The following is a 57,248-nucleotide window of genomic DNA, read 5'->3' on the forward strand; positions in this document are numbered from 1 at the left end:
TGGTGCGCTCAACGCAGACTTGGTTGTTATCTAGGGGGAATGATGAGCAGAATCGATAATAATGCATTCTTTGCGGACTTTAACTCTCTTGCTAGTTTAAAGCGTCAAGCGCAACAAGACCCGGATGCAGCGCTTAAAAAGGTTGCTCAAGAATTCGAAGCCATCTTTATTAATATGATGTTTAAGAATATGCGTGAAGCCAATGAGAATATTGGTGGGGGGTTATTCGATAGCACGCAAACCAAACAATATACCGAGATGATGGATACTCAGATGGCCCAGTCCTTAGCGAATGCTGGAGGTATTGGTATATCAGAGTCTTTAATTCGACAGCTACAGGGGCAAGGATCAGGTGTTTCTAGCCCTGATCTGAATGACGCCTCAGATTCAGAAACTCACTTCTTGCGTAGCTTGCCTACGCTCGATGCGGAACGCATTCGAGCGGTTGCCAAAAAAGCCGCGGAAGATTTTACGGGTGCAGTTCAAACGCCAATTTCGTCATCATCAGTATCCGCTAAAGATGTCGCATTTGATTCGCCAGATCGCTTTGTCGAGACGCTTTGGCCTCATGCTCAGAAAGCCGGTGAAAAGCTAGGTGTTGATCCAAAAGCAATATTGGCTCAGGCGGCGTTAGAGACAGGCTGGGGGAAACATCCAATTGCTAAATTTGATGGTAGTCCTAGTTATAACCTGTTTGGGATTAAAGCAGATCAGCGTTGGTCGGGGGATCGAGCAACAGTAAATACGCTTGAGTTTCGCGATGGCGTAGCCCAGAAAGAAAAAGCAGCGTTTCGTGCCTATGATTCTTTCGAGCATAGTTTTGATGATTATGCCAATTTTCTACAAACCAGTGAACGGTACCAAAATGCCCTGCAAGCAGGGGATGATGCGGCAATGTTTGCCGCTTATTTGCAGAAAGGCGGTTATGCTACAGACCCAAACTATGCCGATAAGATTTCCAATATCTTATCAAGTAAGTGGTTTAAATCTCTTTTATAACAATAGCTTGAGCGTTTCATTTTAGAGCGTTTGGTTTATTTTTAGATTAAATTCAATTCTGGTAAAGTAATTGCATCAACTGTCGATATAGAAGTATACGCACTCGCGTTTTTGTATCTAAGAGGTTGATAGCATGTCTAGTCTATATTCCATTGGTTTGTCCGGTTTGCAGTCGAGTACAGCACGTATTACGACGACAGGTCAAAACACCGCAAACGTGGATACGGAAGGATACAGTCGTCAAAATACCGCGACGGTCAGTCGCTCCGGTGGCGGAGTGCTGGTTCAAAATACCGATCGGATTGTGAATCAGTACCTTAACCAGCAAGTGTGGAGTGATACTTCTAACCATAGTTATTATGAGAGCTACCATTCAATGATGTCGTCATTTGACTCCATTGTGGGAGAGGAAAGTGTCTCGATTAGTAGCTACTTAGACAATGCCTTTAGCTCTTTGCAGAAAGCAAACAGTGATCCAACCGATAGTGCTTCCCGAGCTCATGCATATTCTAGTTTCCGTGAAATGGTTGCTCAGTACAACGAATTGTCAGGTTATGTATCTAACCAGCGCGAGTTGGCGAGCGATGAGATTTCTACGAATGTCGATAGCATCAATAATATTACCGAGCAAATTGCATCGTTAAATAAGCAAATATTTAAACTTGAGTCGACGACACAAAACTCAGCGAATGAGTTACGTGATCAGCAGGAGCAGCTGGTTAAAGAGCTCTCTAGTTTTCTCGACGTGAAAGTAAAATACGATGACAATAAGCTGATGACAGTGAATTTGAGCTCTGGGCAGCCTTTGGTTCTGCAAGATGGTAATAATGAACTAGCGTTAACGAGCAATCCCAAGAATCCTGATGCACCAATAGGAATCGAGTTAAGCTTTGGTCGTTACGAAGTCAATATTCCCACTGATGAGCTTGGCGGTTCTATGGGGGGGTTAATAGCTTTTAGAAATGAATTTGTTACCACCGCTGAACGTATGTTGGGTCAGCAAGCGTTAGTGTTAACTGACACAATGAATCAGCAAAACCAGTTAGGCCTAGATTTCAATGGTGAATACGGCATTAACTTGTTTTCAACGGACCCGATCAACACTGTAAACAACCCAAATAATAATGATGCTTCGGCTAATATTGCAGTTCGAGTCACGCCAGGTGCTTCGAGTGAGATCACGACGGACACTTATGAAGTGGTAATGAATTCTCCTACGGAATTTAAGGTGGTCACCTACGACGATCAAGGCCGTATTTCAAGAGAGTCAGGCGCAATTGATATTTCTGCTGCAGCGTCAGGTGATTATTTTACGGTTCCGGAATTTGGTGTAGATATTCAAATTAACTCGCCTGCGAATTATTCGTCAGATGATCGATTCCAATTTGTGCCAACGAAAAGTGCGGCGTCATCACTGCGTTTAAGCGCTCGTAGTGGCGATGATTTTGCTTTGGCGGCACCAATTTCCGTATCCCGCGGTGATCAGAATTTATCCGAAGCATCGATTAGTATTTCGTCTATTACGAGTACTGATCCATCTGCTTCGGCTTTTACTCAAAGTGGTGGTCTATATAATTATGCGCCTCAATCACTGTCATTTGACGCCAACGGTGATGTGACCGTATACGATGGTAATGCTCCAGCGAACATCCTTGCTGGCCCTCAAACATTGACCGACTATACTGATATTTTAGAGGAATTAGGGTTAGCAGCGGGAGCAGGATTTGATATCAATCTAGACGGCCCTCCCAAACCAGGCGATAGCTTTTCAATCGGCTTTAATGCAGATGGCGAGTCAGATAACTTTAATGGCTTAATATTAGCTAACTTGCAGAATGAGTCGACAGTTGGTGGAACGCGATCTTATTCAGCTGCTTTTTCGTCGTTAGTCACAGAAGTAGGTAGTTTAACTGCTTCGCTAAAAACGAACTCCAGCTCGAGTGAAGTGGTCATGAATCAATCGGTTGCGGCACGAGATCAAGTATCAGCAGTGAGTTTAGATGAAGAAGCTGTCAATTTAATACGATTCCAGCAGTCCTATACGGCTTCTGCTCAGGTGTTGACGGCCGCCCAAAGTACATTTTCAACGCTTATTAGTGCGCTGAGGTAGGTAAATTATGCGAGTTACTACAAACCTGATTTTTAATCAATCTGAACTGTCTATGTCGAAGGCAAATGAGCGCTACTTAAAGGTTCAGGAAAAAATTGCCGAGCAATCGGATATTGTTCGCCCAAGTGATGATCCTAATGGCGCAGGGCAGTTGTTGCGCTATGGCGCTGATACAAAGTTACTGGAGCAATACGAAAAGAATATGACCTTGGCTACCAATGCTTTGGAGTATGAGTCGGTAGCACTTGAGAGCTTGAATAGCACACTAGATGAAATCAATAAGCGAATGATCCAAAGTAATAATGGTGCTAATTCCCAGGTTGATTTGGATACCTTGGCAGGTGAAATGGAAAACTTGCTGGCTTCCGCGGCAGATTTGATGAATTCCCAAGATTCAAATGGTAAATACATTTTTGCTGGGACAAATGCTAATTCGCCTGCTTTTGTAAAAGACGCTAGTGGTGCCTTTCAATATGCTGGCAATGAGGCGCAAAAAAACGCTCAAATTGGTGATAATGTTTCTGTCGCGACAAATGATTCGGGTAAGAAAGTCTTTCAAGACGCTTGGACGCGAAATACGTTTTCTGCTGCTTCCTCCGCTGGAACGGCATCGCTTTCCTATCGAGTTGAAGATCAAGGCGCCTACGATGATTTTATCAACAGTCAGTATGTGAATCCGTCACTAGGTGTTGTACCGTCTCCCAATGACTTTACGCTCACTACGACAGCAGGTGCTCCGGATCAGTTTTCATTTCAAGACAGTTCCGGTAACGTTCTTGCATCAGGTGATTTTGTATCAGGTGAGCCTGTTACATTTAATGGCATGGAGTTCACGTTAACAGGTGCCGTCGGCAGTACGGTGAATTTTAGCTTGGATCAGCCTACACGTGACAACGTCATAAACCAAGTTCAATCGGCTATTGATGCGTTGCGCGATCCAAATTTAACGCCTCAACAAAAGAATGAGGCGCGCTTAAACGCATTCACGAGTATTGAGAATACCCAGTCAAATATTGCCACCGCTTCGTCATCTGTTGGTTCGCGTATCAACACGATTGACAACCGAACAGAGTACAGTACGTCTAAGAAAACTTTTAATCAAATTGCTCAAGAGAACATTGGTGGGCTAAACGTTTACAAGGCAACGACTGAGCTTGAGCTTAGCAAGACGGCTTTGGAAGCATCCCAGTTATTGTTCCAGCGTATTAGCTCCTTATCATTGTTTAACTCACTGTAATGGTCTAGGGAAATACCATGGCAACGTTCGATGTTTTAAGCTTGTTTGGCGTAAATATCGATTTTGGTTATTTTAATGCGTTTGAATTGGTCGATACGTTAGGTCTACATAGCCAAGTGCTAGGTACTGCTCGTGTTGGTAATTTGATTGAAAAGCATGGTGAAAAACATCATATAGTCAGTATTGCTATTCGTCAGGTGGCTCTTTCAGGGTTAAAGGGCGCCTTAGAAAATCGCATGCTCCCACACGATCCATCCTTTTACGAGCAACCCACTGCCATTACTGAGTATGAGCGCCGTTATGAGGCCGAAGACAAGTTGATTTTATTATGCTTCTCTTTGGCTTTTGGAAAATCTGTTGTAGGTGTTCGTCGTTTGGAGGGGGCACAATTTTCAAAGTTGCCTCGCGAGCTTCTCTCAAAAAAACACAGCCTTTATCAATACTTTCGACAACTGCTTAATGATAATACGCGAGATTACGTGTTGAGTTATAAAGAAGGGAAAGTGGATTCACTTGAGCCTTTTGAGTCAGCGCTATCTTTACCTTCCACTAATGCAGTAGAGCAATCTCAAGCGCTTGCGAAGCCTGTTATAGAGCCCGTAACGTTTGCGAAGGAGGTCCAAACTGCCTTAGGTTTGATGTCGCAAGGTGTGGAACTCATTACTAAGCAAGTTAAAGCTGTCTTTGCAGGACGGCAATTAGACTTGGATGCTTTTCATAAGTACTGTCATAAGCTGAATCTCTCTTATGAGCGTAATCCTAATGCATTGCTTGCAGTGCGACATATACAAGATACAGATGACTATATTGCTCAGCATGGCGTTGCCTGTGCTATTTTAGCGTGCCATATGGGCAGGGCTCTGCAGCTAGACGAACGTTTTGTTCACGTGATGACACTAGGCGCTCTGCTGTTCGATTTGGGGCGCTTCAAGCTACCTGAACTCATTACCAAAAAAACAGGCAAACTCACTGAAGCGGAGTTTCAGCTGGTTCGTAGGCATTTAAACTTTGGTGAGGTGTTACTAAACTCTAATGATAATGTTCCTAAAGTGATTTATCAGATGCTGTGGGAGCACCATGAGCGTATGGATGGCTCAGGTTATCCTCAAGGTAAAATCGATCATGAAATATCAGTGTATGGCAAAATTGGCGCTATTGTTGATGCCTATGATTCTTTGACATCTGAGCAGTCTCACCGTCAAGCACTGACACCCGTTGAAGCGCTGGATAAAATACAGATCGAATCAGGTTTAGCGTTTGATCCAAAGCTTATGTCTATCTTTGTGAATAGCCTTGGAAGTGTGCCTGTAGGCTCCTGCGTCGAGCTAAGTAATGGGCGTTTAGCTTTTGTTTTAACCCTAAACAATGCGCTTGAGCCATCATTGATAAGGCAGGTGTATAGCTTGACCTCAAAGACATTTATTCCTCCAACAGATTTACCTATTGATAAGGGAGAAGATGTTCTTATTGCAAGAACAGTATCTCCTTCATCTTACGGTTTACGTTTTATTGATCATATTGGCTAATTTTTCTAAAGGTTTTGTTTTTCTGACCGTAAATGTAGTGACAGCAACGCATATTTTAATCGTTTATTAAAACTAAAAAAAAATCAAAAAAAGAGTTAAAGGTTTTTTCAAGAGTGACGATAACAAAAGTATGCAAGATGCAGCCAAATAACTAATTAAATCAAATGGTTGCAGTTAAAAATTACGTTTCTAGGAGAACTTAATCATGGCTTTATATGTAAATACTAATACATCTTCTTTGAATGCTCAGAACCAGATGATGAAAACGGGTAACCAGCTTGATACTGCTTATCAGCGTTTGTCCTCTGGTCTTCGAATTAACAGTGCAGCGGATGATGCAGCAGGTCTTCAAATTTCTAACCGTTTGACATCGCAGGTTAACGGTCTGAACCAGGCGGTTCGAAATGCAAACGATGGTATCTCTCTTGCGCAAACAGCAGAGGGTGCATTGGATGAAACGACCAATATGCTACAGCGTATGCGTACGCTAGCTATTCAGTCTGCTAACGGCTCTAACACAGATAAAGACCGTGTAGCGCTTCAGCAAGAAATGAGTCAATTATCAGAAGAGATCAACCGTGTTGCGGATACAACAACATTTGGTGGGCAAAACCTTCTAGATGGTACTTATACCGGTACATTCCAAGTGGGTGCAGACTCCAACCAAACAATTAGTTTCTCTCTGGCTGCAGGTGGTGCGGCGGGTTCTATCGACTTCGCTGGTAACGGCGGTATGACTATGTCTGGTTTGTCAGATCAGGCTTCAGTACAAGTCACTAAAGACAGCGCATCGATTTCTTCTGCGGTTAATGCACAAAGTATGATTGCGATCTTGGATACCATGATTGCCGCGGTAGACTCTAAACGAGCAGAGCTCGGTGCGGTTCAAAACCGATTTAGTTCAACAATTAGTAACCTAAGCAATATATCAGAAAACGTATCGGCAGCCCGTTCACGAATTCGTGATACAGATTTCGCAACAGAGACCGCCGCATTGACCAGTGCTCAGATCTTACAGCAAGCAAGCTCTACTATCCTAGCGCAGGCTAATCAGCGTCCACAAACCGCCTTGTCTTTACTTGGAGGCTAATAATAGTTAAAAAAAGAGCGGCTGATCAGGCCGCTCGTGATATGAAGCAAATTTCGAATACCGGAGGTAAGAGGTTTTGGCGAAGGTATTCGAAACGTTTCGCTTCTTTCTCCTAGAAGTGATTTTTGAGCCAAGTGTTAGCGCACTTGGCTTTTTTTATGGAAGCTTGGCGAGCTTCCGGTATTTATAGAGCAAAGGGCGTGCCAAGTAAAAAGGTATTAAATGGAAGGAAGAAGTGTGTTAAATACGTGCTTTTTTATAATTTAGTTAAGACTGAAAAAGATATAAAGATCAATAGTTTGCCGTGGAGTAGGATTTTTTTTGCCGAAAGCGGAAAAAAAATTCAAAAAAAAGCTAAAGCTATGTTCGAGTAAGCCGTTAACGACTACAAGAGGTTTAAGGTGTTAGTTGATTTGGCGATCACTCCACCGATTAAAGGTTCTGCTTGGCGGCAGGCCTAAATGGCGAAACTAGGAGGCTATTATGGCTTTATATGTAAATACTAATACATCTTCCCTGAACGCTCAGAATCAGATGATGAAAACCGGTAATCAGCTTGATACTGCTTACCAACGTTTATCTTCTGGTATGCGTATCAACAGCGCAGCAGATGATGCAGCAGGTCTTCAAATCTCAAACCGTTTGACTTCTCAGGTGAATGGTTTGAATCAAGCGGTTCGAAATGCAAACGACGGTATCTCTTTGGCGCAAACAGCAGAAGGCGCGATGGACGAAACCACTAACATGCTTCAGCGTATGCGTACGTTAGCACTGCAATCTGCAAACGGATCTAACACAGATAAAGACCGTGTGGCGTTGCAGCAAGAAGTGACTGCCTTGTCTGAAGAGATCAACCGAGTTGCATCAGATACAACATTCGGTGGACAAAACCTATTAGATGGTACTTACACTGGTACCTTCCAAGTGGGTGCGGATGCTAACCAAACGATTAGTTTCTCATTAGCAAATGGCGGTGCGGCTAACTCTGTTGATTTTGCTGGAAACGGCGGGATGACAGTGTCTGGACTATCTGATCAAGCTACTACACAAGTTTCAAAAGATACTATATCTGTTTCAACAGCAGCCAATGCGCAAAGTATGGTTGCGATTTTGGATACTATGATTGCAACGGTTGACTCTAAGCGTGCTGAGTTGGGTGCGGTGCAAAACCGTTTCAGTTCAACGATTAGTAACTTGAGCAACATATCTGAAAACGTTTCCGCTGCACGTTCACGTATTCGTGATACAGATTTCGCAACAGAAACTGCTGCATTGACCAGCGCACAGATTTTGCAACAAGCAAGCTCATCTATTCTGGCTCAGGCTAACCAACGTCCTCAAACTGCGCTATCATTATTAGGCTAAGTTCAATAGAGTGATGTCTGAAAAGCTGGGGTGTCACTCCAGCTTTTTTATTTGGGAGAATATCCATGTCTATTCCTTCTGATTTATCTAAGGCTTCATTTGGGGGCTTTCAGAGTAACCAATCTGCTCAAATACTTGATCAAGAACTCATAGTGTCCCGCCAAAAAGAAGCTAAAGTTGTTAATGAGGCAGCCGATACAAGTACTAGCTCAGATCCAAAAAATTCTGGCAATGGTTTTGCTAACAGTGAGTCCAATAAGCCGTTTGTTGATACGCAAGATGTTGAGGACATCAATGTCAAAATGCGACAGCTAAGTGTTGGTTTATCTTTTGAGAAAACTGAAGACGGTGAGAACAACGTAGTCAAAGTGATTGATCAAGAGACAGGTGATTTGGTCAGGCAGATCCCTACAGAAGAATTTTTAGAAATGTCAAAACGACTCGATGGTATTTTTGGTGAGCTAAATGATCTAAAGGGTAATTTAGTAAACAGTCAAGTGTGAGTCAGCTGTATAAGCTGAAAGAGAGGGGTTATGTCAGTCACATCACTAGGGGTGGGTTCTGGGTTAGATTTAGAGTCACTCGTTAAGAATATGGTCAGTGTCCAGCGCGATACAAAAGTGGCTGCATACAATGATAAAGTCAAAGACTTCCAAGCTGAAGTGTCCGCTTACGGAACCATCAAATCCGCACTAGAGTCTTTTGAAGACGCTGTTGAAAAGCTAAGTGATGAATCTCTTTTTACTGGGCGTACAGCAACCACTACTCAGCCTGAATCAGGCGATATCGTTTCTGTAACATCGGACAGTAGCTCTTCAAACGGTTCTTATAATATCTCTGTTTCGCAACTTGCACAGGGGTCACGTAGTGTCTCTGCGGCAGGCTCATTTTCTACACCTGACGATGTTGTTACCGCTGTAGGTGGTGACATGACATTTACGGCTGGCAGCGAAACATTTACGATTAACGTGGCAGCTGATACAACCCTTTCCGAACTGCGTGAACAAATTAACGATGCATCTGATAATTTTGGTGTGTCGGCAAACCTTGTTGATAATGGCAATGGCGATGTCTATTTAACCCTGAACTCAGATGTAACGGGTACAGGCAATGACCTAGCAGTGAGTAATACAGATGCTTCCCTAGACAGTTTGTCGTCTGTTGCGACTGGAGCAGGTCCTGCAGGCCTGAGTATTGCGGCGGGTTCTGAAGCGCTTGATGCAATTATTGAAGTCGACGGTATTACCATTAACAGTACCAGCAACACATTCGAAGGGGCTGTCTCAGGCTTGACGATTAAGGCACTTGCTAAGTCTCAAGACGATGGTACAGGTAATCCAGAAACGGCAAAGACAACGGTAGATTTTGATACCAATACAGTCAAAGAGACTTTAGAAAGCTTCATTGAGTCCTACAATGCGTTGCTGACAAAATTTGATTCCTATACCGCGACAGGCGCAGTATTGAATGGTAGTAGTCTTATTCGTGGATTAGAGTCTTCCTTGAACGCTGATTTGATGACGACATTTTCTGATTCTGGTGCTCTAAGCTCTATATTTGATCTTGGCATAGAAATGGATGACAACAGCTTTTTGTCATTAGATACGACGAAATTTGATGAAGCGATGGATGAAAGCTACGATGATGTGGCGACGTTGTTCTCTGCTGAGAACGGTTTGGCCAGTATCATGGAAGACTATTTGAGTAACTTCACTGGCTCAGGTGGCTTGTTGAAAGACATGAGCACTTCTTCTCAAGATTCGGTTGATAAAACCAAAGACCAGCTAGAAAATTATGAGTATCGGATGGATCTTTACGAGCAACAATTGCGTGACAAGTTTACGACGTTGGATGGCCTACTTGCCAGCATGTCGTCAAATGGCAACTATTTAATCACGCAGCTAAGCAACTTAAATAATAGCTAGGTATAGAGGTGTTTATGTACGGAAATAAAGCTATTAATGCGTATAAAAAAGGCTCATTAAAAGCCGACCTTGCTGGAGCTGACCCGCATCGAGTGATACAGCTTTTGATGCAAGGTGCTTTAGAGCGATTGTCTTTGAGTAAAGGCTTTATTGAGCGACGTGATCTTGAGGCAAAATCGACAACCCTTACGCGTGTTGTGGAAATTATTAATGCTTTGAGAGACTCGTTAGATCGTGATGCGAACCCTGAATTAGTCGATAACCTAGATGCTTTATACGATTATATGATTGGTTTAATTCATCAAGCCAGTTTAAAAATGGACACTAGTAAAATAGATGAAGTGATTCGTCTGATGCTTGAGATAAAGTCGGCTTGGGATCAAATCGGTGAAGCGGCTAAGCAAGAGGCTTATGCCATGCAAGCAGAGCAGCGACTTGGGACGGCGTGATGCCAGAATCATCGCTTCTTGTAGAGTTGACTTTACTAGAAACTCAGCTCAAAGCCTTATCGTCGGCGCAAAGTTTTGAAGAGCTGCAGGATGTACTGAATGCAAAGCATGATTTTATTCATGCTCTAGACGTTTCTATTATGAACGATGACGAAAAGCAAGCGTTCGTATCATTTTCCCAAACTCATTATGATGTGATGCTCTCTATTAAAGCTATTCGAGAAGAGACACTTGAAGAGTTAAAAGGTCGAAGTTCAGCCAAGAAAAAAGTAAGGCAATACAAAGGTGTGCAAAACAGTGCAGGATGAAATTTCCAAAACTCTAAAGGTGGGTAGCGATTTTTTGGAGTTTTATCAAAAAGGTGTTGAACGGCTAAAAGCTAAAGATCTAGAGTTCTCAGAGCGTTACATTGCTAATATGTCGCATTTTGAAAAAGTCATGCCTCATATATATGAGAATTTCAAAGATTATACGCCTACTAATAAGTATGTCTATCTAGAAGAAAGTGGCGACCTTAACCTGATTGATAAAGAAGCAGGGTGTTCAATATTCAACTCAAACCCCAAAGAGCTTGCACGTGAACGTGTTTCGAACTATTTAAAAAAGCCAAAGACTAGCAGCCTAACGATAGCTAGAAATCAGGCCCACTTTTCTAAGCATGTTCAATACTGTAATAAAATGAGTGAAATTCTGCACTCGGAGCAGGAAAAAAATCAAGAGTTATTAGAAACTCCTGCTTATGTTCCTGCTATGCTAATGTTTGGTTTAGAGTTAGGTTATCAGCTAGAAGTGCTTTTGGACTCGATTACGGTAAAACATCTTTACATATACGAAAGAAATTCTGACTTTTTCTATTATTCTTTATTCTCAATTGATTGGATCTCTATCTTTGATAAGTTTAATGCGGATGGGCACACCTTAAACTTTTTAATTGGTGTTGAACCAGAAAATCTTTTAGATAAGTACCTTATTCAACTTGAAGAAAATGGATATTTCTGGGCACCCAAAACATATCTATATACTGCTCATAGAAGTGAACTGAATTTAAAAGCTATGAATGAGTTTGCCGAAACCTTCCCTAGACAAGCAATGGGGTGGGGCTTTTTTGATGACGCGTTAATGGGGATTGCACAAGGTCTTGTTCCTCAAACTAATCGAAGAATTGCTGCTGTTCCCGTAGAGAACAAAAAAGACTTACCTAGATGGATTCAAGATACACCTGTGTTTATTGTTGGTAATGGCCCGTCGCTGGATAATGTAATTGATCTAATAAAAGAGCACCGTGAGAGTATTATTGTTATTTGTTGTGGTTCAACCATTAATACGTTAAATCGAGTAGGAATTAAGCCGGACTTTCAGGTCGATGTTGAGCGTATGAAGCAAACGGTGGATAAATTTGAGTTTTTAAATTCAGATTACTTAAAAGATATTGTTGGCTTGACCGTTGATGTGATGCATCCTAGCTTTTATCAATACTTTGATAAGGTCGTGATGGGAGGGAAACCAGGAGAAGCCATTGCAACCTTGATCGGAACCGAAGTGGCAAATGTTGGTTATCATTATGCAAATATGAATAACTCTGGACCCTTTGTAGCGAACTTAGCTTTATCCTATTGTTCTTTATTTGGTTTTAATAACCTCTACTTTGCTGGGGTGGATAACGGCTATAAAGACAGTGGCTCTCATCATTCTAAGCACAGTGGTTATTACAAAGATGGTAAAGAAACAGGTTTTCAGTCATTTAAAAATAGGCGTGGACTGTTAAAGTTGATAGGTAATTTTGGAGATTTAATATATTCTACTAATGAGATGAATCTGTCTAGAGTACAGCTAGGCAGCCTTCTGAAAACTCTAAATAAACGTAAAAATTTTAGCTGCTTTAATCTTTCAGATGGGGCCAAAATTGAAGGTGCTAAAGCGCTTGATATTGATGATGTGCTCATACTTGACGAAGAAATAGATCGTGATGTATTGATGAAAACTCTCTTCGATATTCGGACGATACGTGAGCCTGACAGTATTCGATCCAAAACAGCAAATGAATCTCTGCATATGTCGGATTGTCTAAAGGTCATAAAATCGCTTTATACGTCTTGGGAGTCTCAATACAAATCGAGAGAAGAAGTGTGTCAGATGCTATGGCGTTGTCACCGCTCTATTTATTTCCTAAAAGCCACTCAACATCGTTATATCTATGATTTGATGAAAGGGTCCTTTACGTATGCCGCGTTTTACATGCTCTCTGCGCTATACAGTATTGAAGATGAAGTTAGCTCGGTAAGTGCAGCAGAAGCTATTTTTTCTATATGGCAAGAGTTTTTAGATGAAATGCCATCCATGCTTGAGAAAGCAGCAGATACGATAGACGAAGGTAACGAACATTTAAAAAATTATTATAATGGTTAATGTAATGCTTAACAGTCCTTTTATCATTGCCGAGCTATCTGGCAATCACGACCAAGATTTTGATACAGCCAAGGCTATGATTAAAGCGGCCGCGGAAGCAGGCGTGGATGCGATAAAGCTGCAAACCTATACCGCAGATACCATGACACTGAATGTGCGTAACGAAGAGTTCATGATTGGTGAGGCGGATAGCCTGTGGCAAGGGCAAAACCTATATGATTTGTACGGCAAAGCTTGCACGCCTTGGGAATGGCATCAGCCGTTGTTTGAGTACGCTAAATCGCTTGGCCTAGTAGCCTTTAGTTCCCCGTTTGATGCGTCGGCGGTTGAGTTTCTTGAAAGTCTGAATGTACCTCTTTACAAAGTAGCCTCGTTTGAGCTAACTGATATTCCTTTGATTCAAAAGATTGCTGTGACCGGTAAGCCGACGATTATGTCTACTGGCATGGCTTCTCTCGAAGAAATCGAAGAGGCCGTTGCGGCTTTCCGACATATCAGTGATGCCGAGTTAGTATTATTAAAATGTACCAGTACCTATCCTGCCAATATGGCAGACTCCAACTTAGCGACGATTCCAGATTTAGCGAAGCGCTTTGATTGTCGAGTAGGGTTGTCAGATCATACTCGTGGTATTGGGGCGTCTGTTGCTTCGATTGCGTTTGGGGCGACAGTCATTGAAAAGCACTTTGTGTTAGATCGTTCTGCAGGCGGCGTAGATGCCGAGTTTTCTATGGAACCCGGTGAAATGGCGGCGTTGGTGGAGGCTTGTCATCAAGCTTATACGGCCATTGGCTCTATTATGTACGGTGGTTCGGATGCAGAACAAAAAGCCAAAAAATACCGACGATCGATTTATATTGCCCAAGACCTGCCGGCAGGCACTTTGCTTCGCCCCGAGCATATTAAAATCATTCGACCTTCATTGGGTTTGGCGCCAAAGCACTGGAATGAAGTCATTGGTCGCACGTTAAGTGCTGATGTTCAGTTAGGCCAGCCATTATCATGGGATATTCTCGACTAAACGTAGTCATTCGCGCCGATGCTTCCGTACATATCGGTATGGGGCATCGTGTACGCAGTGAAGTGCTTGCTGAGGCTTTCTCTGAGCAAGGTGCTGAGGTTTGCTTTGTCGTGCATGCCTCATGCGCTGACTTTTCTAAGGAGGGTGACTTTGTTTTTGGGTCTGAGTCAGAGTGGCATGAATTGGCCCACCAAGCAGATATCTTAGTGCTGGACCATTATGGTTATGATGCAGCCGCGATTAATGCATTATTTCAGCTTAATCCTAATCTTCTAGTATTAGACGATAACAACAATCGCGGTGATTTTAACTGTCGCTGGCTACTAAACCCTCTCTCTTTGCGATACTCAGAAACAGTTCAGTTTCCTTTAACTGGGGGGCAGTATGCTCTACTGCGACCACAATTTTCTAAGTATCGAGCAGTAAATCCAATAGGGCGGCAAAAACTGTTGCTCACTTTTGGTGGTACTGACCCGCTTGAATTGACATTACCTTTTATTAAGTCCTTGTTTGAAAAAGGCTTTCCTACTGAATTTCTGCTGATTATGGTAGGCTCAGGCGTACAGAATGCTAAAGAAATACAGGATTATTGCCGACAACATCATATGGAATGCCAGATTGGTGTAAACCAAGTATCTGAGCTGATGGCGCGTAGTCGTTATGCCATTTCAGCAGCAGGCGGCACCTTGTTCGAGCTGGCTTGTATGGGGGTACCAACACATTTTATTCAAGTGGCAGATAACCAAAAAAATGCACTTGATGAGCATACTTTATTAGGTTGGTGCTCGGCCACAAATTTTGTTGATTGCTTACCAAATGAACGACAGGTTTTGATCGATCAAGTGGTAGATAATGTGATAAGAACTTGGCAAAGCGATTTAGCAGAATGCATTCAGTTAGCTGAACGCTGTATTGACGGACAAGGCGCGCAACGTGTGGTTGAAGCCGTGTTGGCGTCTCGTTTGATAAAAGAATGAAACCTTGCTGGAGCACTATGACAGTGATATTTAAGCGCTACCAAATTGAGTTTCGAGCCATTGAACATAACGATATTGAGCAATTACGCCAGTGGCGCAATCGTGACGATATTCGCTTGATGATGGTTGATCAGAGCGAAATCTCTGTCGAGCAACAGTTGGCATGGTTTGAGCGTTTACCTACACAAACGAATCGCTATCACTTTGCCTTATGGTTTCGTGATCAATTGATTGGTTATGCGAATGCATCATTAGATGAGCCAGACAGTGCAAGCACTGGGTTATACATAGGCCATGAAAAATACCGTGGTAGTATGCTCGCCATTTGTGTAGGGGTTGGCTTAAGCGAATGGTGTTTTGAACAACTGCCGATTACCCGTATAAGTGCACAAGTGGCGCCGCACAATCAGGCGGCACTGCGGTTTAATGAAAGCCTTGGTTATCGTATGGTAGAACAAAATGAAAGCTGGGTCTTTCTCAGCAAAACACAGCAAGATTTTGAGCAAGCGAGAGAGCGTTTATATCCGCTGTTGTCTCGTTTTGTTTAAAACAGTTTGAATAGTAGGCATAGACAAATATGACAAACAACGAGCGTTTGGTCGCAACCTTTGCAACAAGCCTAAATATCGAGGCCAGCCAAGTGGTGGATGCATTAGAATACAACACTATTCCTCAATGGGATTCCGTCGCGCATATGGTTTTGGTAGCGGCGTTAGAAAAAGAGTTCGATGTCATGCTGGATATGGATGACATCATCGAAATGAGTTCAGTAAAAATTGCCAAGGACATTTTGGCAAAGCACGATGTTGTCTTTTAAAGACGGATTCACAAGGTAAGTTATGAGCCAAACGAGCCAGACACAGCAAAAACATAAAGCGGTACTGATCACTGGGGCCACCAGTGGTATTGGTCTGGCCTTGGCGCAAACGCTCGCTGCACAGGATTACTTGGTTATAGTAAACAGTCGTAGCGAAGCGAGCTGCAAAGCGGTAGCGGAGTCGATTGGTGGCGTCGCGTTACCCTTTGATGTGACCGATGAAACGGCCTTAAAAATGGCATTTAAAACGCTGAACAGTTACCTGCGTGACCATCACCTGAATCTGTATGGATTGGCCCATTGTGCCGGTTCTATGATTACTCAACCGTTTCATTTCACTAATGTCTCAGCGCTACAGAAGATGCTGAACGAGCATGTCACTGGGGCTTTTTTGCTCAGTCAATGGTCTTCAAAACTGATGATGCGAGAGCAGCAGGGGGCGATTACTTTACTGTCCTCTGTGGTGGCTCAGCAGGGCAGTATTGGACAGGTGGCCTACTCGTCTGCAAAAGCAGCGATTGAGGGGATGGCTAGATCCCTCGCCAAAGAACTAGGCCAATATGGTATTCGCGTGAATGCCGTTGCACCGGGTGTGATTGATACGCCTCTAATCGCTGAATTAAGTGATGAAAAACGTAACGAGATTGCACAATCGACGGTACTAAAACGCCTAGGTCAGCCAGAAGATGTTGCTAAGGTCTTGGCTTTTTTACTCAGCGATCAAGCGGGCTTTATGACAGGTCAGACTCTCTCAGTAGATGGCGGCTTGAAGTTGCCCTAAGGACTCACGATGCAGCTTATCGAACGAATCAAACAGCACACGGGTATTGCGCTAATCGATAGGCAACAAGTTGTCTCTTATGAGCAATTAACACAGCAAGCTGAGCAGGTGGCGAATCAACTTGCGTCTCATCAGCTGGTAGCATTGGTGATGGAAAATAGCGTCGCATCCATCGTGGACTACTTGGCGTGTCTGATGGCTCGTGCGCCAATGATCCTGATAAGTGACGCCGAGCAGCTTAAGCAATACGCTGAATACCAGCCCAACTTTCTGCTATACAATAACCAAGTGACAGTACTGGCCCCTGTTAACACGACACAGCAGTCACATACCGATTTAAGATTATTGCTGTCCACCTCTGGCAGCACGGGCTCACCGAAAATGGTGCGTCTTTCAGCTCAGAATTTAGATGCTAACACCGCCGCCATTGTGGAATATTTAGAGCTTGATAGTACCGCGCGCTCAATCACGTCGTTACCGTTAACCTATTCGTTTGGCTTGTCGATTCTAAATTCCTATCTGTGGGTAGGGGCGAGTCTAGTGGTTACTGAGACAAGCATTACCGATAAAGCCTTTTGGGCGCTGATGAAAGAGCAGGCCGTAACGTCTTTCTCCGGCGTGCCGTTTCATTTTGAAACCTTGCAGCGTTTACGCTTTTTCAACATGTCACTGCCGGCGCTTAAGGTTTTTACCCAAGCGGGTGGCAAGCTGCGCAACGAAGTATTACAAGCCTTTGCTGAGCACTGCCAAGCCAATCAGCAACGCTTTTATGTGATGTATGGGCAGACCGAAGCGGCGCCACGTATTTCTTATTTGCCTCCTGATTATTTGCTAGAAAAGCTAGGTTCCATCGGTATATCCGTACCAAGGGGCGAACTGACGTTGGTGGATGAGAATGGCGCTAAAGTCACTGAACCTAATCAAGAAGGCGAGCTGGTCTATCAAGGTGAAAATGTCATGATGGGCTATGCTGCAAACCGTGTTGATTTAGGGTTGGGGCAGGGCAAGTCTGTGCTGCATACCGGTGACCTTGCTAAGCGTGATGCAGAGGGTTACTTCTATATCACAGGGCGTAAAAGCCGTTTTATTAAGATGCAGGGTAAGCGCATAAGTCTTGCCCATCTAGAGGAAACACTCAAACAGCGTGGCGTGACTGAAAATGCGTGTCTAGGGCAAGAAGACAAATTAGTGATTGCCTATGCTGACTGTCAGCATCAACCAACAATCGTCGCTTATCTACAAGAGCTCAGTGTGCATCCAGCGTTTTATCAACTCATTTTGCTCGACAGGATTCCGTATACCAATAGTGGCAAAGTGGATTACCCTTTACTGAAGCGCGAAGCGAGGTGGCTATGAGTGATTGGAAATCCCTTGAGGTCTTTGGTCTTGCCAAAGCGGAAAAGCAGGCTTGGTTGCTGGATGAGCTGAATCGACTGACGCTGCATCATCAAGCCCATTGTGCGCCGTACGCGAACTTACTTGCTGGCCAAGGTCAACAAGCTAGGGTTGCTGAGTCGTTAGATGCGGTGCCGTTTGTGGCCGCGCGCTTATTCAAAATGTTATGTCTGAGTAGTACTCAACCTGAAGATGTATTCAAAACACTCACTTCATCGGGCACCACCTCCCAAGTCAAATCGCAAATCGTACTCGACCGCGATACGGCGGCGTTGCAGTCCAAAGTGTTAGTCTCGTTATTGTCGTCTTTTACTGGTAAAGCGCGCCGCCCAATATTGATCATTGATCATGATGGCTTAACCGGCGATAAAGCGGGTTTTTCTGCCCGTGGCGCGGGCGTACAAGGGCTTTCGTTTTTAGGGCGAGATCATACCTACGCACTGAATTCAGATATGACGCCTAACTGGCCAGTCATTGATGAATTTATTGCTAAATATGCCAATGCGCCAGTGCTGATTTTTGGTTTTACCTTTATGGTATGGCAGCACTTTATTGAGCCATTGATTGCATCTGATCGATCAAATCTGTTGCCCCAAGCCTTGCTGTTTCACTCTGGTGGCTGGAAAAAGCTGCAAGATCAAGCGGTCTCCAATGACGCTTTTAAAACAACCGTGCGCCAAGCGCTGGGTGAAGGCGTAGCAGTCCATAATTTCTATGGTATGGTCGAGCAGATCGGCAGTGTGTTTGTCGAGTGCGAGCAAGGTCACCTACATGCGCCAAGTTATGCCGACGTGATTATTCGTGATCAAGAGACGTTGGAAGTAAAAAACATCGGCGAAAGCGGTTTAATACAAGTGCTGTCCTTTATCCCGAAAAGCTATCCAGGCCACTCTATCTTAACGGAAGACCTTGGGCGACTATTGGGAGAAGGCGATTGCCCATGCGGACGCAAAGGACGTTACTTTGAAGTGCTAGGGCGTTTGCCAAAAACCGAAGTGCGAGGTTGTAGCGATGTCTTCTAACATACAGCTTTGGGCGGGAAGTCCAGACTATTTGCAATGGTCTCGTACCCAGATAATGCCCTTTAGTGAGAAACGCGTTCAGTTTTTAGTACGGCTTTCAGAAGTATTATTATCGGGGCATTACAGTGCTGCCTTAACAGCGTTAGGCTTTTGGTTGCGCGAGTCGCAACTACGCCAATGGCAGCAAGAATACGCCAACGATGACAAAGTAATACTAGCACCGGTAGGACGCGTATTTATTGTGTCGCCTTCCAATGTTGAAGGATTGTTTGCTTACAGTTGGGCATTGTCCTACTTAATGGGTAATCAAACAGTGGTACGTGTAAGCGAGCAACTGACCGACGATCAGCGGGCTTTGTTTACCTTGTTGGAATCATTGGATGTCCAAACAGCTGGACTCTCTGAACAAGCCTTTATCAGCTATGATAAACGCTCTGATATAACACAAAAACTCAGTCACTGGTGTCAACTACGTATGCTTTGGGGCAGTGATCAAAGTATTGAGTCTATTCGACAAATGCCACTGCCAGCCCAGGCGCAAGAGTGGGTGTTTCCAGATCGTTATTCGGTCAGTGTACTCCATCTTACAGAAGCCGATATTCCGAGAATCCCTAAGCTTGCCGAAGGGTTTGCACGTGATGTGAGCACTTACCAACAACAGGCTTGTGCCTCGCCGAAATGGGTGCTTTGGTATCAAACTGATAAAACCTTACAACAACAGTTTTGGCAAGCAGTGGATGCCTGTTTAGTGGGGGCTTTCCCTGCTAATGAGCGCTTAGTCGCTAGCCAATATCTGTGTGCACTAGGCGGCGTTAAAGTGTTTTATGGCAATATCAAGGTGATTGAGGCCTCAAGTATTTTAGGAGGTGATCAGCACCTAAAGGGCGTGGTTGGGCAAAGTCAATGTAGTGATCTGGCAACGATAACCGCACAACTGCCCAATCACATTCAATCTGTTACTGCCTTTGGGCTCGATCGAGCTGCCAAAGTCGCATTAATGACACGTTCAAATGTACGTCAATTCGCGCAAATGGGTCACGCTCTAAACTTTGATAAAGTGTGGGATGGTATTGATTTGACAACTATTTTAAGTAAAAAAGTACGTCTTTAATTTAGAAACTTAAAGTCAGGCCGATACGCTGGTTATGACACAATAAAGAGGTTCATTATGACAGAGTATTCATCATTGGAAGCACGGCTTTATGCCTCCATTGCTCTGGTTCGTAGAGCGGAAGAAGTCATCTCTGAAATCTATCCCTCCGATAAAATTAAAAGCCCTGTGCATTTAGCGATAGGTCAAGAATACATTGCCGCAGCGGTCATTGATCACTTACGTGAGACGGATTACGCCGCTGGTACTTACCGCGGTCATGGGGTGTATCTCGCCAAAGGCGGAGATCTAAACAGCATGATGGCTGAGCTTTATGGTAAAAAGACCGGCTGTGCACAAGGCCGAGCTGGCTCTATGCACTTAGTCGAGGCCAGTAAAGGTGTTATCGGTATGTCTGCTGTAGTAGGTACCGGGATTCCTGTTGCAGTCGGTCACGCACTCGCGATCAAGCAGCAGCGCCGCAACGATGTAGTGGTGGCTTTTATGGGGGACGGTTCAACTGAAGAGGGTTGCTTTAGCGAAAGTATAAACTTTGCCGCATTACACAAGTTGCCGATTTTATTTGTTGTGGAAAACAACCGTCTTGCTATTCACGAGCCGCTCCATAAACGTTGGGCCGCCGATACGTTAACGGAACGTATTGCCACCTATGGTATTCCGGCTAGACGCTTTTTAGAGCCCGATATTTTGGCTATTCACGAGCATGTAGGAAAGGTTATCGATGACATGCGTACCGAAGCAGGTCCTGCCTTTATCGAGTGCCATACCCATCGTTGGTACGAACACGTAGGGCCTTGTGAAGATTACGATCAAGGTTATCGTAGTCTCGAAGAAGGTGAGCAGTGGCGCGCTAAGGATGTCTATGTGACCCTTGGTCAAAGTCTTGATGAGAAAGAAAAAGCTCAAATTGATCAAGATATTGAAGCCAGTATTCAGGCTGCTGTCGAGTTTGCCGAACAGAGTCCATTTCCTGCAGCTGAGGAACTATACAATTATGTCTACGCCTAATACCTCGCGTTTACTCAAGTATTTTGATGCGCTTCGTGAAGGCGCAGAGCAAGCCATGGATGCTGATAGTAGCGTCTTTATGATGGGCTTGGATATTGATGACCATAAAGGGATACAAGGTTCGACGAAGGGGCTTGTTGAAAAGTTTGGCCCTGAGCGAGTATTCACCACACCATTGTCAGAAGATGCGATGACGGGGGTAGCCATTGGTGCCGCGATGGCAGGTCAACGCCCAATACATGTACACATCCGCATGGATTTCTTAATGCTGTGTATGAATCAGCTAGTGAACATTGCTGCGAAAAGCCATTATATGTATGGCGGTACGGTACAAGTGCCATTAGTGATCCGAACCATGATTGGTAAATCGTGGGGGCAGGGCGCGCAACATTCACAAGGTCTACACTCCATGTTTGCCCATGTGCCCGGTATGAAAGTCGTGGCGCCTTCGAACGCGTATGATGCCAAAGGCTTAACGATGCAGGCTGTACGCGATAATAATCCAGTACTCATTATGGAGCATCGTCTACTTTACGCTACGGAAGCGTATGTGCCAGAAGAACCTTATACGGTGGAGTTTGGCAAAGCTCGCGTACTGCGTGAAGGTAATGACCTTACCATCGTCGGCGTTTCAAATATGGTGATGGAAGCTATGCGTGCTGCTGAGTTGTTAGCAGAGCAAGGCATCGAGGCAGAAGTGATCGATCCGGTTACGATCTCACCGTTGGACTTTGATACCATTGAGGCGTCTGTGAATAAGACTGGCAAGTTACTCGTGGTTGATAATGCGTGGTTAAACTGCGGTTTTTCGGCGGAAATCGTGGCGCGCGTGGCAGAAAGCGAAAACATCTCGTTAAAACCTGCCGTTAAGCGTATGGGCTTTGCTCCTACCACCTGCCCAACGACACCTTCGCTAGAAGATGCCTTCTACCCAAATCCAAAAACGATAGCGATCACGGCCTACCAGCTTGCATCAGGCAAACAAGACTGGGTGCCCGCTGATGATCAGTGCCAATTGGCTTATCAGACTCAATTTAAGGGACCTTTTTAATGTCATACGATTTAGCGGCTCCTACATGGGGGCAAGAAGAGCTAGATGCCCTGCAAACCGTTATGGATTCGGGCTTTTTTACGATGGGGCCTCGCGTTGCCGAGTTTGAACAAAAATTTGCTGCGTATCACAATAAGCAATACGGCATTATGGTGAACTCAGGTTCGTCCGCTAATTTAATTGCCATCGCAGCATTATTTTTTAAAAAAGACAATCCGCTACAGCGTGGTGACGAAGTACTTGTTCCGGCGCTAAGTTGGGCAACCACTTATCACCCACTGCAGCAATATGGGCTGAAAGTACGTTTTGTTGATATTGCTTTAGAAAGCTTAAATATGGATCCTGCTTTGATTGAAGCAGCGATTACACCAGCGACAAAAATGATTTTAGGCGTCAGTATTTTAGGTAACCCAGCGGCACTGGATGTGATGCGTGATGTAGCAGACCGTCATGATCTGTACTTTATGGAAGACAACTGTGAATCCATGGATGCGGAGCTAAACGGCCAAAAGGCTGGTACTTACGGTGACCTTAATACCTTTAGTTTCTTTTTCTCTCATCATATCTCTACCATGGAAGGCGGCATGATTCTAACTGACGACGAGGAGCTGTATCAGCTTTGTCGTTGCCTACGTGCCCATGGCTGGACTCGCGATCTGCCGGAAGACTCTTTGTTGTATGAGCGCAAAGGAGAAGATTTATTCGAAGCCTACCGATTTATTCTGCCAGGTTACAATGTTCGGCCAACTGAGCTAAATGCAGCGGCTGGACTAGAGCAGCTCAAAAAACTCTCAGCATTTACTGAAGAGCGTCGTAAGAACTGGGCGCTATTTCAAGACTTATTTGGTCATGATGGACGTTTCATTATCCAAAAAGAGAATGGCAAGTCATCGTGTTTTTGCTTCACCATTGTTTTGAACCCAGAAATGAATTTAGACCGTAAAGCGATTTTTGCGGCGTTAACAGAAGCGAAAATTGGCTTCCGTATCATTACGGGTGGTAGCTTCCTTAAACACGATGTCATCAAGTACTACGATTACTCGGAAGCGACTCCGATTGTAAATGCCCATATCGCCCACGACTACGGCTTCTTTGTCGGTAATCACGCATTTGATCTGAGTAAAGAATTACATTTATTAAAAGACGTTCTCGACAACGCTGCGAAGGAGTTATAAGCATGTCACAACATATTTTAGTCACGGGTGGCGCGGGTTACCTAGGTACCACAATGGTGCCTAAGTTTCTGGACTTGGGTCATAAAGTGACCGTGTTAGATAACTTTATGTTTGGTCAAGACTCTTTAAACGCAGTGGTTGCCCATCCGAATTTTAATGTCGAGCGCGGTGACGCGCGAGACGAAGCCACTATGAAGCGTTTGGTGAAAGATGCTGATGTGGTCGTGCCATTAGCTGCGCTTGTCGGTGCACCGTTATGTGACCGTGATCAAATCGGTACTGTGACTACAAACCGTGATGCGGTGGTGATGCTGACTAAGCTACTTAGCAAAGATCAGCGCATCCTAATGCCGATTACCAATAGCGGCTACGGCATTGGTGAATCAGGTAAATTTTGTACTGAAGAATCACCATTGCGCCCCATTAGCCTATATGGAAAATCCAAGGTAGAAGCGGAACAAGCAGTATTAGAGCACGGCTCCGCGATTAGCTTCCGCCTCGCAACCGTATTTGGGTTTTCACCACGTATGCGCTTGGATTTATTGGTCAACGATTTTGTCTACCGCGCTGTGAAAGACCGTGCATTGGTATTGTTCGAGTCGCACTTTAAGCGTAACTACATTCATATCCGCGATGTCGCCAAAGCCTTTGTTCATGGCCTTGAGAATTTTGACACTATGCAAGGCGAGGCCTACAACGTCGGTCTATCGGATGCCAACTTGTCGAAAATGGAATTGTGCCAACGCATTCAGCAGCAAGTGTCTGGCTTTACATTCTTAGAAGCGCCGATTGGTGAAGACCCTGATAAGCGTGATTACATTGTTTCAAATGACAAGATTGAAGCAACGGGATACATGCCAGATCACTCATTGGATCAGGGTATTGCGGAGCTGATCAAAGGTTACCGTATGATTTCTAACTCAAAATTCTCGAACGTCTAATCATGGCCAAAGAGAAGTATTTTGACCTCACCGGCAAACGTGTTTACGTTGCCGGTCATACTGGTTTGGTGGGAAAAGCGTTGGTTCGGGCTTTAGAACAACGTAATATCACCCTGATCACGGCTACCAAAGCTGAATTAGACTTGCGTGATCAGGCTCGCACACATGACTTTATCGCTACGCAAAAGCCTGATGTTGTACTGTTAGCAGCGGCCAAAGTAGGGGGCATTGAAGCTAATCGAACCCTGCCTGTCGATTTTCTCTACGATAATCTTATGATTGCCAGTAATGTGATTCGTGCTTCTGCAGAGTACGGCGTTGCCCGTCTAATGAACTTAGCCTCAAATTGCTATTATCCTCGTGAAGCTGCTCAACCTCTGCGAGAAGACAGTCTTTTGACCGGACCATTTGAGCCAACGAACGAAGCGTACGCGACGGCGAAATTAGCCGCAATGCGCCTTACTCAATATTATGCGACTCAATATGGAAAAGGATTTTTCACGCTGGTTCCGACCAGTCTTTATGGCCCTGGTGATCACTTTGATGATAAACGCGGTCATGTGATTCCTGCTCTGATTAACCGCTTTCATCAAGCCAAGCAACAAGGATTATCTGAAGTCACGCTTTGGGGGACAGGGTCACCTACACGCGAGTTTTTGTATATCGATGATGCGGTACAAGGCATGCTGCATTTCGTAGAGCAATACCAAGGTGTTGAAGCGATTAACTTAGCAGGTGGACAATCTATCTCCATACGCGAATTAGGGGAAACCATTGCCAACATAGTGGGCTACCAGGGTGCACTCAATTGGGATACGAATAAGCCAGATGGAATGCCTCATAAAGCGCTAGATAGCGAGCGTTGCTTTTCCCATGACTGGCGTCCAGAAACTTCTTTCAACGAAGGTCTAGAGCAGACTTATCGATATTATCTTGATTATGCAGCAGCAACCTAAAACGTTTTTTGCGATCCATCGCTTTGAATCAAAGTGCTATGATGACTCCGCTGGCAAGCTTGAAGTGCGTGAGCCTATGGTTCAGTCTGGCTTGCTAGGAGAGACGCAAACCTATGATTTTGGATGGGATGAAGCGGATAGCATCTCACTAATCGAAGCATCAATTAAACGAGCTAAGGAGCATATTGGGAGTGATCCGGTTGTGGTTTATGGCGGTGGTGCTCACACTACCCAATATTGGGGGCAATTATCTCGACTCAATATTGTAGCCATTGCTGATAAAAACTCAGATTTATGGGGCAGTAAATTGAAGGGGCTGCCTGTTATTGCACCCCAGAATATTTTTAAATACGCTGCACATGTGGTGGTATCAAGCCGTGCTTATGAAGCGAATATTATCTCAGAGCTTAATGGTGCTTATCCAAGTTTACAATGTCATCGCCTTTACGGTGATTGTTTTATGTCTCTGCGTCTACAAGACTGGGCGTTGGAACTTCGACAACAAGTATTGGCATTTCAGCCTGATTTATTAGTTCATACACCTACACATGTTAAAGAGAACCTCTCTGCTGAGTTTTTCTTGTCTTTAAAACAGCAACTACCAAAACTCAAAATACTCACAGTTTGGTGGGATTACGACGAAGAAAATGCTGATTCTGGGTATCTGGAGTATGAGCGCCAAGTACTTCGCTATGCAGACTTAGTCATTGAGAACTCAAATGCGACACGTCTAGAGCGTATGCATAAGCAAATGCCCCCTTATGATCAACATATTCAACCAGAGCGTGTTATTTTTCACCCAACTTGGTTTGACCCAAGCCTCTTCTACTTTGACCCTACAATTGAGAAAGATATTGAAATTGCCGTATTTGGCAGTCGTGTTGGTGAGCGCGGAAAGTGGATCGATCTGCTGCAACAACACTATGGACATCGATTCCATCATATTGGGGGAGTCTCCGGGGAAAGCCGCAAGCCAGTGCCAACCGAGGAATACGCAGCTTTATTGCGTCGTACAAAAATTGTGGTGAATACTCAAACCTATTCATTCAGAGAGCAGTGTAAGGGAAAGGTGAGAGAAGCATTACAATGTGGGTGTCAATTAGTGGAGCAGGATAACCGAGAGACTCGGATATTTGAAAAGTGCGGCCACTACAATGGTATTCACTACTTCAAAACAGAACTCGATTTGATCAAATTGATTGATAATATCTCTAGCCGAAATGGCTCTGACAATAGGCAAAATGTCTCTCCATGCTATGTAGACTGGTGTGCAGAACTACTTGAAAGGATTAACTAATGTATTCAGCAAAGCTAAATGAAGTATATAAGCTTCTAAAAGAGTTTATACCCAGCCTATATTAGATGAAGCGCATGGCGTAAGAGGGAGCCCTCACCGACATGTCTATATGATGGCAACAGTATGGAAGTTATCTCAACAGCCCGCTTAAAAAATTTGAATCGTCCTCTAAGAGTTCTTGAAATAGGCTCTTACGTCGGTTCATCCAGGTGTTACTTTTGCTGTTGGAGAGGTGTTAGGGAAGGTCCCTATCTGGAAAGGGTTCTGGGCCGTAGAGAAATCTGGTGAGCAGTTAATTCCGTTATCACTAAAGTCTTCACCATTAATAGTTCCAAATCATTTTTCTCCAGAATTAAAAATGTTTATGGAGAGCATGATGCCAAATTACCAAAGTAAAATAGATGCCGAGTAATATGCGTATTCTAGATTCTAGAACGAGTCGGCATAATAGAGGAAACAGTTCGATATTAATCGAACTGTTTATAACGAAAAGATAATGTTGGTAGGGGATAGCCTAGCTCATTTAAGTACTCGTACAGTTCTTCAGAAAGTACATAGCGAAACGCTTCTTGTTGCCATGGCATCCATGTATCGTACCCGATAGGTTTATCCGATTGCTTTTTCTGGTGTAAATTTAATGCTCCTGTATTGAATAATACTTGGAGTGTAGCCTTGTCATATTCTAATCCCGTTATCTGCTCACAAGCGCTTTTTAGGCAATCAATATCTATGGTCAGTTCTTCCATACGTACAGTCGTCATTTTTGCACCGTAGCGACGAATGTCTTGCGCTAGGTTAAATAACGTATAACAGCTGACTAAGAACGCTTTTTGTTGAATGCTTGCTGGGTCAAACCATTGACACTCTTGAATATGGGGGAAGCGCTCGCGAAATAAGTTGAAAAAGCGCTGGTAGTGCTCGCACAACTCAGGCACTTCCTCTGCTTGTAAGACTCCACTGGTGTGACTTGTTACGAATGCAAACGGCTCGCGCACTAGGTGAAAGACTGATGGTTTAACATGCTCAAAATCAGCCTTATAAAAAAGCTCTCTAGGAACAAATGTGTGGACGTTACCGTATGATGCCCTTCCAGGGTACTGCGTCTGACACAACTCATAAAGCTCGCCAAGTGAATAGTCTTTGAGTTGAAGGTCCGTGCGTCCCCTTGTTAAGGGATCTAGGCGGTCACCACTGGCACCTTTATCTCGTTCAGCTTCAGGATTTCCATCCATAATAGAATTAAGGGCATAAGTGCCATGAGCAACAAATACATCAGGGTGAGAAGCTAAAGCGAAGGCAACCCATCGGCTTGCAGAGTAGCCATAACTGACAACACTAAATTGCGGCATAATTTGTCTCGTTGGTGATTAGTTGATGTTCGAAACACTTCGCTTTTGCAAATCGTTTCATACTATTTATCGCACCTGGTTGGGCTGGAACAGCAAAAATTTTGCCTTTAAATTCAACTAGTTTATCGGATGAAATAATCGTTTTTTGGCCAACTATGACACCGGCTTCGAGTTGGTCAAATAATGTTACATTGGCGTGTTCAAGTAGTGCTGGTGAAAGCGCTGAACTGAGTCTCTCAAAGTCGTAAGAGATCCCCCAAAGGCCAACAGTTTCTCCTGACCTGATACATTCCACTAGTTGGTTAATAAAGTTTGTTGAGAAGGTGTTGTTGTCAGGTAGTATCGATTTACAGTATTCAAAGGCACGTTCAATACGATGCTCACTGAGCTCTGTTAGCTGCTTAAACAGTTCATGATCAGTAAAAGTGGCACGCTCTATACAGGTATTTCCCTGCCAATCGCCGCGGTAAAAATCATATTGGCTAGTATCAATGTTCGATTTATTGAAGGCGAATGTGGCAAGCGTCTGATCTGGAATACTAGGGATATGTTGTTTATGGATATTTTGCGAGATGCGCTGCTGTTTAACATTATAGTTTTGCGCATTGAAATATTTTAATTTGGTGTATCCTAGCGAATCGAGAATATCATCAAAGCCAGCATCTTTAAAAAGATCAATGTGTTCATTGACTAGGTTATTACGCCAATCGCCTACAATGCCTTGGTTTTCACGGAAATTATGCTGGTGATAGAGTAAAGTGTTTTTATGATCCATGGAGTGCCAAATTGCGCGAATTTGCTCCATGTTCAACTCAATATTCAGGTGTCGACTCAGTTTTTGAATGGTTTCTAAAGGGAAGCATATCAGGTCCTCCCAGGCCACTTTATAGAAATGCTCTTGTATTGGCAGAAATTCCATCCAATAGTGCTTTTGATGCTGTATCAGTCCGTCACATAAACGTAAGTCAGAGAATTTAGATAAAGCAATACTTTCTCTAATTTCAGTCTCACTGCCTAATGATGGTGTACGTTGAATGTACTCACTACTCAATGCATTGATTGAATGATTTGCCGAGTTCATCATATCTAAAGGGTTTCTAATGGAAGCTAGATGATGGGCATTAGGGTATAGAGATATGAGTGTTCTAGGGAACTCATGTGAATGAAGAGTATCGTAATATTTGGCTATCAAAGTAGGAATACGATGATTAATTAGTAGGTCTCCTTTCCCCTGAACGCCAATGTATTTTCTTACATAATAGTTTCCATCCTCATCAAACCACTTAGGCCCTCCGAATAGACTATGGAACTCACCATTAATAATGACTTCATCTAAGTTATAGCCAGAGTCTACTAGTGCTTTTTGATATACGTCGACTAAGTGAAGAGCCGGATCTCGAGTAATTTGTTGAGCCGCTTGTCGATCTTGGTCGTCATTCAAGAGTCCAGCGCACAACTTAAGCTTATGAATAATATTGTTAGTCAATGCGTAACCTGACCTAGGCTGGCCTGATAAAGTAATGCCATTACTCATAAAAGTGAGCTCCCCTCTAGTATTTGTAGAATGCTTGGCAGCATAGGCTTTTCTTGAGCAAAGCGTCTAGTATTCTCTTGGGCACGTTCATTGAAGTGTCCTTTCTCTAGCTGATATTGGCAATACTCTATAAAATTGCCTTGCGCTGTAAGCACGTATGGTTGAATGTCTGCCTCAACTTCAGTTGCTTCAGTAATCAACAATGATTCATTGATAATATGATAAAAAAATCGTGACTGTGATGGGTATGGCCATTGCTCAAATTGTTTTAAGTTCAGCGCGATTTTGCTTCGAGCAATGAGGTCGTTCCGGTGAAAAGGCGCTGTCAGTGCATGCATCACTTCAACTTTATAGCCTTTGGCACTGAGTTGATGGAGTATGTTTAAGCGATAATCTGTTTTCGCACCGGTGAACAGGAAATCGATATCTTTATCTTGATCACACCTATGTTGTACTTGCTTGAAGGCTTGTAAGTAATGATGCGGGAAGTAAAATACAGGGACATCCAATAATTTTTCATAGTCTTTGGCAGCAATATCACTAAAGTGCCAGACTGCCTGCGCAAACTCGGTCGCTTTTATAAAGTAATTAAAACGGTTGGACCAATAACTTTCGTCAAAGTAGTAAGAGCTGTCACCTTCGAACTCAAAGTTATTAAACGTATTTTTTGTGAGGAATTCAGTACCAATGATGATAAAACGTCCACCTTCTTTGTAGATGTTACTCATCTTGGCGATGTACTCCTCGTTGAAGTTTTCCATTAAAATATTGATGTGATTTGGGCTAGGCTCTTTTTCTATATCAGCAAATAAACCACAGGTTTCGAGTGCATATTTCACAAGTAACAAAGTGTCGCCAATATTTATTCCAAAGTTCCAATGATTGCCATAGACTAATTTTAAAACTTTATTTTTCAAGTTTTATCTCTCTTCATTCTTTCTATTGATTCGCTAGGCTTTATCTGAGTTCTAAGGTTTTTATAAGTTACTGGTAAGTATTTTTCTTTCGGTATCTTGTTTTTTTCTTTTTCTGCTTTTTTTATTGCTAGTTCTATTAAGTCTTTTTTGGGCTTTACTTCTTCAACCATTCTCATTAAAAAGTATGGGCTATTGGTTCGCGATATAAAGTCTTTTATATTAGCTCTTGATGGTTTTTTCACTTTTGATCGTGAAAGAAAAATTTCTTCTGAGAAGGTCTCTTTCTTAGATTTTTTTTTGGAGGGGTTTAGTCCTTTTTTTATTTTTGATATTTGAGTTCGGTTTTTTTCATTTTTTATATTTTTAAAGTCTGTAAAATTAGATCTGTAATGGTTGTTATCATCATGACAGTCGTAAGCAACTCTAAGTTCATATGTATGTCTTGTCGTTTCTGAGGTTCTTTTTGGCGAAGTGTGTATATGTTCTGAATGGAAAACTATAATATCGCCAAAATTCAGTTGATACTGAGCCGGCACACCTAAAGAATGAATGTTTTCTTCAGAATTAGGCATATCTAATATATTTTCTTTATAAAGATCTGGCCAAATACGAAGAACTTCTTCATCGCTAGTATCATGCATAGGAAACCAAAAATTTATCTGTAAGTGGTCGTGAGGTCGGTTGAAGTCCCTATGAATGTTGGCGCTTCCTGGCATGAAAGTCTCAGTATTTGAATCTGGAGATCGTCTTTTGAAATCTTCCCTTTCAAAAAAATCACATTTTTCTATATCGGATAGAGTTTTTGAATCAAATACTAGTCGACTTATTCCATTATCAATTTTAATTGGTTTGAAGTGAATTTTTTCGATTATTTCTTTGAAAAGATAAGGTATTTTGTAGTTATCTCTTAATGATTTTATTCTGTTGGTTAATTTTTTTATGTCCTTTGTGGATGGTTTTTTTTTCTTGAGATAGAAGTCGTTTAGGTTCTTGTTTTTCTTTTTTAGTTCATTTCTTAATTTATGAGGTGTTGGTGAATTTCTTATTATTATTAATGTCCCTTCCGATAGGTTTTTTATGTGATTTATTGAGAATTCATTCTCTTTTATTTCCATTATTTTTTTCATAGAAAAAGCTCTTTTCTTAATATTCTATATTTGTTTTCTATTTCAATTACTTGGCTATAGTTATTTATAGAGTCGGACTTTTTAATTTCTTTGTGTTTTTTAGTGCTTGGCGATTTTAGGGCTTCTTCTAGAGAATTTTTGTCTATTTCTTTGCAGATTTTTAAGGCTGAATCTATAAAGAATTCAGGGATTTTATCGTATTCTATGTGTTGGTAATTTTTTTTTGTTTTTAAATGTTTTAGTATTAATTTTTCATTATTTAATCTGTTTGAAAGGTCTTTTTCTAGTTCTTTTAGATCTATTTCTCTAGGTGCGAATGTGTTTTTTTCTTCTTTAGATAGCCAGTATTTTGTATGCTTTGCAGGTTTCCTTCCCTGTTCGTTCAGAAGGTGACCTCTGTTTAGGAATTTAGAGTAGTAACTGTCAAAGTAATCTCTCCCTATATGTATAATATGATAGTCGGATAAAACTCTTTTTAAAAATTCGAAGTCCAAATCTGTATATCTTCTTATACCTGGCAGTACAATTTTTGTACCAACTACATGGGACTGTTCTTCTGAAGCCAATGATTCTAAAATGTTTTCTAATGAAAAAGATTCTTTTAGTAGGGGGAGGTGTTGTGGAGTCGGAACATTCATTTCTAACTGAGCTTCGTAATCACTTGACACTCCTTTGATTGAATTCATCATGTGTTGATACCATGTTGAGCCTGCTCTATTACCTGAGATAGTGACAAATTTCTTCATATCTTTATGAACCTTTGGTGTCTCTTTCGATTAGGGGAGTATTCTTTTTTTTTTTAAAGAATACAAGAGATAGGCCGATAAGGATGATATGAATCACTCAAGTAGGCTCAGTATTATCGCATCACAGTTACAGGCATTGAACTTATGACAAGAAAAAGCGTAATAGTCGTCAACCCAGGTGGTAGAGACCAAATCTATCAATCCTTAGGGAATGAGTTAACTGCTATTGAGCCGCCATTGTGGGTGCGTTTGATCTCCGGCTATCTACTGGATCGTCAAGTACCCTTGTCGATTTTAGATACCGAAGCTGAGGGACTAGGGGCTGCGCGTGCCGCTCAGAGCATTGTCTCTAGTGCTCCTAGTTTAGTGATCGTGGTTGCCTTTGGTCATCAACCTTCGGCCTCCACACAAACGATGGTCGGAGCATCAGCGCTTATTGACGAAATCAAATCAGTGTCTCCTGATTTACCTGTGCTGTTGGTTGGCGGACATGTGTCTGCTTTGCCAAGTGAAACGCTAGACAAGACTCAAGCTGATTATGTGTGTCAGGGTGAAGGCATATTGACCAGCTATGAGTTGTGGCAAGCATTGCAAGGCGAATGTGAATTGGAGGCCGTGCATGGGCTAGTAAGAAGGTCTAACGGCGGTGTGGTATTTAATCCAAAGGCGCCTATTTCCGAAGATCTTGATGCGGATTTGCATGGCAATGTTTGGCATCTGTTGCCAATGGAAAAGTACCGTGCTCACAACTGGCAATGCTTTGGTGAACTTGAATCGAGGCGGCCATATGCGTCGATTTACACAACCTTAGGTTGCCCGTATAAATGTGTGTTTTGCTGTATCAATGCACCATTTGATAGCAATCGCTACCGCACTCGCTCACCTGAAAATATCGTTGCCGAAGTACGACATCTCTATGAAACTTATGGTGTGAAAACCTTTAAAATCATCGATGAAATGTTTGTCTTGAAAAAGCGTCATTATATGGCGATTTGTGAAGGATTAGCAGCACTGCCTTTTGCCAATGAGCTTAATATTTGGGCCTATGCGCGAGTAGATACTGTCAAAGACGAGACGTTGCCGCTGTTGCGCAAAGCCGGTATTCGTTGGTTAGCGTTGGGTATTGAATCAGGGAGCGAAGTGGTGCGCGACGGCGCCGAAAAGTCGTTTTCACAGGATGATATTCGCTCGATTGTTAAATCGATCCAAAATGCTGATATTAATGTCATGGGGAACTTTATCTTTGGTCTTCCTGATGATGATCAAGCGGCTATGCAAGCTACGTTAGATCTTGCGCTAGAGCTACAGTGCGAGTTCATTAACTTCTATTCAGCCATGGCTTATCCTGGCTCGCAACTCTATGTTCAAGCTAAGCAGCATGGATGGCAGTTACCTGAAACTTGGTCTGGTTTTTCCCAGCACAGCTATGACTGTTTGCCATTGCCGACCAATCATATCTCTGCCAGAGAGGTGTTGGCATTTCGTGATGATGCTTTTCATCGTTACTTTGATCATGAACCCTATCTAACGTTTGTTGAGCAAAAGTTCGGTAAGGACACGCGCCAGCATATTGAAGATATGGCGAGTACGCGTTTGTCACGTAAACTAATAGATGATGCGGCCAAGACGATTCCAGCTGTGGAGAAGAGTTGAGTGGTAGCGTCGGTTAAAATTCCGCCACTTATTGTTTTAGCTGGCGGCTTAGGAACTCGTTTACGTTCTGTGGTGGCGGACAAACCTAAAATCCTCGCGCCTATAGGACAGCACCCTTACTTGTATCATCTGATTACTTGGGCGCAGCGACAGGGCATTGAGGAAATGCATTTTTGCCTAGGCTACAAAGCCAACCAAGTGATAGATTGGTTGAAATCTTGCTCTCTTGATATGTCGTTTTCATGGCAAGTAGAGCAGCAGCAACTGGGCACAGGTGGCGCTTTGGTTGAGGCGCTGAAGCATCCCATGCTGGCGCAGCGAGAGTCGGTGCTAGTGTGCAACGGTGATACCTTTGTAGATTTTTCAGTCGCTGAGTTTATCGCGCAAGCGAGGACTCATTCCGCCATATTAACCACTTCCGTAGTCGACGCCGGACGCTACGGTCGAATACTTAAAGATTCTACGGATCAGCTGGTTGAGTTTTTGGAAAAAGACTCGCAAGCGGGTCCAGGAGAAATTAACGCAGGCTGGTATCATTTCTCTGGTGACAACTTAGCGAGTTTAAGAAACAGCCAGATCACATCACTAGAAAAAGATTTTCTCATGGCATCTTCGCCGCAGCCGTTAATCTGTGTATGCATAGGCCAATCATTTTTGGACTTTGGTACACCAGAGAGCTATCAAGCGGCCCAGACTTTGTTTAAGGATGCTTTATGATTATTACTCGAACGCCTTTTCGCGTGTCTTTGTTTGGTGGGGGCACCGACTATCCTGCTTGGTATTTAGAAAACGGTGGTGCCGTGCTAGGTACCACGATAGACAAGTACTGCTATCTAAGTGTGCGTAAGTTACCACCTTTTTTTGAGCATAAGCATCGTATTGTCTACTCTAAAATTGAGAACGTAAGTGACGTCTCTGAGATCGAGCACCCAGCCGTACGTGCTGTCATGTCAGAGTACCCGCTTGAGTATGGCATCGAAGTGCATCATTTCAGTGATTTGCCAGCGCGCTCTGGTCTTGGCTCCAGTTCGGCTTTCACAGTGGGGTTGATTAACGCGCTACGAGGCGTCGAAGGTAAGATTTCTACAGCGCATCATTTGGGTATGGAAGCCATTCGTATTGAGCAAGACGTCATTCAGGAAAAGGTCGGCTCTCAGGATCAAATTTGGGCGGCTCATGGTGGAACGAACTTTATCGAATTCCAGCAAAATGGCCGAGTAGATATCAATAAATTGATCATGCGCCCCGGCAACCATTCCCAACTGAATGATCATATTTTGTTGTTTTTTACGGGGTTCACCCGCATCGCGGAAACCATTGCGGTGAAACAAATCGAAAATGTAAGTAAAAAACGTCAACAGTTTCATACTCTACAGCAGATGGCGCTAGAGGCCCGTTCCATATTGCAATCAAACAGCCCTGAATTTTATCAGATTGGTGCTATGCTGGATCAAGCGTGGCATTTGAAGCGAGAATTGGCAGATGGTATTTCGACGCCTGCGATCGATGAAATCTATCAGGCTGGCATCAATGCTGGCGCATGGGGTGGTAAGTTATTAGGTGCTGGAGGCGGTGGTTTTATGATGTTTTTTGCACCGCCAGAAAGTCATGAAGCGATTCGCGCTGCGCTGCAGAAGCTCATCCATGTGCGCTGTAATATCGGTAGCGAAGGAAGTAAGATCGTTTCTTATGAGCACTATGAATATTAACTTACGATCAACCTAAACCGTAGACACTAGCTGCTGCAAACGCAGCCAATCTTCTTCGGTATCCAAATCCTGCACACGGTGTCGCGGCAGCATGATTGGGGTCGCTAACTTAGAAAACATCGCTGGGTTAGTAAGCCATTGGTCTACGGTGCCCCAGTAGAATTGCCCCGCGTCGTGAATCGCCTCTTCTAGATCTTGTGAGCGTTTACCTATGTGCTCGGGGTACATGGGTTGCAGCTTGCCATCGCGTATACGCAAAGCCCTCTGAACGGGAAAATCAAAGGTTGTCGCGGAAAAACTTAAAGGCGTTTTCTCGAGAGCGAGATAGCCTTGATGAATATCCTCGGCAGTTAGCAGCGGACACGTTGCATAGATCAAACATGCTTTATCTATTTGAACGCCTTGATCCATGAGCGACCGCAAAGCATGTTGCATGACAGGTGTGGTGCCAGTGAAATGGTCGGCGAGTTCATTGGGCCGTGTAAACGGTGTTTCTGCTCCCCATTCTCGCGCTACCTGAGCAATTTCAGCATCGTCGGTTGACACAATGATGTGATCGAACAGCTTCGTTTTTAAGGCAGCTTCGATCGAGTAAGCGATCAGAGGCTTACCGTTAAGTTGTTTGATGTTTTTACGCGGAATTCTTTGGGAGCCTCCGCGCGCTGGAATTACGGCGATGTTCCCTAAACTCATAAGATAAACGCCTTATCGATTGCATCTTTGAGTGTTTGCACAACGTATTCTTGATCCGTATCGCTTAGCTCAGGAAATAATGGCAAGCTCAATGTGCGTGCGTAGTACTCTTCTGCAACCGGAAACTGTCCCCAAGAGAAGCCCATTTGCTTATAAAACGGTTGGGTATGCACGGGTATATAATGAACTTGGGTCCCAATATTATGCTCGCGTAAGTACTGAAAAATAGCAGGACGCTGTTCCGTTAAGGCTTCATTTAATACGATGGGGAACAAGTGCCAGCTTGAAAAAGCGTAGTCCGCTTCACCGGGTAATTGAATAGGCAAACCGCTTAGCAGTTGATAATAGCGTTGTACCAGTTCACGTCGACGTTTAATAAAACTGTCTAAACGATTGAGTTGCGATAATCCCAAAGCCGCTTGCAGTTCTGTCATGCGGTAATTAAAGCCAAGAGTCTGCTGCTCATAATACCAATCACCGGGAGAGCGTGTGTCGAAGTCACGCTTACTTTTCGTTATCCCTTGATTGATGAGTAGCCTCATGTGATCAGCAAGGGCTTCGTTGTTGGTGACGGCCATTCCCCCTTCAGCAGAGGTCATGACTTTTACTGGATGAAAACTAAAGATACAGATGTCTGAATAACGATTGCCGACAGGCGTGCCTTTGTACTTAGCTCCAATCGCATGGGACGCGTCTTCAATTACCGAAAAGCCATAGTGCTTAGAAAGCTCATAAATGGCACGCATATCACAAGGGTGGCCGGCAAAATGAACAGGGATAACCACTTTTGGTAAGCGATTTTCGGTTTTTGCTCGCATCAGTTTTTCAGCAAGTTGAACCGTACAAAGATTATAAGTTTGCGGATCAATATCCACAAAATCGACCTTTGCACCGCAATAAACAGCGCAGTTAGCGCTCGCTATAAATGTATTGGGCGTAGTCCAGACGATGTCTTCTGAGCCTACGCCAAGAGCAAGACACGCTACATGCAGTGCTGACGTGGCGCTGTTGGCGGCCACGCCAAATTGGCAACCGCTTAGCTGAGCAACGGCTTGTTCAAATTGCCCGACGATCGGCCCTTGGGTCAAAAAGTCTGACGTTAAGGCTTCGCATACTGCCTCGACATCAGCCACTGAAATAGACTGTCGCCCGTAAGGAATAAAGTTAGCCACGTTCAAACTCTAAAATTTGTTCAACCGACAAAAAGTCTGGGTTACTGCCGGATTGGTATTCGAATCCTGCTTCAACCAACGTTGCGCTTTCTCCTAAACGGTTTTCGTCGTATTTCAAATCGTCTCGGTAAAACTTGATGCTGGGAGCGATGACAAAATGATCATGGTATTCAAACGTGTGATACGAATCATCCGTTGGGCACATGACTTCATGCAGTTTTTCACCTGGACGGATACCAATGTCTTCGGTTGGAATGCCAGGAGCGTAAGCTTCTGCTAAATCTATAACGCGAACCGATGGGATTTTCGGCACAAAAATCTCGCCACCATGCATGCGTTCAAAGTTTTTTAAAACAAAGTCCACACCCATTTGTAAGGTAATCCAGAAGCGTGTCATATCAGGGTGGGTAATCGGAATAGTGGTTGCGCCTTCCGCTAATTTCTTTTGAAAGAGGGGGACAACAGAGCCGCGTGACCCAACAACATTGCCGTAGCGCACCACAGAAAAGCGCGTTGGACCTTTACCAACAGTATTGTTCGCGGCAACGAATAACTTATCTGACGCAAGTTTGGTAGCACCGTATAAATTAATTGGGGCGGCGGCTTTATCTGTAGACAGCGCAATCACTTTTTTAACGTCATTGGCAATGGCCGCAGAGATGACATTTTCAGCCCCATGGATATTGGTTTTGATGCATTCCATTGGGTTGTATTCCGCGGCCGGAACTTGCTTTAAAGCCGCCGCGTGAATGACATAATCCACGTCACGCATCGCTTGTGTCAGGCGGTCTTTATCACGTACATCACCGATAAAATAACGCATGCAGGGAGCATCGAATTCCTGCGCCATCTCGTATTGTTTCAACTCATCGCGCGAGAAAATAATCAGACGGGCTGGTTGGTAACGTTTGAGCAATGTTTCAACATACTTTTTGCCGAACGATCCTGTACCACCAGTGATTAAAATACTTTTATTATTAAACATAGTCTTTTCTCAAGTTAGGGCTATCCCGATCTGCGACGATCAATTCGAAATGATTAATGAATTTTATAGAGGCCTCATCAATGGAAAGACGTGTCGTGTCTATTTCAAAGTCAGGTTTTACAGCGCTTTCGTAAGGGGAATCTATGCCCGTAAAGTTGGCAATGATACCTTGCCTTGCTTTGGCATATAAGCCCTTCGGATCCCTGCGTTCGCATTCTTCGATTGGAGTGCTGACGTAGATTTCGTGAAATTTATCAAGTGGGCAATTAGCTCTGATAATATCTCGATCAGAAATAAAGGGAGATATAAATGTGCACAGGACTAAATAGCCTTCATTCATGAAAAGTTTGGCGACTTCTCCGGCGCGACGTATATTTTCGGTGCGGTCGTAATCGCTAAATTGCAAATCACTGCATAGTCCTGTGCGTAACACATCACCATCCAGCAAATACACTTTATAGTTTTGGGCCTGCAATAGGTTAGCGATGGCCGTGGCAAGCGTTGTTTTGCCTGAGCCACTCAGACCTGTAAACCAAAATATAGCGCCAGTATGAGTCATTGAATATCCTATTTCAGTGAAGGTTTCGCAATACAGCCTATTAAATGGTCATCGACCATGCCTGTGGCCTGCATAAAAGCGTAGCAAATCGTCGGACCGAAAAACTTAAAACCGCGTTTTTTCATATCTTTTGAGATCTGCTCTGCTAACGGCGTCACTGCAGGGACGTCGCCTAGGGTAGTTGGCTGATTAATTATTGGCTGATGATTCACAAAGGACCAGTAATAGTCTGAAAACGAACCATATTCGGCGGCGATCTTTAAAAAGCACTGAGCGTTAGAAATGGTCGCAGCGATTTTGCCTCGGTGTCTGACAATGCTTGGGTCTTGAACCAGCCTTTCTATATCATCGGCATTCATGGCTGCCACTTTAATAGGATCGAAGTCGTGAAAAGCTTGCCGATAGCCTTCACGTTTTCGCAAAATCGTGATCCAGCTTAAACCCGCTTGCGCACTTTCCAGTACAATGAACTCAAATAAGGTTTGATCATCAAAGACAGGTTTGCCCCATTCTTGATCATGATAGGTTACGTATTCAGCAGAGCCCAGACACCAGTCGCAACGCTGTTCAGCCATGATTTTATTCGCCTTTTCCATTTAGATACGACTTTATTACCAATTACGAGGGAGTGCAAATGAACTTCACTAGTCAGCTGTTTAGCCAAGGTTTTGAATGGGTGTGTTGGTTGTTTGTCATCTTAATAGTAGGGCGAGCGTTTGTCTCGGTTCCATGGTCAACATTGCTTCATGATGGCAGGTTGCAGAACCGTTTTTTAGGGTCTGTCGTTGCTTTAGTTTTGCTGTGGCAAATGAGCGTTGATTTAAATGTGGGCGTGATCATCCACTTTATTGGGATGACAACGATAACCTTGTTTTTTGGTTGGCCGTTAGCCATTGTCGCGGGTATTGTGGCGCAAAGCGTCGACTTGTTTTGGGCACTGAACCAATGGCCAGTTTACGGCGTAAACCTTATGTTCAATGTAATCATCCCCGTGGCGCTTACGTGGTGGATGCATTGCTTTATTGAGCGTTTCAAACCGTCCAATCCATTTGTGTTTATCTTGGGAGCGGGGTTCTTTGGCTGTGTTGTTAGTACGACGGTATCATCACTGGTAGCGGTTGTAGCGTTAAAGCTGTTTGGTGAATTTGAATTAAAACTAAGCGCCGAAGAGTACTTAGGTTACTTACCCATTTTTGTTTTTCCCGAAGCCGTTGTGAATGGTATGTTTATTTCCGCCACGACCATACTGTACCCCCATGTGGTGACTACGTTTAATGAGGCTCGCTATTTCAAAGAGTCTAAACGTGACATGATATTAGATGAATACATAGAACCTGCGCTCGACTTAGATCAAACAGAAGCGCCTGAAGAACAAGATGACAGCCGTTATCGACCACCAAAAGAGTGGTATGACAAGGACAAAGAGCCATGAAATATATTCCTACGTATCAACAAAGTGATGTGGACATTGAGAAAGATGAAGTTGTCTACGATGGCTTTTTTAAGATGCACAAGCGAGTGTTGCGTCACCGTAAATTCAATGGGGAATGGTCCGAGACTATGACCCGAGAAATGATGGTGCGTGCCGATGCCATCTGTGTGCTGTTGTTTGACCCTAAACTGGATAAGTTATTGCTAATTGAGCAATTTCGCCCCTGTTTGCCTGAACATGAGTCGCCGTGGCTACTGGAGCTTGTTGCGGGGATGGTTGAGCCGGGTGAGTCTGATGAAGAGGTTGCGCGCCGTGAATCCTTTGAAGAGGCGGGCGTGGAAGTCAAGCGATTAGAATATATGATGCGCTTTGTGCCGTCTCCTGGGGGGCTGGTTGAGCATTTGCGTATGTACGCAGGTGAGATAGATGCATCGAAGGTGGACCTTGAAACGACGCAAGGGCTTGACGAAGAGCACGAAGACATCAAGTTGCACTTGTTTGATGTGGACGATGTATTACCTCTGCTGGAGCAAGAGATTGTCAATGCGAGTGCCATTTTGGGACTTCAATGGTTTGCGCTGAATGGACACAAGCTAAAACAAACTTGGTTAAACGGTAACTAGACGCGTGTTAACGAAATTACTTCCTTGGACGTTTACACAGCCCTTAATTGGGCTGCTGTCATTTATATTCTTATGTTTGAATATTCTCCTTTGGGGGGTGCTCATCCATATTATTGCGCTGTTGCAAACGGTCCTAAATGGTCCATCAGAGCGAACGAAAGTAGCCTGTGAAAGCTGTTATCGAGCTTGGGTGACAGGATGTGAGTGGTGGTTCCGGTGTATGCTAGGGATGCATTGGCAATTGGACCAACAGCTTGTGAAACGTCCAGATACTTGGCATTTAGTGATTGCCAATCATCGTTATTGGGTGGACGCATTTGTTGTTTTGATACAGGTGCAAGGGCGCATGCCGATGCCGCGTATTTTTATGAAAGATAGTTTGGCATGGTTGCCTTTAGTCGGCTCGGCGACCAAAATAATGGGCTTTCCACAAGTGAAGCGGTACAGCAAAGCAAAAATTGCAAAGTCCCCTGATTTAGCATTACATGATGTTCGTGCGACAGAAGAGGCCTGTCAGCCATTAACGTTGCAGCCAAGTACGATCATGACCTTTGCTGAAGGGACAAGGTTCAGTGCTCGTAAACATCGCCAGCAAGCCTCACCTTATAAACACCTATTACGCCCTAAAGCGGGCGGTATGTATCGAGTATTGAAAGCAATGCCGGGGTGCTTTCATGAAGTCACAGACTTGAATATCGTTTATGGTGACGATCGCAACTCATTTTGGGATTTGTTGTGTGGTCAAGTTTCGGCGGTACAGGTAAAGGTTCGTTCAGTTAAACTGCCTGATTCATTTAAAACTATGAATGATCAGGTAGAAAAGCAAGCCTTCTACGATTGGTTTAACCAGTATTGGCGTGACAAAGATCGATCCATGTCGACGGATGTACTACACTGGTCTAATGTTGAAATTCAGGAAAAAGAACCCATTAAGAAGGAAAATGGTCTGCAAAATTACTAAAACGGTTAATTCGAGAAAACATCATGCCACAACCATACGTTCCAAATTTAGTAGAGCTGCAAATGCTAGGCGAGTTAAATTACCGTCGCTTAGGCAAGCTGGTGCGTGGTTATGAAGACGATACCGCTTGGCACTTCACCATTCATACTGCTGGGCAGCAAAGCCGTTTGTCGCTTGAATTAGTAGAAGAGAGCCGCTATACCGCTCAGCTAACATTAACCTTTGCTCCTGAAATTACGATTAAACTGCCTTTTAGCAGTGAGCTTGTGATGACGGTTCGTTTGTATCACGATGTCGGCATTGCAGAAATTACCGATGGGCATCGACACTACAAAGGCGCTTATCCTTATCCTAACGATGATATGCACCACCGTGATGAGAAATTTCGTTTAAATCAACAGTTAGCGGATTTTCTAGAGCTGTGCCTTAAGCACGGTCACCGTTTCTACGACCTACCAGATTTTCAGTTTGCCTAACGCTATTTTATGATTATTTTACTCTACGTACACGGTTTTAACAGTTCCGAGTTATCTTTTAAATCGCAACAATTAAAAGCGCGTATGCAGCATCTAGGATTAGAGAAATACTTTCTCTGTCCTCGCTTACCTTGGCAGCCCGCGAAGGCGATCCAGTTATTGGAAGACATCATTGAAGAGCACCATGAAAAGGGCCATAAGGTGGCATTGGTGGGAAGTTCTTTAGGGGGATTTTACAGTACCTACCTGAGTATTAAGTACGATCTTCATGCGGTGCTCGTCAATCCTGCCGTGGAGGCTCCTGTATTACTGCGCCATTACCTTGGTCAGCAAATTAACCCTTATACCAACGAGACCTATGAGTTGGCAGAAGTCCATATGGAAGAGTTGGAGCGCCTAGTTTGCTCAGACTATGACCCCCAAAAAGTATGGCTCATGGTGCAAGAGCAAGATGAAGTATTGAACTACAAGGCTGCTTTGGAGCGATTTGTCGATGTGCAGCGAGTTACTTGTGAAACGGGTGGTGACCACAGCTTTATCGGATTCGAACGCTTTATTGATGATATCTTGCGCTTTGTTGGGTTTCGAAACGAATTTTAACGTATGGTTTTTTAAGGCATTTGCCTCGATTTCTCCCTCGTTATAGACTCTCCCCAACATTGCTTTATTTGGCGGCTTGCCGCCCCGAAACTTGGAAGTACCCATGTCTGCAAAAGAATATAATGCTGGATCCATTGAAGTTCTCAGCGGGCTAGAGCCTGTACAGAAGCGCCCTGGGATGTATACCGAAACCACACGTCCCAATCACTTGGCTCAAGAAGTCATCGACAACTCTGTCGATGAAGCGATTGCAGGTCATGCTGACCGCATCACCGTGACATTGCATAAAGACAACTCTGTTAGCGTCGAAGACAACGGCCGTGGTATGCCGGTGGATATTCATCCTGAAGAAGGGGTATCTGGTGTTGAGTTGATCCTAACGAAGCTTCACGCAGGTGGTAAGTTTTCGGGCGATAACTACCAGTTTTCAGGGGGGCTTCACGGCGTTGGTGTGAGCGTTGTAAACGCACTGTCGACATCGCTCGAAGTATGGGTTAAACGCGCGGGTGTGCAATATCATATTGGCTTTGCTGATGGGCATAAAGTCTCTGAGTTGGCTGAAGTAGGCACGGTAGGCAAGAAAAACTCGGGTACCACCGTTAAGTTTTCTGCAGACCCAAAATATTTCGACAGCGGTAAATATTCGTTGTCTCGTCTTAAACATCTTTTAAAAGCCAAAGCCGTTTTGTGCTCGGGTTTGCACGTCATTTTTATTGATCAGAGTGGCAGTGGCGAAGAGCGTGAAGAGTGGTTTTTTGAAGACGGTTTAAAAGACTACTTGCTGCAAGCTAACGCTGGCTTTGATTTATTACCAGAAGAGCCTTTCATGGGCGGGCAAACCGAAATTACGCAAGGGGTTGATTGGGCCGTTCAATGGCTGCCAGAAGGTGGCGAGCTAGTCACAGAAAGCTATGTGAACTTGATTCCTACAGCGCAAGGCGGTACTCATGTAAATGGTCTGCGCACAGGGCTGTTAGAAGGGATTCGTGAGTTTTGTGATTTTCACAGTCTGTTGCCGCGTGGCGTTAAGCTGACGGCGGAAGATGTCTGGGACCGCTGTAGCTATGTTCTGTCAGCCAAATTACAGGAGCCTCAATTTTCCGGTCAAACCAAAGAGCGCTTGTCTTCGCGACAAATCGTTGCGTTTATCTCTGCTACGGTAAAAGATGCCTTTAGCTTGTGGCTTAATAAGCATGTGGAAGACGGCACGAAAATCGCTGAACTGATTATTTCCAGTGCGCAGAAACGTTTGCGAGCGAGCAAAAAAGTAGTACGTAAAAAAGTCACGCAAGGGCCTGCTTTACCGGGTAAATTGGCAGACTGTGCCGGACAAGATGGTCGAACCAGTGAGCTTTTTTTAGTAGAGGGTGACTCGGCAGGCGGTTCTGCAAAACAAGCTCGTGATAAAGATTTTCAGGCGATTATGCCGTTACGAGGTAAGATCTTGAATTCTTGGGAAGTGGATTCAAGCCAAGTATTAGCGTCTCAGGAAATTCACGATATCTCTGTGGCGCTTGGTGTGGATCCAGCGGATGATGATCTATCTGGATTACGCTACGGTAAAGTTTGCATCTTAGCCGATGCCGACTCGGACGGTTTGCATATTGCGACGCTGTTGTGCGCCTTATTTGTGAAGCATTTCCCAGCCTTAGTCAAACAGGGTCATGTGTTTGTAGCGATGCCTCCATTGTATCGTATCGACATGGGCAAAGAAGTACACTATGCCTTAGACGATGAAGAAAAAGACATCATTATTCATAAGCTTGAAGCTGAGAATAAGCGTGGTACGCCCAATGTACAGCGATTCAAAGGCTTGGGTGAGATGAACCCTTCTCAGCTGCGTGAAACGACCATGGCACCGGATACTCGTCGCTTAATTCAGCTGACAATGGAAGACCCGTTGTCAACCGATGAGGTGTTAGACAAGTTATTGTCGAAAAAACGTGCTGGCGACCGAAAATCTTGGCTAGAAACCTACGGCAATCTCGCTATCGTAGATTAATTTAAAACGCAGCGCTTAAGGCGCTGCTTTTTTTTGAGTCATAAAAAACAGTGTCAGGTATAACTCTTTACTGCATTTTTTGTACTGTCATATTTTCTCGCTTTTGTGCTGATAAAATACGCTAAATGTGTAAAGATTTTTATGTGATATAAAAAATAACCGTCAATCTGAATCAGAAAGCTTTTGTTCTGTATCGCAAAATCTATACTAGCAGGTTAACTATTTGAACCTCTGTGGACGTTCACAACAACAAGGTAGGATTTACCATGTCAAAACTTAAAAGCTCCATCGCTATTTTATCGATCGCAGCCGTGTTAGGGGGTTGTCAAACGACCACTCAGCGTGAGAACGCGACGACTGGCGAAACAGAAATGAACTCAACGTCTAAAGGTGCCATCATTGGTGCGGTATCCGGTGTACTGGTCGGTCTAGCAACAGGTGATAATGCGAAAGAGCGTCGTAACCGCGCGTTAGCTGGTGCCGTTGCGGGTGGTGCTGTAGGTGCGGGTGTAGGTAATTACTTTGACCGTCAAGAAGCTGCGCTTCGTGAAGAACTACGTAACTCCGGTGTACAGGTACGTCGAGTTGGAAAAGATCAATTGGTATTGGTGATGGAGAATGGTATTGGCTTCGGAACGGATTCTTACATGTTAGATTCATCAATCTATAACACCTTAAATGGCGTAGCGCGTATATTGGTTGAATACCCTGAGACGGTGCTAATGATCACAGGCCACACGGACAGTACCGGTAGTGAAGAACACAACCAAACGCTTTCTCTTAAACGTGCGGACTCAGTACGCAGTTATTTGATGGGGCAAAATGTTGCGTCAAATCGTTTATCAACGATGGGAATGGGCGAAAGCTCACCAATCTGTGATAACTCGACGAGCCAAGGCCGTCAATGTAACCGTCGTGTTGAGATCAGTATCTATCCAAAAGGCAACTAATCGACCTTTACTTCCCTATGTCAGCCGCATTTCTAGCGGCTGACATAGCCCCTTCCCCTGCGAAATCCGTTAAAAACGATTACACTTAGGCCTGAACCCCAAAAATAGAGATGTACCATGCAAGATGATTCCTTGCCGGTTGAGGCAATGTACGAGCGCTTAGATTACTACCTGCAAAATTATGGCTCGGAGCGTGCGATTGTCACGGTCTCTGAGTTGGATGGATTTGTGACCGCTATTGGCTGTAGCAAAGATCTATTGGCGCCAGCAGATTGGTTTCCAGCGATCTGGGGAACCCAAGAAGATCAACCTAAATGGAATGAGCAAGACGAAGAGGACGAGTTTTATGGACTGGTCATGCTACTGCATTTAGAAGCCATTGATGGCCTGTTTAACAACACGCTAAGCCCTGTCTATTTAGAACATGATGATCAGCAAGGGCATGTGACGGTGATCATCGATGATTGGTGTGCTGGATTTATACGAGGGGCACGTTTGACGGGCATTAATCAGTCTGGCGAACGTGATTTCCTAGATGATGTGTTGGCGAGTGTGCGCTTATTCGGTACGCCCCGAGGCTGGGAAAAATTAAATGCAATGAGTGATGCTGAAGTAACTTTCTGGCGCGAGAGTTTAGAGCCTTCTATCATGAGATTGGCACAACACAATCATCCCGAGATACAAATCGCTCAAGTCGGCGATGGCTCCTCTCGTATCGTTCATTAACGAAAAAAGGGCCGCTATGTTAGGGCCCTTTTTTATAGCGAATTACACGGACAATTTTAGCCAACGACTTTAGCAATCGATTCGCATAGGTAGTCAATATTGCTATCGCTCACACCCGCGACACTCATGCGGCCAGTATCAGCAATATAAATTGAGTAGTCTGAACGCAGTTTACGAACTTGTTCAAGGGTTAAGCCCGAGTAAGAGAACATGCCACGTTGTTTGGCAATAAAGCTGAAGTCTTTACTGACGCCCGATGCCGCTAGTTTTTCAACAAGTTGGCTACGTAAGCCATTAATGCGGTTGCGCATTTGCGTTACTTCTTGCTCCCATAAAGCATGCAATTCAGGGTTGTTCATAATCGTGTAAACAACCGTCGCACCGTGCGCAGGCGGCATAGAATAGTTGGCACGAATGGCTTGACCGATGATAGAGAAAGCATTGCTGGCTTCATCGCTATTTTCAGCAATAACGCTTAGGCCACCACAGCGATCGCGATAGATACCGAAGTTTTTAGAGAACGAGTTGGCAATCAACATACTTGGAACGCGTTCAGCCATATGGCGTAAGCCTGCCATATCTTCATCTAGGCCGTCACCGAAACCTTGATAAGCCGCATCAACGAGCGGTAAGACATTGCGTGCATTGACAAAGTCTGTGAGTGCGTGCCAATGCTCAATCTTAAGATCCACGCCCGTAGGGTTGTGACAGCAAGCATGTAGCAACAGCACATCGCCTTCTTTCATTTCAGCGTTCAAAAATGCCATCATGTCATCAAAGCGCACGTCATTGGTGTGTGCATCGTAGTACGGGTAATCGATGACCTCTACACCAGCAGAATTAAAGATAGAGACATGGTTGCCCCATGTTGGATCGCTCACAAACAGTCGCGCACCTTCAAGGTTTGCGCTAATGAAGTCAGCTGCGACTTTTAGCGCGCCTGTACCACCCGGTGTTTGAGAAGACTGAATGCGCTTTTGCTTGATGATATCGCTATCATTACCAAGCAATAGTGTTTGAATGAGAGGCGCGAAGTTTGCATCGCCATAAACACCTAAATAGGATTTGGTTTGCTCGTTAGCCAGCATTAGCGCTTCTGCTTTTTTCACAGATTCCAAGATAGGCGTTCGACCCACATCATCTTTGTATACGCCCACACCTAAATCGACTTTTTTAGGATTTGTATCTTGTTGATGCGCAACGATCAACGCCAATAATGGGTCGCCTGGAACGGCTTTTAGGTGTTTAAACATAGTAGGTGCTTTCCTTACTGGTTGCGTAAAGTTCACGTTATTAGGGACTGAAATGATTGCCATATTCTGCCCATTTGACGATAAAATACAATTCACTTATGTGCTAATTAATGCGAACGCTTGGTAAACTGTACAAAATATTGAACACTTCAAAATTGCTTTCTCACCCTTCCCGTTATAGCGAGCTGTTTCAAGCGCTTGATTTATGGCTGTTGCAACATAAGCATCTATGGGATGTATCCAGCTTCCACTCTGTAGGTTGGCCTTGGCAGACGATCGAGCCTGATCTATGTGATTGGCTCAGTCAGTTGAAAGCTTGCCCAACTGAATCAACCGTTGAGCAAGCTTTATTCGATCATATAAAAGGCTTTAAACCCTTTCTATTTGAATGGGAGGCGTTGTCTTATGCGGATTTATCTTTGCCGCCCAACTATTTCAGCGCTGGTATTAAAGGCCGTAAATGGCAACAAATAACCGCTTTTTCTAACCGAATTGAGCCAATTTCTCCAGTCTTGGAGTGGTGTGCCGGAAAAGGCCATTTAGGTAAGTTGCTGGCTTATCAGCATGATGTGTCGATACACAGTGTAGAGTGGCAGGCTGAACTCTGTGAAGCGGGTCAGATAGAAGCAGAACAACGACAATTATCGCAGCATTTTACTCAAGTAGACGTATTAAAAGGGGAGGGGAAAACAGCGCTTAAGAGCGTCAAGAGTGCTGTTGCACTCCATGCTTGCGGCGATTTGCACACGACACTAATAGAGCAAGCGATTGATGCGGGTGTTTCCTATTTGGCTATTTCTCCTTGTTGTTATTACTTGACTCAGCATGCGCTATACCAGCCTTTATCAAAGCATGGGCAGCAGGCTCGGATACAGCTTAGCCAAGAGAATTTAAAGTTAGCCGTGAAAGAAGTCGCTACTGCGGGACAGCGTGAGCAACGTCTGAAGAAAATGGAGCTGGCCTACCGCTTAGGGTTTGATAGCTGGCAACGAAAGGTCACCGGAAATGACGGTTACCTTACTATTCCATCATGTCCTAAATCGTTATTAACTCAAGGGTTTGAGGTATTTTCGTTGTGGGCTGCAGAACAGAAAGCACTGCAAACGTATGCATCAGAGATACCCTTTGATGGCTTTGAAGCATTAGGCTATTTACGCAGTGAGCACGTGCAAAAAGTGGAGTCTATCAGTCAGTATTTTCGTCGCCCATTAGAGTTGTGGTTGGTACTAGACAGGGCGCTTAGACTGCAAGAGACAGGCTACCATGTCACCATAGAAAGCTTCTGTGATAAAGCACTGACACCTAGAAACCTTTTGGTGTGTGCGTCTCTTTAAATGTTACGTAAAGTTGCTTACGTACTTTTTAAATAAAAACAGTTTTCATTTATTGATTTCGATCTAGAAAGAGTAGATTATAAATAAGTGAATGATAAATCAGTTTTGTTAACGATTTAGCTGGTTAACGAAGTAGTGTACTGTTTATAAATCGCTGTATGTAAAGGGAATGGAGTTATGAAGTACGTATATATGGCAGGCGTGTTAGCGGTTGCATTTTTAGTTATTCTATCACCTGATTCTGGCAACGCATTTGAGGCAAATGTTGAGAACTGCAAGTCGGAAAACTTACGCCAAATTACAGATGAACATATGATGTGGCAGCTGTCTGGTGAGTGTCAGCGTGAAGGCATTTACAAACTAAACAGCTGATAGAGTCCCTTTTTATTATAATTTAAAAGCGCCTGTTTCGTTAACCGAATACAGGCGTTTTAGTCTGGCCAGTGGACATCAGCCAAAGACTCAAAAGCGGGTTTAGCGAAGTAAAATCCTTGATACAAAGTGATGCCCATATCTCGAAGAGTACGGTATTCTGCGTCTGTTTCAATCCCTTCTGCAATGACTCTTTGACCTAACTCTGTCAGCATCTTGACCATATTTCGCACGATAATTTCCCGAGCAGGATCTTTATCAATATTACGAATCAACTCCATATCGATTTTAGTTATTTGGGTCTTCAAGTCCGCCAGTTGGGCTAAGCCGTTATAGCCTGAGCCAAAGTCATCGATGGCTGTTTGAAAGCCAACTTTTTCGTAGTGGCTGATAATATTAATTAGGTGCTTTTGGTCCACAATGCGTTCATTTTCAGTGAACTCAAAAATAATTTTGGTCTTGTCAAAAGCATACGTTTCAGCCGCAGCCAAAGTGGTGCGAATACAAAGCTCCGGACGATAAATAGCATTGGGTAAAAAGTTAATACTTAAATAGGAGTCCACATTAAGTTCTGCAGCCAAACGAATGGCTTTAACTCGACAACTTTGATCAAAGCGATAAAGGTTAGTCTCATTGACATGCTTAAATACTTCCGCAGCGCTTTCCCCATTCAGGCCTCGAGCGAGGGCTTCTTGTGCGAAGATGGTGCGCGATTCAATATCAATAATAGGTTGTAACGCCATGCTGAAATCAAAGCCTAAATCACAGCCTCTAGCGCATTCTTTGCACCCTAAGTCTTTGAAATCAATTGGTTGCATGGACTATTTTCCCTTTCTTTTATGGTATGTCGAAGCATATATTTTATGCCATTTATTACAAGTGATGTGAAACAAGTCTCAAGGATGTATTAGAGTCTGTGTGTCATTATTCGTATCATGTTAAACGAGGAGACAGGGCAGAGGTCATTAAATCCCCGTGATAATCTTAAAAGTAGACTCAAAAAGTCGATTTTTCATCTTCTCATATTTTTCAAACGACAAGTAAAACTCTTTAGAGCGAAGGTATCATTTGATTTTTTTGCCAATGAAGATGTTTCGGCTGTTTACTTAAGTCTGCGCTATGGAAGATCAAATATCATCGCTTTGAACCGATCAGAGTGCTTATGGAAGCGAATCTCATCAAGCTCTTCGATTTTAGCGCCGTCCCCTTGATGTAGCAGTAGGTCATTATTAATGCGTGCCTGACCTTCCACAACATGAATATAGTATCGGCGGCCTTTGACGGTTGGCCAATGTGCTTCTTCGGATGTATTCAGTACCAATTGAACCAGTGACATATCTTGCTTGATTTGTAAGATACCATGATCGCCATCTGGCGAGATAATGGCGGTAAAGCCCTCTGACTCACCAAAGCCTTTTTGCTGATAGCTTGGCTTGCCTCCAAACGTATTGGGTTGAATCCAAATTTGAAGAAATTTCAGATCTTCGGTGTGGGAAGCGTTAAACTCACTGTGGAAGATACCTGATCCCGCAGACATTAACTGAAACTCTCCAGCAGGTAGCTCCCGAATATTGCCGGTACTGTCTTTGTGAGCAATCGTACCTTGAGTGACTAAACTGATGATTTCCATATCCTTGTGTCCATGTCTTTCAAAGCCCATATTAGGTTGAACTGTATCATCGTTAATGACCCTCAACGATGAAAACCCCATATGGCTTGGATCATAATAGTGACCAAAAGAGAAGGTGTGGAAACTGTTCAGCCAACCAAAGTCTGCTTGGCCTCGTTCACTAGCAGGGCGTACAGTGATCATAATAGACTCCTAATTTTGAAGCTCATGAGAGCGTATAGTGATAGTTTATCTATCGAAAAAATAAATTTAAAACGCAATATTTAGAGAATATTCATCAGTTTAATAGATATTAAGAGGTAGTGATGGCGTTATTTGAGGCAATTTTGCCTGTTTTCTTATTGTTAGTGATGGGCGTATTACTTCAGCGTCGACGCTTTCCATTTGATGGTTTTTGGCAGGGTGTTGATAAGTTAGTGTATTGGTGTTTGTTCCCGGCCTTATTGTTTTCTAAAACCAGCGTTATCGATTTTTCGAACCCTATGTTGGGGCGTTACGGACTGGTGCTGGTCAGTGCGCTGCTGGTAACGGCGGCGATCATCATGCTATTGGCCCGATTGTTACACGTGCCTAATCCAACAGCGACATCCATGCTACAAGCGTCGGTGCGCTTCAATACGTTTATCACGTTAGCATTAGCAGAAAGGGTCTATGGTGCTGAAGGCTTAGTGTACGCGGCATTAGGTGCTGCCGTGTTGATTCCATCCGTAAATGTGTTTTTAGTTGTCACTATGGTGTCTATGCATGGTCAACGTCAGCAGTCACTGCTTAAACTCATTTCGAAGGAGTTGCTTAAGAACCCTCTCATTATGGCCATTGTATTAGGGCTTGGTTTAAATGCTATGGGGCTTACTCCGATTCCTATTGCATCAGATATGGCGCAAATGCTGGCTCAGGCGACACTTCCATTAGTTCTACTGGCAGTGGGAGCGGGCGTTAGATTAACGACTATTAGAGCGGTTGGTGCGACGTTTTGGGTATCAGCATTTGGCCGTTTCTTAATCTTTCCTGGGGTGGTATTAGTGATGTGTGGGTGGCTTGGGATCAGCGGCTTACCAGCCTATGTCGCATTGTTATTTGGCATCGTGCCAACGGCGACGTCTGCTTATGCGTTAGCAAAACAATTGGGGGGGGATGCAGACAGAATGGCCGCCTTTATTACTCTGCAAACGGCCATGTCATTAGTAACAGTGCCATTAAGTATTGCCTTAGCCCATCGTTTGTTGGGCTAAGGCAAGGGTTAACAAACACACTGAAGATCAGTGTTTGTGGTGGCCATGTTCGTGATGATGCTCTTCGATGTCGTGATCATGGCCACAGTCACATGGCTCTGGCTCATTTGGGTAGAAGACGCCAATGTCTTCACGAATTTCGTCCATGCTCGCAAGTAAATTAAGGGTGTCCTGCCAGCTGTGATTTGGGCTTTGGTTTAATCCCTCTTCAATACAGCGGTTCACCTCTTCTATTTCAAATTGATACCCCATCCCTGGAAAGTCGAACTCTACGGAGCGCTCGGCACCCTCATGTTTTACCAAAGTCAGCGATTTTGTTTCATACCAGTTATTGCCAAATTCAATGTAGCCGTTACTTCCCGATAACACGGCACGGTTTGGCTGCTGACTAATAATAGAGGCTTCTAATGACGCTAGCTGACCAGAATCCCAACCGAGTAATAATTGCTCAAACACATCCACATCTGTGTCTCCAACCAACGCTTGGTTCTGAATAAAATCAGGCTTACCAAAGAACAGTTGCGCCAGAAAGATAGGGTAAATCCCCACATCCAATAACGCACCACCGCCTAATTCACGATTCAGCAATCGGTTTTCAGGATCTTTAGAGCCAACAAAACAGAAGCTGGCTTGAATGCTTTGTAGTGGGCCAATTTCGCCTTCTTCAACCCATTCTAGTGCTTGATCAATGGTCGGGTTAAAACGTGTCCACATGGCTTCCATCACAAAGACATCATGCTTTTTAGCCAGTTCAAACAGCTCAGCCGCTTGTGTTTGGTTAAGAGCAAATGGCTTTTCACACAAAACATGTTTGCCTGCTAGGATACACGCTTTGGTGAGTTCATAATGCAGGTGATTAGGCACTCCGATGTAAATAACATCGACTTCATGGCTATTAATCAAAGAGTAGTAATCCACCATGGACAGCTCAATGTTATAGCGCTCCGAAAACGCGTCTGCGGCCTCTTTCGAGCGCGAAGCAACGGCGCGCAGGGTACCTGTTTTAGCGTACTCAAAGTCTGCTGCAAAAGACTGTGCAATGACTCCGGTTCCGATAATTCCCCAGCGTACTTCATTCATGGGAGGCTCCTAAGTGGATAAGTAAGTGAAAAGTAATAGTGCATTATAGTCCAGTCTGAGCTTCTAACGCAGCGAGTCGCTCGGATAAATCGGCGACAGTTTGTTCTAACGCATCTATTCTATCTTGTAAGTCACTTGGTGGCGCGTTCAATTCGGAAGCGTTTGCTGCAGCATGAGTTTCAGTGATGTTACTTTCACTGCAGAATAGCTCTTGGTAGCGAGCATCTCGTTTACCAGGCTCTCGAGGTAACAGCTCAACAAAAGGGCCACCAGTTTTCTCTTTAAGGTTTGCTAAAGCGTGCTCTACTTCTGGTACACCTTTAAACGTATGTAAGCGTCCACTTCGAGAACGAAGTTCTCCAGGTGTTTGAGGCCCGCGTAGCAACAGCAAACAAATGACGGCTGTTTCCCCAGCATCAAACTGTAAATCAGAAAACTCCGTGTTACAGAATCGATGTTGGTACTTTGCAACGCGACTACCGTGATGAAATATTTCTGTGACTAAGCTTCTTGCGACGAGCGCATCAATACCATCTTGCACTTCAAAGTCGGTGTATTCCAGAACAGGGTCACGGCTGGACTTTTGATTGCAGGCATTTGTTAGCGCATTAATACTCATGGGGTAGTGATCGGGTGTAACAATCGATTTTTCGATCAAACAACCAATGATACGTGCTTCCTTAGCGGTTAATGTGTAATACGACATGTCAATCTCCTATGGCGGATTGTCCTTCCCTTTAAGGATTAAGGAAAAGGGCATTTTAAGCAATTCTATAAAGCTGGCAGGAGCGTAGCGTGCAGTTTGAGGTAATCCAATGTTGAGGTGATGGTCTCCGGATTGGCTGCGTGCAATATAACTTTTAAACAAACGGTCCCAAATACTTAAACAAAAACCGAAGTTGCTGTTGGCTTCTAAGGGGATCCGAGAGTGATGAATACGGTGCATATTAGGGGTCACAACAAGGCTTCTTACCAGCGGTTCCAGTCTTTTACCTAGGCGAACATTGGTATGATTGAACATCGCCAAGCTGTTTAGAAGAATATCAAATACCAGTATGGCGGCAGCAGAAATACCCAACATCCAAATCGCGAGTGCTTTAATGACTAACGAAAGCGCTATTTCTAATGGATGGAAGCGAACCGCGGACGTTGTGTCCAGTTCAGGGTCGCTGTGATGCACTCGATGCAAACACCATAACCAAGGTACATAATGGAACAAACGATGTTGCCAATAAATTAAAAGATCTAACAGAACAAGTGATGCGATAAAACTAAGGCTACTAGGAAGGTATTGAAGAGGGGCGAAAGAAGCAGTAGGTAAAAGTGCAATACCGACTAAAAGCAATGGCTGCAGAAAACGAACAAGTAGGGCGTCTATAAGCAGCAGCCCTAGGTTGTGTCGCCAGCGTATTCGCCAGAGTGATAAGGCTTTACGAGGTACAAAATACTGCCAGCTCAGCAGTGCTGAGACAAACAGTAGAAATAACAATATACGCAGTTGATAATCAATCATGCCTATCCGTCAAAACGGTCGATAGGGCTAGTCTACACTACTTTTATTAATGGAGTGCTTGATCTAGTTGATGTTTTCTCACCATATCGACTTTTAATAGTGCTAAAAGTTCCACCAGCACATTCAAGTTTACGCTGTCTAAATCATCAAACAAGATGCAATGATCACCAAGGTGGACGTTCTTTAAGCGTTCACAAAAGCTCGATATGTCTAAGTCGCTGGCATGGTAAAGGCTGAGATTATGTTGGTGAGGAACCAGAGCAAAAGCCCAGTCTTCCAACAGGTAAAAGACTTCAAAGCCCTTCTCTGAGAGTGTTGTCGCGGTCGGTGCAATCGCAAAAATCAATTCACTTAGTGTGTCTAAGTGCGTGCTTACTTCAAGTGACGGGGTTTGGCTAAGACTTTCTAGTGCGCGTTCCTTTAAGGTCGTCAACATACGAACCTCCTACAAGATAAAGGTCATGGCGTACGTTGACGACTTACTAATAAAAGTTACGACACAGATTCCAAAGCAATCAAAATACGGTTCATGGCTTGTTCTAATTGTGATCTTGAACAACCAAAGTTTAGGCGAATAAACCCAGGTGCGCCAAAGCCTGATCCATCAGAAATACCAACACCAGCTTTTAAAAAGAAATTATGTGGGTCTTCAAGGTCATATTCGCGTACGTCGAGCCATGCTAAATAGGTCGCATCATGATCAGCCATTTTGATTTGGCTACCTTGAATCCTTTCTCGCAGATAGTCGCGATTACCTTTTAAATAGCTTAATAAGGCGTCGTGCCAAGCTGCGCCGTCCTTATAGGCGGCTTCGGCTGCAACCAAGGCTAACAAGTTTGGTGCAGGAATGAGGGCTTCACGCGCTTTTTTGAAGCATTGACGCAGAGTGGGATTAGCAATAACAGCGAAGGCATAGCAAAGCCCTGCAATGTTAAACGTTTTTGACGGAGCCATTAAGATAACACTGCGCTGTGCTGCGTCTTCGTTCAAGCTGGCGAACGGGATGTGTTTCGCATCTGATAAGATTAAATCACAATGAATTTCGTCAGAAACGACTAATAAATCATGGCGTTGAGCGATTGAGTGAATCGCAAGCAGTTCTTCTTGAGTGTATACCGTGGCCCCAGGATTATGCGGGTTACATAAAAGCAGCATCTTTGCGTCTGCTTTTTTGCATGATTCTTCCAAACTCCCCAAATCGACAGACCAGCGATTTCCTTTGAGTACGAAAGGTATTTTGTCTAGCGATCGTTCAGACATTTCAGGTGCTTTGGTGAGGTGATAATACACTGGGCTGGGCACAATGATGCGATCACCTTCCTCGGTCAAGGCTCTAACGCACAAATGCAGTGCGCATACGAGGCCTGGTAAGTGTATTAAGTGGGCAGTAGCTGGTTGCCAGTTGTAGTGCTTAAGGCAGTGCTCTTGAATGGCTTTGACCAGTGATGTTGGCGTATGGGTATAGCCGAAGACACCTTCTTGAACTCGATCTGTTAATGCATCCTTTACACAACTAGGTGCATCGAAGTCCATATCAGCAATCCACATAGGGATGACATCAGAAGGATATTTGCTCCATTTGTCACTGTTATGGTTGCTTCTGTCGATAATTTCATCGAACTGAGGCGCCTGACTCATATAAACTCCTTGTGTGGTAGTTGTGTTGTTCATCCAGTGTCAATTTTCATACTGCCACAACCTAAAGAAGTAGAAACACTAAATTCGTTGTGTATGACGCTTTTGGATAAATTATGTTGTTGAAGTTCAAGCGTTGCGTTGACCCTGATAAGGGTCAAGGAAAAATTTTAAAATTTTTTTTAGGCCGCAATGCCTTGTCGCTCAAGACTTAGCAGCTATTGTGCAAGCGTAACATGAACTATTTAGAGCTATTAAGGGTTGACCATCCCTGAGCAAAGTGACTACTATAGTTTTTATTAAATGGTTGTTTAACAAAAAGGGAT

59 protein-coding genes (1 of these 59 cut by a window edge) are annotated in these 57,248 nt (G+C 43.9%); 41 read left to right on the top strand and 18 right to left on the bottom strand.

Translation table 11 applies throughout. The features are described from left to right. The 27 genes from AYW76_RS06125 to AYW76_RS06255 form a co-directional block, all read left to right on the top strand. On the top strand, positions 1-34 hold the end of the coding sequence (locus AYW76_RS06125; protein WP_067217163.1) for a flagellar basal body P-ring protein FlgI. The gene continues 1,055 nt to the left of window position 1, outside the view; only the last 34 of its 1,089 coding nucleotides appear in the window; the start codon falls outside the window, past its left edge; it ends in the stop codon at positions 32-34. A gap of 8 nt (positions 35-42) precedes the next feature. Beyond that, entirely contained in the window at positions 43-999 is a 957-nt protein-coding gene (flgJ, locus tag AYW76_RS06130) for a flagellar assembly peptidoglycan hydrolase FlgJ (RefSeq protein WP_156489036.1), read from the top strand. 133 nt (positions 1,000-1,132) lie between these two features. Then, positions 1,133-3,109 (top strand): flagellar hook-associated protein FlgK, encoded by a 1,977-nt coding sequence (gene flgK, locus AYW76_RS06135; RefSeq protein WP_067217169.1) that lies wholly within the window; start codon positions 1,133-1,135, stop codon positions 3,107-3,109. Positions 3,110-3,116: 7 nt separating this feature from the next. Then, complete coding sequence (gene flgL, locus AYW76_RS06140; RefSeq protein WP_067217171.1) at positions 3,117-4,346, top strand: flagellar hook-associated protein FlgL; 1,230 nt, start codon at positions 3,117-3,119, stop codon at positions 4,344-4,346. A gap of 17 nt (positions 4,347-4,363) precedes the next feature. Then, positions 4,364-5,872: an HD-GYP domain-containing protein gene (locus AYW76_RS06145; RefSeq protein ID WP_067217174.1), complete on the top strand. Its 1,509-nt coding sequence runs from the start codon at positions 4,364-4,366 to the stop codon at positions 5,870-5,872. A gap of 205 nt (positions 5,873-6,077) precedes the next feature. Next, the gene (locus tag AYW76_RS06150; protein ID WP_067031121.1) at positions 6,078-6,962 is read left to right on the top strand and encodes a flagellin N-terminal helical domain-containing protein; all 885 of its coding nucleotides are present in this window, start codon (positions 6,078-6,080) and stop codon (positions 6,960-6,962) included. A 125-nt stretch (positions 6,963-7,087) separates the two neighbouring features. Beyond that, on the top strand, positions 7,088-7,336 hold the full coding sequence (locus AYW76_RS06155; protein WP_156489037.1) for a hypothetical protein: 249 nt from the start codon (positions 7,088-7,090) through the stop codon (positions 7,334-7,336). A 109-nt stretch (positions 7,337-7,445) separates the two neighbouring features. Further along, positions 7,446-8,327, top strand: coding sequence for a flagellin N-terminal helical domain-containing protein (locus AYW76_RS06160; protein WP_067217179.1), 882 nt, complete (start codon positions 7,446-7,448; stop codon positions 8,325-8,327). Positions 8,328-8,392: 65 nt separating this feature from the next. After that, positions 8,393-8,830, top strand: a complete 438-nt coding sequence (locus AYW76_RS06165) for a flagellar protein FlaG (RefSeq protein WP_067217181.1) — start codon at positions 8,393-8,395, stop codon at positions 8,828-8,830. A 30-nt stretch (positions 8,831-8,860) separates the two neighbouring features. Then, a complete protein-coding gene (fliD, locus tag AYW76_RS06170; protein WP_067217182.1) occupies positions 8,861-10,252 on the top strand; it encodes a flagellar filament capping protein FliD in 1,392 nt (463 codons plus the stop codon). 14 nt (positions 10,253-10,266) lie between these two features. Continuing rightward, positions 10,267-10,701: a flagellar export chaperone FliS gene (fliS, locus tag AYW76_RS06175; protein WP_067031106.1), complete on the top strand. Its 435-nt coding sequence runs from the start codon at positions 10,267-10,269 to the stop codon at positions 10,699-10,701. Beyond that, positions 10,701-11,009 (top strand): hypothetical protein, encoded by a 309-nt coding sequence (locus tag AYW76_RS06180; RefSeq protein ID WP_067217185.1) that lies wholly within the window; start codon positions 10,701-10,703, stop codon positions 11,007-11,009. Before fliS ends, AYW76_RS06180 begins: the two co-directional genes overlap by 1 nt. Continuing rightward, positions 10,999-13,107 carry a 6-hydroxymethylpterin diphosphokinase MptE-like protein gene (locus AYW76_RS06185; RefSeq protein ID WP_067217188.1) on the top strand — a complete coding sequence of 703 codons (2,109 nt, stop codon included), beginning with the start codon at positions 10,999-11,001 and terminating at the stop codon, positions 13,105-13,107. The genes AYW76_RS06180 and AYW76_RS06185 overlap by 11 nt, the downstream gene beginning before the upstream one ends. A 4-nt stretch (positions 13,108-13,111) precedes the next feature. Next, positions 13,112-14,128: a pseudaminic acid synthase gene (pseI, locus tag AYW76_RS06190; protein ID WP_231872561.1), complete on the top strand. Its 1,017-nt coding sequence runs from the start codon at positions 13,112-13,114 to the stop codon at positions 14,126-14,128. Then, positions 14,110-15,105, top strand: coding sequence for a UDP-2,4-diacetamido-2,4,6-trideoxy-beta-L-altropyranose hydrolase (gene pseG / locus AYW76_RS06195; protein WP_067217192.1), 996 nt, complete (start codon positions 14,110-14,112; stop codon positions 15,103-15,105). The genes pseI and pseG overlap by 19 nt, the downstream gene beginning before the upstream one ends. Before the next feature lie 17 nt (positions 15,106-15,122). After that, positions 15,123-15,653 (top strand): GNAT family N-acetyltransferase, encoded by a 531-nt coding sequence (locus AYW76_RS06200; protein WP_067217194.1) that lies wholly within the window; start codon positions 15,123-15,125, stop codon positions 15,651-15,653. Between the two features lie 29 nt (positions 15,654-15,682). Continuing rightward, entirely contained in the window at positions 15,683-15,922 is a 240-nt protein-coding gene (locus tag AYW76_RS06205) for an acyl carrier protein (protein ID WP_067217196.1), read from the top strand. Positions 15,923-15,944: 22 nt separating this feature from the next. Beyond that, the gene (locus AYW76_RS06210) at positions 15,945-16,703 is read left to right on the top strand and encodes an SDR family NAD(P)-dependent oxidoreductase (protein ID WP_067217198.1); all 759 of its coding nucleotides are present in this window, start codon (positions 15,945-15,947) and stop codon (positions 16,701-16,703) included. A 9-nt stretch (positions 16,704-16,712) separates the two neighbouring features. Continuing rightward, positions 16,713-18,059, top strand: a complete 1,347-nt coding sequence (locus tag AYW76_RS06215; protein WP_067217201.1) for an AMP-binding protein — start codon at positions 16,713-16,715, stop codon at positions 18,057-18,059. After that, positions 18,056-19,120 (top strand): LuxE/PaaK family acyltransferase, encoded by a 1,065-nt coding sequence (locus AYW76_RS06220; protein ID WP_067217205.1) that lies wholly within the window; start codon positions 18,056-18,058, stop codon positions 19,118-19,120. The genes AYW76_RS06215 and AYW76_RS06220 overlap by 4 nt, the downstream gene beginning before the upstream one ends. Next, entirely contained in the window at positions 19,110-20,231 is a 1,122-nt protein-coding gene (locus AYW76_RS06225) for an acyl-CoA reductase (protein WP_067217208.1), read from the top strand. The genes AYW76_RS06220 and AYW76_RS06225 overlap by 11 nt, the downstream gene beginning before the upstream one ends. A gap of 57 nt (positions 20,232-20,288) precedes the next feature. Continuing rightward, positions 20,289-21,239, top strand: a complete 951-nt coding sequence (locus AYW76_RS06230; RefSeq protein ID WP_067217212.1) for a thiamine pyrophosphate-dependent dehydrogenase E1 component subunit alpha — start codon at positions 20,289-20,291, stop codon at positions 21,237-21,239. Next, positions 21,226-22,290, top strand: coding sequence for an alpha-ketoacid dehydrogenase subunit beta (locus AYW76_RS06235; protein ID WP_067217214.1), 1,065 nt, complete (start codon positions 21,226-21,228; stop codon positions 22,288-22,290). Before AYW76_RS06230 ends, AYW76_RS06235 begins: the two co-directional genes overlap by 14 nt. Next, positions 22,290-23,465: a DegT/DnrJ/EryC1/StrS family aminotransferase gene (locus tag AYW76_RS06240; protein ID WP_067217216.1), complete on the top strand. Its 1,176-nt coding sequence runs from the start codon at positions 22,290-22,292 to the stop codon at positions 23,463-23,465. Before AYW76_RS06235 ends, AYW76_RS06240 begins: the two co-directional genes overlap by 1 nt. 2 nt (positions 23,466-23,467) lie before the next feature. Then, complete coding sequence (locus AYW76_RS06245) at positions 23,468-24,406, top strand: NAD-dependent epimerase/dehydratase family protein (RefSeq protein WP_067217219.1); 939 nt, start codon at positions 23,468-23,470, stop codon at positions 24,404-24,406. Positions 24,407-24,408: 2 nt separating this feature from the next. Then, a complete protein-coding gene (locus AYW76_RS06250; protein ID WP_067217222.1) occupies positions 24,409-25,362 on the top strand; it encodes a GDP-L-fucose synthase family protein in 954 nt (317 codons plus the stop codon). Further along, complete coding sequence (locus AYW76_RS06255) at positions 25,346-26,659, top strand: glycosyltransferase family protein (protein ID WP_067217224.1); 1,314 nt, start codon at positions 25,346-25,348, stop codon at positions 26,657-26,659. Before AYW76_RS06250 ends, AYW76_RS06255 begins: the two co-directional genes overlap by 17 nt. Positions 26,660-27,126: 467 nt before the next feature. Here the strand turns inward: AYW76_RS06255 and AYW76_RS06260 are convergent, their stop codons facing one another. From AYW76_RS06260 to AYW76_RS06280, 5 genes are read right to left on the bottom strand one after another with little or no spacing between them, the layout of a single operon-like run. After that, complete coding sequence (locus AYW76_RS06260; RefSeq protein WP_067217228.1) at positions 27,127-28,008, bottom strand: hypothetical protein; 882 nt, start codon at positions 28,006-28,008, stop codon at positions 27,127-27,129. Then, a complete protein-coding gene (locus AYW76_RS06265; RefSeq protein WP_067217231.1) occupies positions 27,995-29,542 on the bottom strand; it encodes a sulfotransferase domain-containing protein in 1,548 nt (515 codons plus the stop codon). Before AYW76_RS06265 ends, AYW76_RS06260 begins: the two co-directional genes overlap by 14 nt. Next, complete coding sequence (locus AYW76_RS06270; RefSeq protein WP_067217234.1) at positions 29,539-30,459, bottom strand: hypothetical protein; 921 nt, start codon at positions 30,457-30,459, stop codon at positions 29,539-29,541. Before AYW76_RS06270 ends, AYW76_RS06265 begins: the two co-directional genes overlap by 4 nt. Then, a complete protein-coding gene (locus AYW76_RS06275) occupies positions 30,456-31,586 on the bottom strand; it encodes a phytanoyl-CoA dioxygenase family protein (protein ID WP_067217238.1) in 1,131 nt (376 codons plus the stop codon). The genes AYW76_RS06270 and AYW76_RS06275 overlap by 4 nt, the downstream gene beginning before the upstream one ends. Next, positions 31,583-32,332, bottom strand: coding sequence for a hypothetical protein (locus AYW76_RS06280; RefSeq protein ID WP_067217240.1), 750 nt, complete (start codon positions 32,330-32,332; stop codon positions 31,583-31,585). The genes AYW76_RS06275 and AYW76_RS06280 overlap by 4 nt, the downstream gene beginning before the upstream one ends. A 144-nt stretch (positions 32,333-32,476) precedes the next feature. Here AYW76_RS06280 and AYW76_RS06285 point away from each other — a divergent pair, with 144 nt between their 5' ends. From AYW76_RS06285 to AYW76_RS06295, 3 genes are read left to right on the top strand one after another with little or no spacing between them, the layout of a single operon-like run. Next, entirely contained in the window at positions 32,477-33,985 is a 1,509-nt protein-coding gene (locus tag AYW76_RS06285; RefSeq protein WP_067217243.1) for a B12-binding domain-containing radical SAM protein, read from the top strand. Then, the gene (locus AYW76_RS06290; protein ID WP_067217247.1) at positions 33,986-34,702 is read left to right on the top strand and encodes a sugar phosphate nucleotidyltransferase; all 717 of its coding nucleotides are present in this window, start codon (positions 33,986-33,988) and stop codon (positions 34,700-34,702) included. Further along, positions 34,699-35,694: a GHMP family kinase ATP-binding protein gene (locus tag AYW76_RS06295; RefSeq protein WP_067031043.1), complete on the top strand. Its 996-nt coding sequence runs from the start codon at positions 34,699-34,701 to the stop codon at positions 35,692-35,694. The genes AYW76_RS06290 and AYW76_RS06295 overlap by 4 nt, the downstream gene beginning before the upstream one ends. Before the next feature lie 12 nt (positions 35,695-35,706). Here the strand turns inward: AYW76_RS06295 and pseF are convergent, their stop codons facing one another. Genes pseF through AYW76_RS06320 form a run of 5 tightly spaced genes read right to left on the bottom strand, consistent with a single transcriptional unit; the run spans position 35,707 to position 39,678 of the window. Next, positions 35,707-36,387: a pseudaminic acid cytidylyltransferase gene (gene pseF / locus AYW76_RS06300; RefSeq protein ID WP_067217250.1), complete on the bottom strand. Its 681-nt coding sequence runs from the start codon at positions 36,385-36,387 to the stop codon at positions 35,707-35,709. Next, positions 36,384-37,559 (bottom strand): UDP-4-amino-4,6-dideoxy-N-acetyl-beta-L-altrosamine transaminase, encoded by a 1,176-nt coding sequence (gene pseC / locus AYW76_RS06305; RefSeq protein WP_331709435.1) that lies wholly within the window; start codon positions 37,557-37,559, stop codon positions 36,384-36,386. Before pseC ends, pseF begins: the two co-directional genes overlap by 4 nt. Continuing rightward, entirely contained in the window at positions 37,552-38,544 is a 993-nt protein-coding gene (pseB, locus tag AYW76_RS06310) for a UDP-N-acetylglucosamine 4,6-dehydratase (inverting) (RefSeq protein WP_067031037.1), read from the bottom strand. The genes pseC and pseB overlap by 8 nt, the downstream gene beginning before the upstream one ends. Further along, the gene (gene cysC / locus AYW76_RS06315; RefSeq protein ID WP_067031034.1) at positions 38,537-39,103 is read right to left on the bottom strand and encodes an adenylyl-sulfate kinase; all 567 of its coding nucleotides are present in this window, start codon (positions 39,101-39,103) and stop codon (positions 38,537-38,539) included. The genes pseB and cysC overlap by 8 nt, the downstream gene beginning before the upstream one ends. 8 nt (positions 39,104-39,111) lie before the next feature. Further along, positions 39,112-39,678, bottom strand: coding sequence for a DNA-3-methyladenine glycosylase I (locus AYW76_RS06320; protein ID WP_067217253.1), 567 nt, complete (start codon positions 39,676-39,678; stop codon positions 39,112-39,114). A 59-nt stretch (positions 39,679-39,737) separates the two neighbouring features. Between AYW76_RS06320 and AYW76_RS06325 the strand changes: the two genes are divergently transcribed. The 8 genes from AYW76_RS06325 (at position 39,738) to AYW76_RS06360 (ending at position 46,873) form a co-directional block, all read left to right on the top strand. Beyond that, positions 39,738-40,535 (top strand): energy-coupling factor ABC transporter permease, encoded by a 798-nt coding sequence (locus AYW76_RS06325; RefSeq protein ID WP_067217256.1) that lies wholly within the window; start codon positions 39,738-39,740, stop codon positions 40,533-40,535. Continuing rightward, entirely contained in the window at positions 40,532-41,158 is a 627-nt protein-coding gene (locus AYW76_RS06330) for an NUDIX domain-containing protein (protein ID WP_067031025.1), read from the top strand. Before AYW76_RS06325 ends, AYW76_RS06330 begins: the two co-directional genes overlap by 4 nt. A gap of 4 nt (positions 41,159-41,162) precedes the next feature. After that, positions 41,163-42,119, top strand: coding sequence for an acetyltransferase (locus AYW76_RS06335; RefSeq protein WP_067217273.1), 957 nt, complete (start codon positions 41,163-41,165; stop codon positions 42,117-42,119). Positions 42,120-42,142: 23 nt separating this feature from the next. Continuing rightward, a complete protein-coding gene (locus tag AYW76_RS06340) occupies positions 42,143-42,595 on the top strand; it encodes a DUF1249 domain-containing protein (RefSeq protein WP_067217276.1) in 453 nt (150 codons plus the stop codon). A 9-nt stretch (positions 42,596-42,604) separates the two neighbouring features. Then, a complete protein-coding gene (locus AYW76_RS06345) occupies positions 42,605-43,195 on the top strand; it encodes a YqiA/YcfP family alpha/beta fold hydrolase (protein ID WP_067217280.1) in 591 nt (196 codons plus the stop codon). Between the two features lie 103 nt (positions 43,196-43,298). Beyond that, on the top strand, positions 43,299-45,197 hold the full coding sequence (parE, locus tag AYW76_RS06350) for a DNA topoisomerase IV subunit B (RefSeq protein WP_067031013.1): 1,899 nt from the start codon (positions 43,299-43,301) through the stop codon (positions 45,195-45,197). Between the two features lie 266 nt (positions 45,198-45,463). After that, the gene (locus AYW76_RS06355) at positions 45,464-46,147 is read left to right on the top strand and encodes an OmpA family protein (RefSeq protein ID WP_067031010.1); all 684 of its coding nucleotides are present in this window, start codon (positions 45,464-45,466) and stop codon (positions 46,145-46,147) included. 117 nt (positions 46,148-46,264) lie between these two features. After that, entirely contained in the window at positions 46,265-46,873 is a 609-nt protein-coding gene (locus tag AYW76_RS06360) for a UPF0149 family protein (protein WP_067217283.1), read from the top strand. Between the two features lie 56 nt (positions 46,874-46,929). Here the strand turns inward: AYW76_RS06360 and AYW76_RS06365 are convergent, their stop codons facing one another. Continuing rightward, positions 46,930-48,126, bottom strand: coding sequence for an amino acid aminotransferase (locus AYW76_RS06365; RefSeq protein WP_067217285.1), 1,197 nt, complete (start codon positions 48,124-48,126; stop codon positions 46,930-46,932). A gap of 110 nt (positions 48,127-48,236) precedes the next feature. On the opposite strand from AYW76_RS06365, the gene AYW76_RS06370 reads away from it, so the two are divergent. Both AYW76_RS06370 and trbK read left to right on the top strand, forming a co-directional pair. Continuing rightward, on the top strand, positions 48,237-49,460 hold the full coding sequence (locus tag AYW76_RS06370; protein ID WP_082866133.1) for a methyltransferase: 1,224 nt from the start codon (positions 48,237-48,239) through the stop codon (positions 49,458-49,460). 177 nt (positions 49,461-49,637) lie between these two features. Beyond that, positions 49,638-49,832, top strand: a complete 195-nt coding sequence (gene trbK, locus AYW76_RS06375; protein ID WP_139084466.1) for an entry exclusion lipoprotein TrbK — start codon at positions 49,638-49,640, stop codon at positions 49,830-49,832. 59 nt (positions 49,833-49,891) lie between these two features. Here the strand turns inward: trbK and AYW76_RS06380 are convergent, their stop codons facing one another. Then, a complete protein-coding gene (locus AYW76_RS06380; RefSeq protein WP_067217288.1) occupies positions 49,892-50,650 on the bottom strand; it encodes an EAL domain-containing protein in 759 nt (252 codons plus the stop codon). A 299-nt stretch (positions 50,651-50,949) separates the two neighbouring features. Further along, positions 50,950-51,645, bottom strand: a complete 696-nt coding sequence (locus tag AYW76_RS06385; RefSeq protein WP_067217291.1) for a pirin family protein — start codon at positions 51,643-51,645, stop codon at positions 50,950-50,952. Positions 51,646-51,767: 122 nt separating this feature from the next. On the opposite strand from AYW76_RS06385, the gene AYW76_RS06390 reads away from it, so the two are divergent. Further along, complete coding sequence (locus AYW76_RS06390; RefSeq protein ID WP_067217294.1) at positions 51,768-52,694, top strand: AEC family transporter; 927 nt, start codon at positions 51,768-51,770, stop codon at positions 52,692-52,694. A gap of 27 nt (positions 52,695-52,721) precedes the next feature. Here the strand turns inward: AYW76_RS06390 and AYW76_RS06395 are convergent, their stop codons facing one another. From AYW76_RS06395 to AYW76_RS06415, 5 genes are read right to left on the bottom strand one after another with little or no spacing between them, the layout of a single operon-like run. Further along, positions 52,722-53,774, bottom strand: coding sequence for a Gfo/Idh/MocA family protein (locus AYW76_RS06395; RefSeq protein WP_067217297.1), 1,053 nt, complete (start codon positions 53,772-53,774; stop codon positions 52,722-52,724). Between the two features lie 43 nt (positions 53,775-53,817). Then, positions 53,818-54,480, bottom strand: a complete 663-nt coding sequence (locus AYW76_RS06400) for a YceH family protein (protein WP_067217301.1) — start codon at positions 54,478-54,480, stop codon at positions 53,818-53,820. A gap of 9 nt (positions 54,481-54,489) precedes the next feature. Next, positions 54,490-55,287, bottom strand: a complete 798-nt coding sequence (locus tag AYW76_RS06405; protein ID WP_067217304.1) for a sterol desaturase family protein — start codon at positions 55,285-55,287, stop codon at positions 54,490-54,492. 46 nt (positions 55,288-55,333) lie between these two features. Next, positions 55,334-55,723, bottom strand: a complete 390-nt coding sequence (locus AYW76_RS06410; protein WP_067217306.1) for a hypothetical protein — start codon at positions 55,721-55,723, stop codon at positions 55,334-55,336. 56 nt (positions 55,724-55,779) lie between these two features. Then, positions 55,780-56,925, bottom strand: coding sequence for a MalY/PatB family protein (locus AYW76_RS06415; protein WP_067217310.1), 1,146 nt, complete (start codon positions 56,923-56,925; stop codon positions 55,780-55,782). Positions 56,926-57,248 lie beyond the last annotated feature (323 nt).

This window comes from Marinomonas gallaica, assembly GCF_001639745.1.
Taxonomy (GTDB): Bacteria; Pseudomonadota; Gammaproteobacteria; order Pseudomonadales; family Marinomonadaceae; genus Marinomonas; species Marinomonas gallaica.

Excerpts from the sequence above, each read along its gene's own strand:
- parE (WP_067031013.1), top strand. The coding sequence starts at position 43,299 with ATGTCTGCAAAAGAATATAATGCTGGATCCATTGAAGTTCTCAGCGGG.
- pseF (WP_067217250.1), bottom strand. The coding sequence starts at position 36,387 with ATGAGTTTAGGGAACATCGCCGTAATTCCAGCGCGCGGAGGCTCCCAA.
- AYW76_RS06325 (WP_067217256.1), top strand. The coding sequence starts at position 39,738 with ATGAACTTCACTAGTCAGCTGTTTAGCCAAGGTTTTGAATGGGTGTGT.
- AYW76_RS06230 (WP_067217212.1), top strand. The coding sequence starts at position 20,289 with ATGACAGAGTATTCATCATTGGAAGCACGGCTTTATGCCTCCATTGCT.
- AYW76_RS06220 (WP_067217205.1), top strand. The coding sequence starts at position 18,056 with ATGAGTGATTGGAAATCCCTTGAGGTCTTTGGTCTTGCCAAAGCGGAA.
- AYW76_RS06415 (WP_067217310.1), bottom strand. The coding sequence starts at position 56,925 with ATGAGTCAGGCGCCTCAGTTCGATGAAATTATCGACAGAAGCAACCAT.
- pseI (WP_231872561.1), top strand. The coding sequence starts at position 13,112 with ATGCTTAACAGTCCTTTTATCATTGCCGAGCTATCTGGCAATCACGAC.
- AYW76_RS06260 (WP_067217228.1), bottom strand. The coding sequence starts at position 28,008 with ATGCCGCAATTTAGTGTTGTCAGTTATGGCTACTCTGCAAGCCGATGG.
- AYW76_RS06295 (WP_067031043.1), top strand. The coding sequence starts at position 34,699 with ATGATTATTACTCGAACGCCTTTTCGCGTGTCTTTGTTTGGTGGGGGC.
- AYW76_RS06365 (WP_067217285.1), bottom strand. The coding sequence starts at position 48,126 with ATGTTTAAACACCTAAAAGCCGTTCCAGGCGACCCATTATTGGCGTTG.
- AYW76_RS06250 (WP_067217222.1), top strand. The coding sequence starts at position 24,409 with ATGGCCAAAGAGAAGTATTTTGACCTCACCGGCAAACGTGTTTACGTT.
- AYW76_RS06390 (WP_067217294.1), top strand. The coding sequence starts at position 51,768 with ATGGCGTTATTTGAGGCAATTTTGCCTGTTTTCTTATTGTTAGTGATG.
- AYW76_RS06145 (WP_067217174.1), top strand. The coding sequence starts at position 4,364 with ATGGCAACGTTCGATGTTTTAAGCTTGTTTGGCGTAAATATCGATTTT.
- AYW76_RS06405 (WP_067217304.1), bottom strand. The coding sequence starts at position 55,287 with ATGATTGATTATCAACTGCGTATATTGTTATTTCTACTGTTTGTCTCA.
- AYW76_RS06180 (WP_067217185.1), top strand. The coding sequence starts at position 10,701 with ATGCCAGAATCATCGCTTCTTGTAGAGTTGACTTTACTAGAAACTCAG.
- AYW76_RS06285 (WP_067217243.1), top strand. The coding sequence starts at position 32,477 with ATGACAAGAAAAAGCGTAATAGTCGTCAACCCAGGTGGTAGAGACCAA.
- AYW76_RS06410 (WP_067217306.1), bottom strand. The coding sequence starts at position 55,723 with ATGTTGACGACCTTAAAGGAACGCGCACTAGAAAGTCTTAGCCAAACC.
- cysC (WP_067031034.1), bottom strand. The coding sequence starts at position 39,103 with ATGACTCATACTGGCGCTATATTTTGGTTTACAGGTCTGAGTGGCTCA.
- AYW76_RS06320 (WP_067217253.1), bottom strand. The coding sequence starts at position 39,678 with ATGGCTGAACAGCGTTGCGACTGGTGTCTGGGCTCTGCTGAATACGTA.
- AYW76_RS06330 (WP_067031025.1), top strand. The coding sequence starts at position 40,532 with ATGAAATATATTCCTACGTATCAACAAAGTGATGTGGACATTGAGAAA.
- trbK (WP_139084466.1), top strand. The coding sequence starts at position 49,638 with ATGAAGTACGTATATATGGCAGGCGTGTTAGCGGTTGCATTTTTAGTT.
- AYW76_RS06165 (WP_067217181.1), top strand. The coding sequence starts at position 8,393 with ATGTCTATTCCTTCTGATTTATCTAAGGCTTCATTTGGGGGCTTTCAG.
- flgJ (WP_156489036.1), top strand. The coding sequence starts at position 43 with ATGAGCAGAATCGATAATAATGCATTCTTTGCGGACTTTAACTCTCTT.
- AYW76_RS06395 (WP_067217297.1), bottom strand. The coding sequence starts at position 53,774 with ATGAATGAAGTACGCTGGGGAATTATCGGAACCGGAGTCATTGCACAG.
- AYW76_RS06160 (WP_067217179.1), top strand. The coding sequence starts at position 7,446 with ATGGCTTTATATGTAAATACTAATACATCTTCCCTGAACGCTCAGAAT.
- AYW76_RS06280 (WP_067217240.1), bottom strand. The coding sequence starts at position 32,332 with ATGAAGAAATTTGTCACTATCTCAGGTAATAGAGCAGGCTCAACATGG.
- AYW76_RS06340 (WP_067217276.1), top strand. The coding sequence starts at position 42,143 with ATGCCACAACCATACGTTCCAAATTTAGTAGAGCTGCAAATGCTAGGC.
- AYW76_RS06370 (WP_082866133.1), top strand. The coding sequence starts at position 48,237 with ATGCGAACGCTTGGTAAACTGTACAAAATATTGAACACTTCAAAATTG.
- AYW76_RS06275 (WP_067217238.1), bottom strand. The coding sequence starts at position 31,586 with ATGAAAAAAATAATGGAAATAAAAGAGAATGAATTCTCAATAAATCAC.
- AYW76_RS06245 (WP_067217219.1), top strand. The coding sequence starts at position 23,468 with ATGTCACAACATATTTTAGTCACGGGTGGCGCGGGTTACCTAGGTACC.
- AYW76_RS06200 (WP_067217194.1), top strand. The coding sequence starts at position 15,123 with ATGACAGTGATATTTAAGCGCTACCAAATTGAGTTTCGAGCCATTGAA.
- AYW76_RS06385 (WP_067217291.1), bottom strand. The coding sequence starts at position 51,645 with ATGATCACTGTACGCCCTGCTAGTGAACGAGGCCAAGCAGACTTTGGT.
- AYW76_RS06360 (WP_067217283.1), top strand. The coding sequence starts at position 46,265 with ATGCAAGATGATTCCTTGCCGGTTGAGGCAATGTACGAGCGCTTAGAT.
- AYW76_RS06400 (WP_067217301.1), bottom strand. The coding sequence starts at position 54,480 with ATGTCGTATTACACATTAACCGCTAAGGAAGCACGTATCATTGGTTGT.
- AYW76_RS06240 (WP_067217216.1), top strand. The coding sequence starts at position 22,290 with ATGTCATACGATTTAGCGGCTCCTACATGGGGGCAAGAAGAGCTAGAT.
- pseB (WP_067031037.1), bottom strand. The coding sequence starts at position 38,544 with ATGTTTAATAATAAAAGTATTTTAATCACTGGTGGTACAGGATCGTTC.
- fliD (WP_067217182.1), top strand. The coding sequence starts at position 8,861 with ATGTCAGTCACATCACTAGGGGTGGGTTCTGGGTTAGATTTAGAGTCA.
- AYW76_RS06205 (WP_067217196.1), top strand. The coding sequence starts at position 15,683 with ATGACAAACAACGAGCGTTTGGTCGCAACCTTTGCAACAAGCCTAAAT.
- AYW76_RS06235 (WP_067217214.1), top strand. The coding sequence starts at position 21,226 with ATGTCTACGCCTAATACCTCGCGTTTACTCAAGTATTTTGATGCGCTT.
- AYW76_RS06355 (WP_067031010.1), top strand. The coding sequence starts at position 45,464 with ATGTCAAAACTTAAAAGCTCCATCGCTATTTTATCGATCGCAGCCGTG.
- AYW76_RS06265 (WP_067217231.1), bottom strand. The coding sequence starts at position 29,542 with ATGAGTAATGGCATTACTTTATCAGGCCAGCCTAGGTCAGGTTACGCA.
- AYW76_RS06150 (WP_067031121.1), top strand. The coding sequence starts at position 6,078 with ATGGCTTTATATGTAAATACTAATACATCTTCTTTGAATGCTCAGAAC.
- fliS (WP_067031106.1), top strand. The coding sequence starts at position 10,267 with ATGTACGGAAATAAAGCTATTAATGCGTATAAAAAAGGCTCATTAAAA.
- AYW76_RS06225 (WP_067217208.1), top strand. The coding sequence starts at position 19,110 with ATGTCTTCTAACATACAGCTTTGGGCGGGAAGTCCAGACTATTTGCAA.
- AYW76_RS06210 (WP_067217198.1), top strand. The coding sequence starts at position 15,945 with ATGAGCCAAACGAGCCAGACACAGCAAAAACATAAAGCGGTACTGATC.
- AYW76_RS06345 (WP_067217280.1), top strand. The coding sequence starts at position 42,605 with ATGATTATTTTACTCTACGTACACGGTTTTAACAGTTCCGAGTTATCT.
- pseG (WP_067217192.1), top strand. The coding sequence starts at position 14,110 with ATGGGATATTCTCGACTAAACGTAGTCATTCGCGCCGATGCTTCCGTA.
- AYW76_RS06380 (WP_067217288.1), bottom strand. The coding sequence starts at position 50,650 with ATGCAACCAATTGATTTCAAAGACTTAGGGTGCAAAGAATGCGCTAGA.
- AYW76_RS06215 (WP_067217201.1), top strand. The coding sequence starts at position 16,713 with ATGCAGCTTATCGAACGAATCAAACAGCACACGGGTATTGCGCTAATC.
- AYW76_RS06255 (WP_067217224.1), top strand. The coding sequence starts at position 25,346 with ATGCAGCAGCAACCTAAAACGTTTTTTGCGATCCATCGCTTTGAATCA.
- flgK (WP_067217169.1), top strand. The coding sequence starts at position 1,133 with ATGTCTAGTCTATATTCCATTGGTTTGTCCGGTTTGCAGTCGAGTACA.
- flgL (WP_067217171.1), top strand. The coding sequence starts at position 3,117 with ATGCGAGTTACTACAAACCTGATTTTTAATCAATCTGAACTGTCTATG.